Origin of the sequence: Pseudomonas sp. UBA6310 (genome assembly GCF_002438225.1) — a bacterium.
In the GTDB taxonomy this organism is placed as follows: domain Bacteria; phylum Pseudomonadota; class Gammaproteobacteria; order Pseudomonadales; family Pseudomonadaceae; genus Pseudomonas_O; species Pseudomonas_O kuykendallii.
In genome coordinates, this window is the sequence record NZ_DJTK01000034.1 from 1 (window position 1) to 42963 (window position 42963).

The 42963-nt window shown below is 65.9% G+C and carries 37 protein-coding genes; 25 read left to right on the forward strand and 12 right to left on the reverse strand.

The features are described from left to right. The first annotated feature begins 398 nt into the window (after positions 1 to 398). Positions 399 to 608, forward strand: coding sequence for a cold-shock protein (locus B3E91_RS07750; protein WP_090226589.1), 210 nt, complete (start codon positions 399 to 401; stop codon positions 606 to 608). A 169-nt stretch (positions 609 to 777) separates the two neighbouring features. Here the strand turns inward: B3E91_RS07750 and B3E91_RS07755 are convergent, their stop codons facing one another. The 4 genes from B3E91_RS07755 to B3E91_RS07770 form a co-directional block, all read right to left on the reverse strand. Then, positions 778 to 1149, reverse strand: coding sequence for a hypothetical protein (locus B3E91_RS07755; protein ID WP_273231703.1), 372 nt, complete (start codon positions 1147 to 1149; stop codon positions 778 to 780). 30 nt (positions 1150 to 1179) lie between these two features. Then, positions 1180 to 1986, reverse strand: a complete 807-nt coding sequence (locus B3E91_RS07760; RefSeq protein ID WP_287028962.1) for a putative RNA methyltransferase — start codon at positions 1984 to 1986, stop codon at positions 1180 to 1182. Further along, entirely contained in the window at positions 1986 to 3137 is a 1152-nt protein-coding gene (dapE, locus tag B3E91_RS07765; protein ID WP_287028963.1) for a succinyl-diaminopimelate desuccinylase, read from the reverse strand. The genes B3E91_RS07760 and dapE overlap by 1 nt, the downstream gene beginning before the upstream one ends. 102 nt (positions 3138 to 3239) lie before the next feature. Next, a complete protein-coding gene (locus B3E91_RS07770) occupies positions 3240 to 5831 on the reverse strand; it encodes a glycosyltransferase (RefSeq protein WP_287028964.1) in 2592 nt (863 codons plus the stop codon). A gap of 328 nt (positions 5832 to 6159) precedes the next feature. Here B3E91_RS07770 and tcdA point away from each other — a divergent pair, with 328 nt between their 5' ends. Then, a complete protein-coding gene (tcdA, locus tag B3E91_RS07775; RefSeq protein WP_287028965.1) occupies positions 6160 to 6972 on the forward strand; it encodes a tRNA cyclic N6-threonylcarbamoyladenosine(37) synthase TcdA in 813 nt (270 codons plus the stop codon). 101 nt (positions 6973 to 7073) lie between these two features. Beyond that, positions 7074 to 7541, forward strand: coding sequence for a DUF1456 family protein (locus tag B3E91_RS07780; RefSeq protein WP_273231715.1), 468 nt, complete (start codon positions 7074 to 7076; stop codon positions 7539 to 7541). Here B3E91_RS07780 and B3E91_RS07785 read toward each other — a convergent pair whose 3' ends face one another. From B3E91_RS07785 to B3E91_RS07805, 5 genes are all read right to left on the reverse strand, one after another. Beyond that, entirely contained in the window at positions 7542 to 8528 is a 987-nt protein-coding gene (locus tag B3E91_RS07785) for a DUF72 domain-containing protein (RefSeq protein ID WP_273231717.1), read from the reverse strand. A gap of 282 nt (positions 8529 to 8810) precedes the next feature. Continuing rightward, the gene (locus B3E91_RS07790; RefSeq protein WP_273231719.1) at positions 8811 to 9224 is read right to left on the reverse strand and encodes a SufE family protein; all 414 of its coding nucleotides are present in this window, start codon (positions 9222 to 9224) and stop codon (positions 8811 to 8813) included. Then, positions 9221 to 10426, reverse strand: a complete 1206-nt coding sequence (locus tag B3E91_RS07795; RefSeq protein ID WP_273231720.1) for an aminotransferase class V-fold PLP-dependent enzyme — start codon at positions 10424 to 10426, stop codon at positions 9221 to 9223. Before B3E91_RS07795 ends, B3E91_RS07790 begins: the two co-directional genes overlap by 4 nt. 165 nt (positions 10427 to 10591) lie before the next feature. Beyond that, positions 10592 to 11626 carry a 2,3,4,5-tetrahydropyridine-2,6-dicarboxylate N-succinyltransferase gene (gene dapD, locus B3E91_RS07800; RefSeq protein WP_273231723.1) on the reverse strand — a complete coding sequence of 345 codons (1035 nt, stop codon included), beginning with the start codon at positions 11624 to 11626 and terminating at the stop codon, positions 10592 to 10594. Between the two features lie 53 nt (positions 11627 to 11679). Beyond that, on the reverse strand, positions 11680 to 12030 hold the full coding sequence (locus B3E91_RS07805) for an ArsC family reductase (RefSeq protein WP_090226620.1): 351 nt from the start codon (positions 12028 to 12030) through the stop codon (positions 11680 to 11682). 170 nt (positions 12031 to 12200) lie between these two features. On the opposite strand from B3E91_RS07805, the gene B3E91_RS07810 reads away from it, so the two are divergent. After that, entirely contained in the window at positions 12201 to 13838 is a 1638-nt protein-coding gene (locus B3E91_RS07810; protein ID WP_287028966.1) for a Na+/H+ antiporter, read from the forward strand. 18 nt (positions 13839 to 13856) lie between these two features. Here the strand turns inward: B3E91_RS07810 and dapC are convergent, their stop codons facing one another. Genes dapC through map form a run of 3 tightly spaced genes read right to left on the reverse strand, consistent with a single transcriptional unit; the run spans position 13857 to position 18623 of the window. Further along, positions 13857 to 15053: a succinyldiaminopimelate transaminase gene (gene dapC, locus B3E91_RS07815; RefSeq protein WP_287028967.1), complete on the reverse strand. Its 1197-nt coding sequence runs from the start codon at positions 15051 to 15053 to the stop codon at positions 13857 to 13859. A 38-nt stretch (positions 15054 to 15091) separates the two neighbouring features. Next, on the reverse strand, positions 15092 to 17791 hold the full coding sequence (locus B3E91_RS07820; RefSeq protein ID WP_287028968.1) for a [protein-PII] uridylyltransferase: 2700 nt from the start codon (positions 17789 to 17791) through the stop codon (positions 15092 to 15094). Between the two features lie 49 nt (positions 17792 to 17840). Then, entirely contained in the window at positions 17841 to 18623 is a 783-nt protein-coding gene (map, locus tag B3E91_RS07825; RefSeq protein ID WP_090226630.1) for a type I methionyl aminopeptidase, read from the reverse strand. A gap of 263 nt (positions 18624 to 18886) precedes the next feature. Here map and rpsB point away from each other — a divergent pair, with 263 nt between their 5' ends. The 21 genes from rpsB to eno all read left to right on the forward strand — a co-directional run. Then, positions 18887 to 19627, forward strand: coding sequence for a 30S ribosomal protein S2 (gene rpsB, locus B3E91_RS07830; RefSeq protein ID WP_273231735.1), 741 nt, complete (start codon positions 18887 to 18889; stop codon positions 19625 to 19627). A 131-nt stretch (positions 19628 to 19758) separates the two neighbouring features. Further along, positions 19759 to 20628: a translation elongation factor Ts gene (tsf, locus tag B3E91_RS07835; RefSeq protein ID WP_090226635.1), complete on the forward strand. Its 870-nt coding sequence runs from the start codon at positions 19759 to 19761 to the stop codon at positions 20626 to 20628. A gap of 208 nt (positions 20629 to 20836) precedes the next feature. Continuing rightward, complete coding sequence (gene pyrH, locus B3E91_RS07840; protein WP_090226637.1) at positions 20837 to 21580, forward strand: UMP kinase; 744 nt, start codon at positions 20837 to 20839, stop codon at positions 21578 to 21580. Then, positions 21577 to 22134 carry a ribosome recycling factor gene (gene frr, locus B3E91_RS07845; protein WP_287028969.1) on the forward strand — a complete coding sequence of 186 codons (558 nt, stop codon included), beginning with the start codon at positions 21577 to 21579 and terminating at the stop codon, positions 22132 to 22134. The genes pyrH and frr overlap by 4 nt, the downstream gene beginning before the upstream one ends. A gap of 20 nt (positions 22135 to 22154) precedes the next feature. After that, positions 22155 to 22922 (forward strand): polyprenyl diphosphate synthase, encoded by a 768-nt coding sequence (uppS, locus tag B3E91_RS07850; protein WP_287028970.1) that lies wholly within the window; start codon positions 22155 to 22157, stop codon positions 22920 to 22922. Beyond that, positions 22916 to 23731 (forward strand): phosphatidate cytidylyltransferase, encoded by an 816-nt coding sequence (locus B3E91_RS07855; protein WP_287028971.1) that lies wholly within the window; start codon positions 22916 to 22918, stop codon positions 23729 to 23731. Before uppS ends, B3E91_RS07855 begins: the two co-directional genes overlap by 7 nt. After that, positions 23728 to 24918: a 1-deoxy-D-xylulose-5-phosphate reductoisomerase gene (gene ispC, locus B3E91_RS07860; RefSeq protein ID WP_287028972.1), complete on the forward strand. Its 1191-nt coding sequence runs from the start codon at positions 23728 to 23730 to the stop codon at positions 24916 to 24918. The genes B3E91_RS07855 and ispC overlap by 4 nt, the downstream gene beginning before the upstream one ends. Before the next feature lie 54 nt (positions 24919 to 24972). Then, positions 24973 to 26325 (forward strand): RIP metalloprotease RseP, encoded by a 1353-nt coding sequence (rseP, locus tag B3E91_RS07865; RefSeq protein ID WP_287028973.1) that lies wholly within the window; start codon positions 24973 to 24975, stop codon positions 26323 to 26325. A gap of 73 nt (positions 26326 to 26398) precedes the next feature. Continuing rightward, positions 26399 to 28810: an outer membrane protein assembly factor BamA gene (bamA, locus tag B3E91_RS07870; protein ID WP_273231748.1), complete on the forward strand. Its 2412-nt coding sequence runs from the start codon at positions 26399 to 26401 to the stop codon at positions 28808 to 28810. Positions 28811 to 28849: 39 nt separating this feature from the next. Next, positions 28850 to 29353 (forward strand): OmpH family outer membrane protein, encoded by a 504-nt coding sequence (locus B3E91_RS07875; protein WP_090226651.1) that lies wholly within the window; start codon positions 28850 to 28852, stop codon positions 29351 to 29353. A gap of 1 nt (position 29354) precedes the next feature. After that, on the forward strand, positions 29355 to 30413 hold the full coding sequence (gene lpxD / locus B3E91_RS07880; protein ID WP_273231750.1) for a UDP-3-O-(3-hydroxymyristoyl)glucosamine N-acyltransferase: 1059 nt from the start codon (positions 29355 to 29357) through the stop codon (positions 30411 to 30413). Between the two features lie 47 nt (positions 30414 to 30460). Continuing rightward, on the forward strand, positions 30461 to 30901 hold the full coding sequence (gene fabZ / locus B3E91_RS07885; RefSeq protein ID WP_090226657.1) for a 3-hydroxyacyl-ACP dehydratase FabZ: 441 nt from the start codon (positions 30461 to 30463) through the stop codon (positions 30899 to 30901). After that, entirely contained in the window at positions 30898 to 31674 is a 777-nt protein-coding gene (gene lpxA / locus B3E91_RS07890) for an acyl-ACP--UDP-N-acetylglucosamine O-acyltransferase (protein WP_273231753.1), read from the forward strand. Before fabZ ends, lpxA begins: the two co-directional genes overlap by 4 nt. Before the next feature lie 4 nt (positions 31675 to 31678). Next, complete coding sequence (gene lpxB, locus B3E91_RS07895) at positions 31679 to 32812, forward strand: lipid-A-disaccharide synthase (RefSeq protein WP_287028974.1); 1134 nt, start codon at positions 31679 to 31681, stop codon at positions 32810 to 32812. Beyond that, positions 32812 to 33447, forward strand: coding sequence for a ribonuclease HII (rnhB, locus tag B3E91_RS07900; protein WP_273231758.1), 636 nt, complete (start codon positions 32812 to 32814; stop codon positions 33445 to 33447). The genes lpxB and rnhB overlap by 1 nt, the downstream gene beginning before the upstream one ends. Before the next feature lie 112 nt (positions 33448 to 33559). After that, positions 33560 to 37090 carry a DNA polymerase III subunit alpha gene (gene dnaE / locus B3E91_RS07905; RefSeq protein ID WP_287028975.1) on the forward strand — a complete coding sequence of 1177 codons (3531 nt, stop codon included), beginning with the start codon at positions 33560 to 33562 and terminating at the stop codon, positions 37088 to 37090. A gap of 117 nt (positions 37091 to 37207) precedes the next feature. Continuing rightward, entirely contained in the window at positions 37208 to 38158 is a 951-nt protein-coding gene (locus B3E91_RS07910) for an acetyl-CoA carboxylase carboxyltransferase subunit alpha (protein WP_287028976.1), read from the forward strand. A gap of 92 nt (positions 38159 to 38250) precedes the next feature. Next, positions 38251 to 39564, forward strand: coding sequence for a tRNA lysidine(34) synthetase TilS (gene tilS, locus B3E91_RS07915; RefSeq protein WP_287028977.1), 1314 nt, complete (start codon positions 38251 to 38253; stop codon positions 39562 to 39564). Positions 39565 to 39718: 154 nt separating this feature from the next. Continuing rightward, complete coding sequence (locus tag B3E91_RS07920; protein WP_287028978.1) at positions 39719 to 41350, forward strand: CTP synthase; 1632 nt, start codon at positions 39719 to 39721, stop codon at positions 41348 to 41350. Continuing rightward, positions 41347 to 42192 carry a 3-deoxy-8-phosphooctulonate synthase gene (gene kdsA / locus B3E91_RS07925; RefSeq protein WP_090226674.1) on the forward strand — a complete coding sequence of 282 codons (846 nt, stop codon included), beginning with the start codon at positions 41347 to 41349 and terminating at the stop codon, positions 42190 to 42192. Before B3E91_RS07920 ends, kdsA begins: the two co-directional genes overlap by 4 nt. Before the next feature lie 88 nt (positions 42193 to 42280). After that, a partial coding sequence (gene eno / locus B3E91_RS07930; protein ID WP_414708214.1) for a phosphopyruvate hydratase occupies positions 42281 to 42963 on the forward strand: 683 nt, incomplete at its 3' end.

Consider the following 42963-nt stretch of genomic DNA (forward strand, 5'->3'; position numbering starts at 1 on the left):
GTCGGTCGCTGCGCGTCGCTGAGAGCCCGGTGGACGCGGCGCCGTGCTCGAAATCCGGGCAACTGGCGGGTCGCGGCATATTCTGGTGCTGCACGAAGCACCTTTTCGGCCCACGCTTCATGGCGCTGCCGCAGCCTCCAGATGGCACGCCGAAGTTCGGCGAAAACCGCTGCAGCCCAGAGTTTATGGGCCTTTGGCGGTCGCCTAAAAAAAATCTTTGCAGAGCCTGCGCTTCCTCTTAGACTCCGACGTGGCCCATTCAGGAACGCTTTTCGATAGCCTGCTCCCGCCCGTTTCCGGTCTGGTTGTAAGCGATAGAAAGAACGTTTTTGCGGAACCGTAGAGGCCTTTCCACAGACGGGGAGGCGAACAGAATAATGTGAGTTGGGAGTGTGGTAATGGCTGATCGTGAGCACGGCACCGTCAAGTGGTTCAATGACGCCAAGGGCTATGGGTTCATTCAACGTGATAGCGGGGCGGACGTGTTCGTTCATTACCGCGCGATCCGTGGTGAAGGTCACCGCTCTCTGGTCGAAGGCCAGAAAGTCGAGTTTTCCGTTACCCAGGGCCAGAAAGGCTTGCAGGCGGAAGACGTGGCACGCGTCTGAGCCTTGCGGCAACGAAAAAGCCCGCCTTCAGGCGGGCTTTTTCTTGGCGGTTGGATTGTCGCTCGTGCGCCTCGGCCATCACGTAGACGCAGGGTGCGCCATGCGCACCGAAACGAGGGGGGCTGGTGCGCGCGGCGCACCCTACGGCGGCGACCTGTATTGCCGTCGCTCAGTCGGTGCGCCAGACGATTTCCTGCTCGCCTTCGGCATCGACCTTTATCCAGCGCTCGCCTTCTTCCAGGCTCTCTTCTTCCTGCCAGCTGCCGGGTGCGCAGCGCACCTGCACGCCGAGCGCGGCGAAGGCGTCTCGGGCGCAGGCGATGTCGTCGTCCCATGGCGTGGCGTCGCTTTCCAGCATCAGGCTGTGCCACTTGCCGACCGCTTTCGGGACCCAGGTGACGGGAATCCCGGCGGCTTCGCATTTGAAGGTCTGGCCCTTCTGGCGCCAGGCGCTGCAGGGACCGATGGCCTGTTCCAGCCAGGCGGCGACGCTCTGCTGGTCGGCATCCTTCAGGTAGATCTCGATATCCGGTTGGCGCATGGTTTTCTCGGCAATGGCGTGGGCGGCCCGCTACAGGTCGCGTTCGATCCAATCGTAACGTATGCCGACGCCGACCTCTAAGGGGGCGGCGATCACGGCCTCGCGGCGTTCGGCGCTGGCACGCCAGCCGTGCGGGGTCATCGCCAGCAGGTCGGCGCGGGCCTCCGGGCTTTCCAGGCGCAGGCTGAATTCCAGCGTCTCGCTGTGCGCCAGGTGCATGCCGGCGGGGATCAGCGCCAGGTGTTTCTCGTCGTCGTAATCGCGCACTTCATCGTAGAGCTTGCCGCGCAGCGCCATCAGGTGCCCGCTGCTCGGCCCCATGCGCAGCAGCGCGCCGCCCGGTGCCAGCAGGCGCCGCGCCTCCTGCCAGTCGAGCGGACTGAACACGCTGGTCAGCACCTGGCAACTGGCGTCGGCCAGCGGCACCCGTGCCATGCTCGCCACCAGCCAATGCAGGCGCGGATCTCGGCGGCAGGCGCGCTTGATCGCCTCGCGGGAGATGTCCAGCGCATAGCCTTCGCTGTGCGGCAGCGCGGCGCCGATCTGCGCGGTGTAGTAGCCCTCGCCGCAGCCGATGTCCAGCCAGCGCAGCGGCGCGCGTTCGGCGACCAGCTCGGCCAGGCGGCGCGCCAGCGGGGCATAGTGGCCGCCGTCGAGAAAGCGCCGGCGCGCCTCGACCATCGCCGCGTTGTCGCCGGGGTCGCGACTGTTCTTGTGCTGCACCGGCAGCAGGTTCAGGTAGCCCTGGCGCGCGCGGTCGAAACGGTGCCCGGCCGGGCAGGCGACACCGTTGTCGGCGTCGTGCAGCGGGCCTGAGCAGAGCGGGCAGATCAGCATCAGGCGAGCAGCTCGACGAGGGTCTGGTAGTAGATGTCGGTTAGGCGGTCGAGGTCGCTGGCGAGGATGCGCTCGTCGATCTGGTGGATGGTGGCGTTCACCGGGCCGAGCTCGACCACCTGGGTGCCGAGGGTCGCGATGAAGCGTCCGTCCGAGGTGCCGCCGGTGGTCGAGGGACGGGTTTCACGGCCGGTCACCGCGCGGATGCCGCTGGCCACGGCGTCGAGCAGCGCGCCGGGTTCAGTGAGGAACGGCAGGCCGGACAGCGCCCAGTCGATGTGCCAGTCCAGGCCGTGCTTGTCGAGAATGCGGGCGACGCGCTGCTGCAACCCCTCCACCGTGGATTCGGTAGAGAAACGGAAGTTGAACATCGCCGTCAGCTCGCCGGGAATCACGTTGCTGGCGCCGGTGCCGGCGTTCAGGTTGGAAATCTGGAAGCTGGTCGGCGGGAAGAACGCGTTGCCTTCGTCCCAGTGCTCGGCGGCCAGCTCGGCGAGTGCCGGCGCGGCCAGGTGGATCGGGTTCTTCGCCAGTTGCGGGTAGGCGACGTGGCCCTGCTTGCCGCGCACCGTGAGCAGCGCGCCCAGCGAGCCGCGCCGGCCGTTCTTCACCACGTCGCCGAGCAGCGTGCTGCTCGAGGGCTCGCCGACGATGCACCAGTCGAGGCGCTCGCCGCGTTCGCGCAGGCGTTCGACCACCGCGCGGGTGCCGTGTTGCGCCGGGCCTTCCTCGTCGCTGGTGATGAGGAAGGCGATGGCGCCCTTGTGGTTCGGGTGCATGACGACGAAGCGTTCCACCGCGACGATCATCGACGCCAGGCTGCCTTTCATGTCCGCCGCGCCGCGCCCGCAGAGCATGCCGTCCCCGTCGATGTGCGCCTCGAAGGGCGGGTGCTGCCAGCCGTGCAGCGGGCCGGTCGGCACCACGTCGGTGTGCCCGGCGAAGCACAGCACGGGACCTTCGCCGCCGCGGCGCGCCCAGAAGTTGTCGACCTCGCCGATGCGCATCGGCTCCAGTTCGAAGCCGAGTGCGGCCAGGCGCTGCATCATCAGTTCCTGGCAGCCTTCGTCGACCGGCGTCACCGAGGGGCGGCGGATCAGCTCGCAGGCGAGCTCCAGGGTGGCGGAAAGGGGGGCGGAAGGGGCCGTCATGCTGGAACTCCGGAAGGCGGGGCAGGCTGCGTCAAAGGGGCGCTATGGTAGCAAAAACGGCGGCCCGAAGGCCGCCGTCAGGGCGTCGCTGCGGGTTCCGCGTCAGGCCGGAACCTCGTCGGGCTGCGCCTGGGGCGGTTTCGGCAGGGACGAGAGCAGCGCCATGATGAGCGCCGCCAGGTAGGGCAGCGACTGCACCAGCAGCATCGCGACCCAGAACTTCACGTCGTTGCTCGGCAGGCCCTGGACGATGGCGATGCCCAGCGCCGCGCCCCACAGCAGCAGCATCACGAACACCTCTTCGCGGGCTTCCGCCAGCGCCACCAGGATGCCGTGGTTGGAGGCCATCTTCGGGGTGCGGAAGAACGGAATGCTCTTGGTGAAGAACCCGTACAGCACCGCCTTGGCGATGGTGTGCGACAGCGCCAGGCCGGCGACCGCGGCGCAGAACGCATCCTTCAGGTTGACCCCCACGGCGCGCCGGTAGAGGAAGATGATCTTGCCGACCTTGAAGAAGAACAGCGCCAGCGGCGGCAGGGCGAAGATCAGCAGCGGCGGATCGACCCGCGTCGGCACGATGATCATCGCCGCCGACCAGAGCAGCGCGCCGAGGGTGAAGAAGATGTTCATGCCGTCGGCGACCCAGGGCAGCCAGCCGGCGATGAAGTGATAGCGCTGGCCGCGCTTGAGCTCCGAGCCCTTGCCCAGCAGCAGCGCGCGGGCATGGCCCTTCATGATCTGGATGGCGCCGTAGGCCCAGCGGAAGCGCTGCTTCTTGAAGTCGATGAAGGTATCCGGCATCAGCCCCTTGCCGAAGCTGTCGTGGGCGTAGGCGGCCGAATAGCCCTTCTCGAACACGCGCAGGCCCAGTTCGGCGTCCTCGCAGATGGTCCAGTCGGCCCAGCGCAGTTCGTCCATCACCGTGCGGCGGATCATCGTCATGGTGCCGTGCTGGATGATCGCGTCGCGGTCGTTGCGGGTGACCATGCCGATGTGGAAGAAGCCCTTGTACTCGGAATAGCAGAGCTTCTTGAACAGGCTTTCGTTTTCGTCGCGATAGTCCTGCGGCGACTGCACCACGGCGATGCGCGGGTCGGCGAAGTGCGGGACCATGTGCTTGAGCCAGTTGCGGTCGACGCAGTAGTCCGAGTCGATCACCGCGACGATTTCGGCGTCGGGCGCGGTGTGCGGCAGGATGTAGTTCAGCGCGCCGCCCTTGAAACCGTGCAGCGGCGCGACGTGGAAGAAGCGGAACCGCGGGCCGAGCTGCTCGCAGTAGTCGCGTACCGGCTCCCACACCGCCGGGTCCTTGGTGTTGTTGTCGATGATCAGGACTTCGAAGTCCGGGTAATCGAGGTTGGCCAGGGCGTCGAGGGTCTGTTTGACCATCTCCGGCGGCTCGTTGTAGCAGGGCACGTGCACCGAGACCTTGGGCCGGAAGCTGCTGTCGCCGACCACCGGGATGAACGGCCGGCGGCGTTTGTGCACCCAGACCACCTCGGCCAGCTCATGGGCTTCGGTGAGCAGCACGATGAACACGCCGAGGGCGCCGATGCCGAGCAGCGCGCCCACCGTCAGGCTGAACCAGGTCGCGTACTGCTGGCTGTAGTCGTAGCCGATCCACACCAACGCCGAACCGCCGACGAAGGCGACGAAGGTCAGGAAGGTGCGACCACGCTGGCGCAGCGCGCTACCGTCGATCAGCAGCAGGGCCAGCGACAGCAGCGCCATCACCACCGAAGCGACCGCCAGCAGGCGCCATTGCGGGATCGCCACGACCGGGCCTTCGAAGGCGAACTTGGCCTGCCGGTTGAGGTTGTAGACCCCCCAGTAGGCGCCCACCGAACCCTCGTCGCTGGCTTTCCACGGCTGGTCGAAAGCCTCGATGACGAAGTAGTTGTAGCCCTGGCTGTTCAGCTTGTTGACCAGCGTGCGCAGGTACACGGCCTGGTCGGCCTGGGTGGCATCGGCGCCGCCGCGCATGCGCCCGTTGCTCGGCCAGCCGACCTCGGAGATCAGCAGCGGCTTTTTCGGGAACAGCTTGCGCAGGTCGCGCGCGCGGTCGAGGACGAACTGTCCGGCGTCCTCCATCGGGATGAATTCCCAGTACGGCAGCACGTGAGCGGCGATCAGGTCGGCGTGCTTCGCCAGCTCCGGGTGCTCTTCCCAGATGTGCCACTGCTCGGACGTGGACACCGGCACCTTCACCGCCGCGCGCACGCGATCCATGAAGGCGATCAGTTGCTCGGCGGTGACTTCCTCGCGGAACAGCGCCTCGTTGCCCACGGTGACGCGAACCACGCTGCGCGAGTGGTTGGCCAGATCGATGGCCTTGGCGATCTCGCGCTCGTTGCGTTCCTGGTCGTTGCTGATCCAGATACCCAGGGTCACGCGCAGACCGAATTCCTCGGCGATCGCCGGAATGTTGGCCAGCGCGCCGTCCACCGAGTAGGTGCGGATGTTGTCGGTGTGCTTGCTCAGCAGCTCCAGGTCCTGGCGGATTTCCTCATCGCTCGGGTACACGCCCTGTTGCGGGCTCTGGCCCTGGCGGAACGGCGAATAGGAGAAGCCGGAGATCTGCGCGGGCCAGTCCGGCGCACTCACCGGGCGGTTGTAGAGCGCCCAGAAACCGGTGAACAGCGCCGCGATGGCCAGGAAGACCACCAGGTTGAGACCAAATTTTCGCGATGACATAGGTGCTTTCAGGTTCCGATGCGTGGAACGGGGGAGGGCGGCGAGCGCCGTCGGCGCGCATCCTACTCTGGCGTCCGCGCCAGTGTACAGGCGCGCTGCGGAGCGATCCGGGCCGCTGTTCGCAGCCTACAGCCTTGGGCCTTGCGGGGGTGAAGAAGTTCGCCGCACGCCACGCGCTGCGGGCGCTGCGCCCGATGCCGGTCGCGCGGAAAAAGGCAGGGCTCAGCGGCCTCGGTTTTCCTGCGCAACGTCGCCGCGTGGCGATCCGGGCTTTATCTGCGCGGCGCCCGGTCCAATAATGCGCACCGGTTTTTCTTCCGAGGTGAGCATGAGTACAGACGATCAGCGTTTCGGGGGCATCGCCCGGCTCTATGGCCGCGATGGACTCGAACGCCTGGCCGCGGCGCACGTGGCGGTGGTCGGTATCGGCGGCGTCGGCTCGTGGGCGGCGGAAGCGCTGGTGCGCTCCGGCGTCGGCGAGATTTCCCTGTTCGACCTCGACGACGTCTGCGTCAGCAACACCAACCGTCAGGCGCATGCGCTGCTCGACACCGTAGGCCGGGCCAAGGTCGAGGTGATGGCAGAGCGCCTGCTGGCGATCAATCCGGCGTGCCGCGTACACGCCGTGGCGGACTTCGTCACCCGCGAGAGCATGGCCGAGCACATCACCGGGAACCTCGACTGCGTGCTCGACTGCATCGACAGCGTCGCCGCCAAGGCCGCGCTGATCGCCTGGTGCAAGCGACGCAAGATCCAGATCGTCACCACCGGCGGCGCCGGCGGGCAGATCGACCCGACGCAGATCCAGGTCGCCGACCTGAACAAGACTTTCAACGATCCGCTGGCGGCCAAGGTGCGCTCGACCCTGCGCCGCGACTACGCCTTCTCGCGCACGCCGGGGCGCAACTACAGCGTGCCCTGCGTGTTCTCCACCGAGCAGCTGCTCTACCCGGCGCCGGACGGCACGGTCTGCCAGTCCAAGGCGTTCGTCGGCGAGGGCGTGAAGCTCGACTGCGCCGGCGGTTTCGGTGCGGTGATGATGGTCACCGCCAGCTTCGGCATGGCCGCTGCGGCCAAGGCGGTGGACAAGCTGGTGGCCGGCGCGCGGCGCCCGGCCGAGCGGCAGACGCGCCTCGAATGAGCCTTCTCGGCGCCGACCGCGCCGCGGCCGTATAATCGTCGGCCTTTTCGCTTTACTACCGCGCCGTGCCTGCGGCGCGGGCTTCCCATGAGATCCCTGCGATGATGAATAACGATGTGCTGCGCAGCCTGCGCTACATGCTGGATGTCAGCGAGCCCAAGCTGGTGAAGATCTGCCAGTTGGCCGATTACAGGGTCAGCATCGAGGACATGGCCGCCTACCTGAAGAAGGATGACGAGGAAGGCTTCCAGCCCTGCAGCGACGAAGTCATGGCGCACTTCCTCGACGGCCTGGTGTTCTACAAACGCGGCAAGGACGAGAGCCGGCCGCGCCTCCCCGTGGAGAAGCGCATCACCAACAACGCCATCCTGAAGAAGCTCCGCGTGGCCTTCGAGCTGCGCGACGAGGACATGCACGCCATTCTCGAAGCCGCGGAGCTGCCCATGGGCAAGGCCGAGCTGAGCGCGCTGTTCCGCAAGCCCGGCCACAACAATTACCGCGAATGTGGCGATCAGGTGCTGCGCAACTTCCTCCGTGGCCTGACCCTGCGCGTGCGCCCCGCGGACTGACTAACGCGGTTTCTTCGGCTTGCGCGGCTTCGACGGGTTGCGCTTCGCGCCGCCGTGTTCGGCGATCAGCCGGTCGGCTTCGGCGGCGCGTTCGGCCAGCGGCGCCGGTGCCTCCGTCAGGCCGAGGCGCACGGCCAGCTTGCCGGCGTCGAAGGGCGCCTTGACCTTGATGTCGTTGTCGAAATAGCAGAACAGGTCGCGCCGCTTGCGCGAAGGGGGCTTGCGCTCGACGATCAGCCGCGCGTCGTCCACCTGGCCGCCTTCGCTCCAGGCCTTCATCCGCCGCGCCCAGTCGTCCAGCGCCGCGTCGGTGTAGCCGCTGGCGTAAAGCTCCTCCTCGCCATGCAGGCGCAGGTAGACGAAGTCGCTGGTGACGTCCTCCTTCAGCGGCCACTTGCCCGCGGTATCCGCCACCACCAGCGCCACGTCGTGCTCGCGCAGCATGTCGACGAAGGCGCGATCCTCGAAGCTGGCGTGGCGGATCTCCACCGCATGGCGCATCTTTCGCGGCTCGTCGATCGCCAGGTGGGTGCGTCCCTCCATGCGCGGCTCATGACCGCGGGCGATGTGCAGCGCTTTTTCGGTGTCGTGCGGCAACAGGCGCAGGAAGGCCTCGAACTGCTCCGGATCGAAATGGAAGCTCGGTGGAAACTGCCAGAGGATCGGCCCCAGCTTGCGCTGCAGGCGCAGCAGGCCGGAGGCGAAGAAGTTGGCGATGGGCTTTTCGACGTCGTCGAGCCGGCGGATGTGGGTGATGTAGCGCGGCGCCTTGACGCTGAAGACGAAGTCCTCGGGCGTCTCGTCATGCCAGCGCGCCCAGCTTTCCGGGCGTTGCAGCGAGTAGAAGGAACCGTTGATCTCGATGCTGCCGACCGCGCGGGAGGCGAACTGCAATTCGTCGTCCTGGCGCAGCGTGTCCGGGTAGAAGACGCCGCGCCAGGGCGCGTAACGCCAGCCGGATATGCCGATGCGGATGTCTGCGCTCATGTGCTCTCTGCCTTGGGACGTTCAGGCAGTCGACTGCGGGTGGCAGGAACGGGTTCCGGGCGGGCGACCACAAGGCGCGGTGCGCGCGGCGCACCCTACGAAACGCCGCCAGCCCCGCGCGTCCGTATCGGCGCGTTGCCGCCGGTTCACGCCTCCGCGCCCAATCCCCGCGCTTCCCGTAGGGTGCGCCATGCGCACCGTGGCGCGCGGATCAGTGCGTTGCCGCCAGTTCACGCCCCCACACTTGCCGTAGGGTGCGCCATGCGCACCGTGGCGCCCGGATCAGTGCGTTGTAGCCAGTTCACGCATCCGCTTGAGCACGGCGTTCAGCCCGTTGCTGCGCGACGGGCTGAGCTGGCGCTGCAGGCCGAGTTGGGCGAACCAGTCGGCGAGGTCCAGCGCCGCCAACCCGGCGCCGTCCAGCCCCTCGATGCGTGCCAGCAGCAGCGCCAGCAGGCCACGCAGCAGGCGCGCATCGCTGGCCGCGCGAAAGTGCAGCGCCTGATCACGGCGCTCCGCCACCAGCCAGACCAGGCTCTCGCAGCCGTGCACGCGGTTGGCCTCGCTGCGTTCGGCCGCGTCCAGCGGCTCCAGGCGTTCGGCCCACTGCAGCAGGAGGCGCGCGCGCTGTTCCCAGCCGGGAAGCTGGGCGAACGCGTCCAGTGCCTGCTGTGCCAGCGGCGGCAATTCGCTCATCGCAGCAGCTCCAGGGCGGCATCGAGGGCGGCGAAGAAACGCCGCAGGTCCTCGCCGTCGTTGTACAGCGCCAGCGACACGCGGACCGCGCCGGCCAGACCGAGGCGCTCGTACAGCGGCATCGCGCAATGGCTGCCGACACGCACCGCGATGCCCTGTTCGCCGAGCAGGTGCGCCAGGTCGGCGTTATGCACGCCGTCGACGGCGAAGCAGGCCAGGGCGATCCGCGGCGCGCCGAGCAGGCGCACGCCATCGCGGGCGGCGAGGCCGGCCAGCAGTTCGGCGTGCAGCGCGGCTTCGTGGGTGGCGACGGCCGTGTCATCCAGCCCGTCCAGGTAGTGCAGCGCGGCGCCGAGGCCGATCACGCCGGCAATCGGCGGCGTTCCGGCCTCGAACCCCATGGGCGCCGGATGGAAGTCGGCGTCCTGGAACCCGGCACGGCGGACCATCTCGCCACCGAACTGCCAGTGGCGCAGTCGGGCCAGGGCGTCGCTGCGGCCGTAGAGCACGCCGACGCCTTCCGGGCCGTAGAGCTTGTGGCTGGAGAATGCGTAGAAGTCGCAGCCCAGAGCCTGCAGGTCATGCCGGCCGTGCACCGCGCCCTGGGCCCCGTCGACCACGCTGAGGGCGCCCTGCGCGCGGGCCAGTGCCAGCAGCTCTGGCAATGGCTGCCAGCGGCCGAGCACGTTGGACAACTGGCTGACCGCGAGCAGCCGGGTGCGTGCGCCGATCAGCGTGGCCGCCGCGGCGAGGTCGATATCGCCCTCGGCGTCCAGCGGCAGCACCACCAGGTTCAGCCCGCGACGGTGCGCCAGCTGTTGCCAGGGCAGCAGGTTGGCGTGGTGCTCCAGGGCGCTGACGACGATCTCGTCGCCTGGCTGGAACAGGTGCTCCAGGCCGTAGGCGAGCAGGTTGAAGGCCTCCGTGGCGCCGCGGGTGAAGACGATTTCCGCCGGGCTGGCGGCATTCAGCCATTGCGCCACCTTCAGCCGGGTCGCCTCGAAGGCGCGCGTGGCCCGGTCACCGGGCAGGTGCTGGGCGCGGTGCACGTTGGCGGCGCCGCTGCGGTAGTAAGCGTCCAGGGCTGCGAGCACCGGCTCCGGCTTCTGCGCGGTGGCGGCGTTGTCCAGGTAGGTCTGGCCCTCGGCCTGCAAGGCCAGGATGCCGGGAAAGTCGGCGCGCCAGGGCGAGTTCAGTGGCATGGCTGCGGTACCGCGAAATGTCTGCCGAGCATGAATGGAAAGGCCGGGCATGGGCCCGGCCTGAGTGTTTTGTTGCCAGGCGATGGATATCGGCGCTGCACGCCTCGACCCATCCTACGGCCTGCTACGGAAGGTTCGTAGGGTGGGTCGAGCCGGCGATACCCATCAGTTGTGCGCGTGCAGGGCTTCGTTCAGTTCGATGGCGGTCTTGTTGGTCTTGCATTCCACCGCGCCGTTGCGCGAGTTGCGGCGGAACAGCAGGTCCGGCTGGCCGGCCAGGTCGCGTGCCTTGACCACGTTGACCAGGGCGTTCTGGTCGTCCAGCAGGGCGACCTTGGTGCCGGCGGTGATGTACAGGCCGGCCTCGACGATGTTGCGGTCGCCCAGTGGGATGCCGATGCCGGCGTTGGCGCCGATCAGGCAGCCTTCGCCGACCGAGATGATGATGTTGCCGCCACCGGACAGGGTGCCCATGGTCGAGCAGCCGCCGCCGAGGTCCGAGCCCTTGCCGACGAACACGCCGGCGGAGACGCGGCCCTCGATCATCCCCGGACCTTCGGTGCCGGCGTTGAAGTTGACGAAGCCCTCGTGCATCACCGTGGTGCCCTCGCCGATGTAGGCGCCGAGGCGCACACGGGCGCTGTCGGCGATGCGCACGCCACTCGGCACCACGTAGTCGGTCATTTTCGGGAACTTGTCCACCGAGACCACTTCCAGCAGCTTGCCGACCAGGCGCGCTTCCAGTTGGCGCTCGGCCAGTTCGCTCAGGTCGATGGCGCCGGCGTTGGTCCAGGCGACGTTCGGCAGCAGCGGGAAGATGCCGCTGAGGTTCTGCCCGTGCGGCTTGACCAGGCGATGGGAGAGCAGGTGCAGCTTGAGGTAGGCCTCGGGGGTCGAGGTGAGCGCGGTGTCTTCGGCGAGCAGGGTGGCGACCAGCGGGTTGGCGCTTTCCGCCAGGCGGGTCAGCAGCGCGGACTGCGCGGCGTCGATGCTGCGCAGCGCGGCCGACATCTCGCGGGCCTGGTTGCTGGTGAAGGCGATCGCCTGGTTGCCGCCTTCGTAACCGAGGATCGGCGCCACGGCGGCGACCAGCTCGGCGCTGGGGGCCAGCAGCGGCTGGGAATAGAAGACTTCCAGCCACACGCCTTTGCGATTCTGCGTGCCGAGACCGAAGGCCAGGCTGAACAGGGTAGAGGACATGGTGATTTCCTTTTGTCTGGCAGGGCGCCTTGCGCCTCTGTGATGAATGAGTGTCAGTGGTTCAGGGCCGCGTCGTACAGCTCGGGTTTGAATCCGACCAGGGTGCGCGATCCCAGGTCGAGTACCGGGCGCTTGATCATCGACGGCTGGGCGAGCATCAGTTCGATGGCCCGAGCCTGGTCGAGATCGGCCTTCTGCGCGTCGTCCAGCTTGCGAAACGTGGTTCCGGCGCGGTTCAGCACGGTTTGCCAGCCGTGTTCGTCACACCAGCGTTCGAGGCTGGCGCGGTCGATGCCGCTGGCTTTGTAGTCGTGAAAAACATAGTCGACGGCGTGTTCGTCCAGCCAGCTGCGGGCTTTCTTCATCGTGTCACACGCTTTGATTCCGAACAGGGTGCGATTCATCGTGGTGGGTCTGGTAACGTTGTCGAGCCTGGGAGTATGCCATCAGAGCGGTCGCCGATCTGCAATGCGATGGCGCGAAATCACCGGCAGGTTGTCAGAGCCCGTTGCACGGGCCTCGCGATCCGGAGCCGTTTCCGGGTCATCGCGTGCCCCGCCAAGGACCGTTTTCGATGCAATTGCTCCATACCATCCTGGTCATGCTGCTGGTCGTCGGCGGGACCCGCCTGACCGCGCAGTTCCTCCCGGTTCCCCTTCCGCTGATCCAGATCGCCGCGGGCGGACTGCTGGCGCTGCCGGCATTCGGTCTGCACGTCAGGCTCGATCCTGAACTCTTCATGTTGCTGTTCATACCGCCGCTGCTGTTCGCCGACGGCTGGCACATGCCCAAGCGCGAGTTCTGGCGGTTGCGCACGCCGATCCTGACCCTGGCGTTCGGCCTGGTGCTGTTCACCGTGCTGGGCGCCGGCGCCTTCATCCACCTGCTGTTGCCGGACCTGCCGTGGGCGGCGGCCTTCGCCCTGGCCGCGGTGCTGTCGCCGACCGATGCGGTGGCGGTCGCGGCGATCACCCACGGGCGCCTGCCGCGCGCGCTCAACCACATCCTGCAGGGCGAGGCGCTGATGAACGATGCGTCCGGCCTGGTGGCCTTCAAGTTCGCCGTGGCGGCGGCGCTGACCGGGCTGTTCTCGCTGGGCGATTCGAGCCTGGATTTCGTCCTGGTCGCGGCGGGCGGCATCGTCGTCGGTATCCTGCTCGCCTGGGGACTGGGCTGGCTGCGTGGCTGGATGATCGACCGTGGCTGGGACGATCCGGCGACCCATGTGGTGTTCCTGCTATTGCTGCCGTTCGCCACCTATGTGCTCGCCGAGCACCTCGGCGTGTCCGGCATCCTCGCCGCCGTGGCCGCCGGCATGATGCAGAGCCGCCAGGACCTGCTGCCGCGGCAGACCACCACGCGGCTGCTCAACCACAGCGTCTGGGCGATGGTGGAGTACAGCTTCAACGGGCTGGTATTCCTGCTCCTCGGGTTGCAGCTGCCGGATATCGTCAGCGCCGTCACCCGTGGCGTCGACGACCTCTGGCTGACCGTCGCGCAGCTGTTCGCCTACGTGCTGCTGGTGTTCCTCGTGCTGATGGCGCTGCGTTTCCTGTGGATGTACGCCTACTGGCGGATTTCCGCACGGATTCGCCAGTGGCGCGGGCGGCCGAGCACTTTCGCGGGGCAGTCCTGGACGCGCCTCACGCTGCTGCTGTCGCTGGGCGGCGTGCGTGGTTCGGTGACCCTGGCCGGTGTGATGTCGCTGCCGCTGGTGCTGGGTGACGGCAGCGGCTTCCCGCAGCGCGACCTGCTGATCTTCATCGCCGCCGGGGTGATCCTCGCCTCGCTGGCGGTGGCCAGCATCGGCCTGCCACTGCTGCTCAGGGGCATGCCGGCGGACGACGGCGAGGAGCGTGACCGCGAGCGCCGCCGGCTCTGGCGCAAGACCGCCGAGGCGGCGATCCGTGCGCTGGAGGCGCAGGCGGAAGAGCCTGGCGAGGATGCCGAAACGGCCGCGCTGGTGGCGGAAACCAAGGCGCGGATCATGGCCGAGTACCGCGATCAGCTGGATCGCCACGACAGCGACGAGGAGACTCGCCAGCGCGCCCGCAAGGTGCGGGCCCTGGAAGGGCGCTTGCGTGTGCACGCGCTGCGTGCGCAGCGCCTGGAGCTGTACCGCCTGCGCCGCGAGCACCTGCTCGACGACGAGATCGTCAGCGGCCTGCTGCGCGACCTCGACATCCGCGAGGCGCAGTGGCAGCAGGGCTGAGGCGAACCCTGCGCAAGGCTAGCGCCGTTGCAGGAACGCGCGGATGCGCTCGGCGGCTTCGACGCATTCGGCCAGCGGCGCGACCAGCGCCATGCGCACGCGGCCGGCGCCGGGGTTGAAGCCGTCCACCTCGCGCGACAGGTAGGAGCCCGGCACTACGGTGACGTGCTCCTCGGCGAACAGCGCCCGGGTGAACGCGGCATCGTCCATTGGCGTTTTCGCCCACAGGTAGAAGCCGCCGTCCGGGCGCTGCACGTCCAGCACCGGCTCGAGGATGTCCAGCGCGGCGTCGTATTTCGCCCGGTACAGGTCGCGGTTTGCGCGCACGTGGGCTTCGTCGCCCCATGCCGCCACGCTGGCCAGTTGGGTCTGCACCGGCATCGCGCAGCCGTGGTAGGTGCGATAGAGCAGGAAGGCCTTGAGGATGTCCGCGTCGCCGGCGACGAAGCCCGAGCGCAGCCCCGGCAGGTTGGAACGCTTGGACAGGCTGTGGAACACCACGCAGCGTCTGAAATCGCTGCGGCCCAGTTCGGCGCAGGCGCTGAGCAGGCCCGGCGGCGGGTTCTCCTCGTCGAAGTACAACTCGCTGTAGCACTCGTCGGCGGCGATCACGAAGTCGTGCTCATCGGCCAGGGCGATGAGCTTCTTCAGCGTCTCCACCGGCACCAGCGCGCCGGTCGGGTTGCCCGGCGAGCAGAGGAAGAGAATCTGCGTGCGCTGCCAGACCTCCGCCGGCACCGCGTCGAAATCCGGGTTGAAGCCGTTTTCCGCCAGGCACGGCAGGTAGTGCGGCGTGGCCCCGGCGAGCAACGCCGCGCCCTCGTAGATCTGATAGAACGGGTTCGGGCTGACCACCAGACCGTTGGCGCTGCGCTCGACCACCGTCTGGGTGAAGGCGAACAGCGCCTCGCGCGTGCCGTTCACCGGCAGTACGTGGCGCGCCGCGTCCAGCCAGCCCTCGGGCACGCCGAAGCGGCGCTGGCACCAGCCGGCGATGGCTTCGCGCAGGGCCGGAATGCCCAGCGTGGTCGGGTACACCGCCAGTTGCGCCAGGTTGTCGCTCAGCGCCTGGGCGACGAACGCCGGTGAGGCGTGCTTGGGCTCGCCGATGGACAGCGCGATCGGCGTCTTGCCGGCCACCGGCTGCACGCCCGCGAGCAGCGCCCGCAGTTTTTCGAAGGGGTAGGGTTGCAGGGTGTCGAGGGCGTTGTTCATGCGAAGGCGGTCTCGTGGCGGCAGGCCTGCCGGCGGTTTCAGATGCTGATCCGTTCCGGCGCGACCGTGCTGTCGGCGTCGGAGAGTTGCTGGACGATCGCCTGCTGCAGGCGCGCGCACAGCTGCGGGTCGGAGAGCGGCTGGTTGGCCGCGTCCGTGACGAAGAACACGTCCTCCACGCGCTCGCCAAGGGTGGTGATCTTGGCGTTCTGCAGGGACAGGTCGAAGTCGAGGAAGATCTTGCCGATCCGCGCCAGCAGGCCGGGGCGGTCCGGAGCGGTCAGGTCGAGCACGGTCACCGGGCGCTGCGCATCGTTGTGGATGGTCAGGCGCGGAGCGAAGGCGAAGTGCTTGAGCTGGCGCGGTACGCGGCGCTGGATGATCGACGGGTAATCGTCGGGGTTCTTCAGCGTATCGATCAGCCCGGCGCGGATTTCGCGGATGCGCTCCGGGTTGTCGCCGATGCTGCCGCCGTCGGCGTCGAGCACGATGTAGGTGTCGAGGGTGAACTGGCTGGTCGAGGTGATGATCCGCGCGTCATGGATGTTCAGGTTGAGCTGGTCCATCGCGGCCACGGTCACGGCGAAGAAGTCGTGCTGGTCGGGTGCGTAGATGAAGATCTGCGTGGCACCTTCGACGTCGCGCTGGGCGGTCTCGCGGATCAGCACCAGCGGGCCGTCGCTGGCAGGGTGCTGGATGATCGCCTCGGTGTGCCAGGCCACGTCGCCGGCGGTGTGGCGCAGGAAATAGTCGTCGCCCAACTGCGACCAGAGCTGCTCGGCGTCGTCCGGGTCGATGCCGGCGCGGGCGAGGATGTCCAGAGCGGCGCTTTGTGTCTGGCGGATCTGCTCTTCGCGGTCCAGCGGGTTTTCCAGGCCGCGCAGCAGCGCGCGCTTGGTCTCGGTGTAGAGCTGGCGCAGCAGGCTGGCGCGCCAGGAGTTCCACAGGCTCGGGTTGGTGGCGTTGATGTCGGCGACGGTGAGCACGTAGAGGTAGTCGAGGTGCGTCTGGTCGCCGACCAGCTGGGCGAAATCGAAGATCACCTGCGGGTCGGAGAGGTCCTTGCGCTGGGCGGTGGTCGACATGGTCAGGTGGTTCTGCACCAGCCAGACGATCAGCCGGGTATCCCATGCCGGCAGGTGGTGGCGGTGGGCGAACGCCTCGGCGTCCAGCGCGCCCAGCGCCGAATGGTCACCGCCGCGCCCCTTGCCGATGTCGTGGTAGAGCCCGGCGAGGTAGATCAGCTCGGGTTTGGGCAGCTTGTCGATGACCTTGCTGGCCAGCGGAAACCTTTCCGCCAGCTCCGGGCGGCGCAGTTTGCGCAGGTGCTTGATCAGGTTCAGCGTGTGCGCGTCCACCGTATAGATGTGGAACAGGTCGTGCTGCATCTGCCCGACGATGTGGCCGAACTCCGGCAGGTAGCGCCCGAGGATGCCATAGCGGTTCATCCGCCGCAGGTTGCGGTGGATGCCCTGGCTGGACTTGAACAGTTCGATGAACAGGCTGGTGTTGCGGATATCGCTGCGGAACTCGTCGTCGATCAGGTGCCGGTGGTCGCGCAGCAGGCGGATGGTGTCGGCGCGAACCCCCTTGATTTCCGGGTGCTGGGCCATCAGCACGAAGATTTCCAGGATGGCGAACGGGGTGCGCTTGAAGACGTTCGGGTTGCTCGCCTCGATATAGCCGTCGCGCAGCTGGAAGCGGCTGTTCAGCGGCTTGAGCTGGCAGATCTTGCCGGTGCTGAGGATGACTTCCTCGAAGTGCTGGTTGATCAGGTCGTTCAGCTCGGCGATGCCCATCACCACCCGGTAGTACTTCTGCATGAAACGTTCGACGGCGAGCTTGGCGTCGGTCTCCTCGAAGCCGAGCAGCCCGGCGATGCGCCGCTGGTGGTCGAACAGCAGACGGTCCTCGGCGCGCCCGGCGAGCATGTGCAGGGCGTAACGGACCTTCCAGAGGAACTCCTGGGAAGAGGCGAGCAGGGAATACTCGCTTTCGATCAGGAAGCCCTGGCCGACCATCGCGTGCAGGTTCAGCGTGCCGAACTGCCGGCGGGCGATCCAGAGGATGGTCTGGATGTCGCGCAGGCCGCCTGGCGAGCCCTTCACGTTGGGTTCGAGGTTGTATTCGGTGTCGTTGTACTTGGCGTGGCGCTTGGCCTGTTCCTCGCGCTTCGCCAGGAAGAACTGCAGGCTCGGCCACATGCGCTGGGGGCTGGTGACCTCGATCATTCGCTGGCGCAGGCGCTCCGGGCCGGCGATGGTGCGGCTTTCCATCAGGTTGGTGATCACCGTGAGGTCGGCGCGGGCTTCTTCCGCGCATTCCTCCACCGAGCGCACGCTCTGGCCGACTTCCAGACCGATGTCCCAGAGCAGGGTGAGGAAGGCCTCGATCGGCGTGCGGAAGATCTCGTGGTCGGCGTTGTCCAGCAGAATCAGCAGGTCGATGTCCGAGTACGGGTGCAGCTCGCCACGCCCATAGCCGCCGACCGCCACCAGCGCGATGTCGGCGTCCTCGCTCCAGTCGAAGCGGACCCAGGCTTCATGCAGGATCTGGTCGACGAACCAGGCACGGTCCTCCACCAGGCGACGGATGTCGCGGCCGCTGGCGAAGCGCTCGTCGAGCACCTCGCGGGCCTGGCGGATGGCCTTCTTGAAGGCCGGGATCGGGCTGGATTTAAGGGCCAGTTCGGCCTGGAACTGGCCGCGGTCGAACAGCTCGGGGTCCATCTGCGGCATGCCTGGGGCTCTCCGGTGCGGGAATGCGTTCGGTGTGGTTCCCGGCCCGTCAGGCCGGGGTGCGCGCTATGGTGTCGTCGCTGCGCAGGGTGAGGATCTCGTAGCCATCGGCGGTGACCAGGATGGTGTGTTCCCATTGCGCTGACAGCTTGCGGTCCTTGGTGATGGCCGTCCAGCCGTCGCCGAGCAGGCGGGTTTCCGCGCGGCCCTGGTTGATCATCGGTTCGATGGTGAAGGTCATCCCTTCGCGCAGCTCCATGCCGGTGCCGGCGCGCCCGTAATGGACCACCTGCGGCTCCTCGTGGAACACCTTGCCGATGCCATGCCCGCAGTATTCGCGGACCACCGAGTAGCCCTGCTTCTCGGCATGCTTCTGGATCACCTCGCCGATGTCGCCCAGGTGCGCGCCGGGACGGACCAGCTGGATTCCTTTATAGAGGCATTCCTGGGTGACCCGGCAGAGGCGCTCGGCCCACTCCGGTGTCTTCCCGACCAGGAACATCTTGCTGGTGTCGCCGTGGTAGCCGTCCTTGATCACGGTGATGTCGATGTTGACGATGTCGCCATCCTTGAGCGGTTTCTCGTTGGGAATGCCGTGGCACACCACCTGGTTGATCGAGGTACAGATCGACTTCGGGTAGCCCTTGTAGTTGAGCGGCGCGGGGATCGCGTCCTGCACGTTGACGATGTAGTCGTGGCAGATGCGGTCCAGCTCTTCGGTGGTCACGCCCACGCGCACGTGCTCGCCGAGCATTTCCAGCACGTCGGCGGCCAGGCGGCCGGCTACGCGCATTTTTTCGATTTCCTCGGGCGTCTTTATGGTGACGGTCATTGGGGCTCTCTGGCACAAGGCAAATAAAGGCACGATTCTACCAGTTCGAGCCCGCCGCCCATAACCGGCAGCGAAAAGCCGGTGGGCAGGCAGCGGTTTTCCTTTCGGCTCGCGCCACCTTGTGGTATAAAACGCGCCGCTTTTACGGGCATGCAGTCCGAAGAGCTTGAACCCCACACACGTATCGACACGATATCCTGGGTGCCCGCAAGGGTTGGATATTGGGATGCGTGGAGGCCTAACCCGACTATCGAGGAATAGAAATGTCTCAAGTCAACATGCGCGACATGCTGAAGGCCGGTGTGCACTTCGGCCACCAGACCCGTTACTGGAACCCGAAAATGGGCAAGTACATTTTCGGCTCGCGTAACAAGATTCACATCATCAACCTGGAAAAAACCCTGCCGATGTTCAACGAAGCCCTGGCTTTCGTTGAGAAGCTGTCCGCAGGCAAGAACAAGATCCTGTTCGTCGGCACCAAGCGTTCCGCCGGCAAGATCGTTCGCGAAGAAGCGGCCCGTTGCGGCTCGCCGTTCGTCGACCACCGCTGGTTGGGCGGCATGCTCACCAACTACAAGACCATCCGCGCCTCGATCAAGCGCCTGCGCGAACTGGAAACCCAGTCCCAGGACGGCACCTTCGCCAAGCTGACCAAGAAAGAAGCCCTGATGCGTTCGCGCGATCTGGAAAAACTGGACCGCAGCCTGGGCGGCATCAAGGACATGGGCGGGCTGCCGGACGCGCTGTTCGTGATCGACGTCGACCACGAGCGCATCGCGATCACCGAAGCCAACAAGCTCGGTATCCCGGTCATCGGCATCGTCGATACCAACAGCAGCCCGGAAGGCGTTGACTACATCATCCCGGGTAACGACGACGCCATCCGTGCCGTTCAGCTGTACCTCGGCGCCATGGCCGACGCCGTGCTGCAAGGCCGTCAGAACGCCCAGGGCGGCGCCGACGAGTTCGTCGAAGAAGCTGCTCCCGAGGCCGCCGAAGGCTGATAAGCCGACGCCAGCGTCACCCGGTGCGCAGAAAGGGGGCTAGGCCCCCTTTTTGCCACCTCAGAATCGATCACCCGGTTGTCATCCGTATCGGGTGGAATGGTTGAAGACCTTTCTAGAGGATCAAGAACATGGCAGAAATCACTGCAGCCCTGGTTAAAGAACTGCGCGAGCGTACTGGCCAAGGCATGATGGATTGCAAGAAGGCGCTGACCGCCGCCGGTGGCGACATCGAGAAAGCGATCGACGACATGCGTGCCGCGGGCGCCATCAAGGCCGCCAAGAAAGCCGGCAACATCGCCGCTGAAGGCTCCATCGCCGTCAAAGTGGCCGATGACAACAAGTCCGCCGTGATCATCGAAGTCAACTCGCAGACCGACTTCCTCGCCCTGCAGGACGACTTCAAGAACTTCGTCTCCGCCAGCCTGGAAAAAGCCTTCGCCGAGAAACTGTCCGACGCCGCTCCGCTGGTCGCCGCTCAGGAATCCGCTCGCGAGGCGCTGGTCGCCAAGGTCGGCGAGAACGTCAACATCCGTCGCCTGACCCGCGTTGAAGGCGATGTCGTCGGTGCCTACCTGCACGGTCACCGCATCGGCGTACTGGTTACCCTGAAGGGTGGCAACGCCGAACTGGCCAAGGAAATCGCCATGCACGTCGCGGCGAGCAACCCGCAGTTCGTCAGCCCGTCGCAGGTTTCCGAAGAAGCCGTGGCCAAGGAAAAGGAAATCTTCCTGGCGCTGAACGCCGACAAGATCGCCGGCAAGCCGGAAAACATCGTCGAGAACATGGTCAAGGGCCGTATCAACAAGTTCCTCGCCGAAGCCAGCCTGGTCGAGCAAGCGTTCGTCAAGGACCCGGAAATCAAGGTCGGCGATCTGGCCAAGAAAGCCGGTGCCGAAGTGGTGTCCTTCGTTCGTTACGAAGTAGGTGAAGGCATCGAACGTGCCGAAGTCGACTTCGCTGCCGAAGTTGCTGCCCAGGTCGCCGCGACCAAGCAATAAGTCGGTATACACTGTGTCGCCCCGAAGAGGCTGCCCGTTCACGCGTGCGGCCTTTTCGTCAAAATGGGGGCGGTGTTTGGCCGGGTTTCCACAGGCCCGGCGAAAGTTTCTGGCGCTCCGCTGCAACTCGTGAGCGAGGCGCTGTCCAAGCGCAATACGCAGGCCCCCGAGGGGCCGAAAACCTCAACGCCGCAGGAGAGAAACGCAAATGGCTCAGCAGGTGAGTGGTCGTCAACCTCGCTATAAACGGATTCTGCTCAAGTTAAGCGGCGAAGCCCTGATGGGTTCGGAAGACTTCGGCATCGACCCGAAAGTACTCGACCGCATGGCGCTGGAAGTCGGCCAATTGGTAGGCATCGGCGTTCAGGTCGGCCTGGTGATCGGCGGGGGCAACCTGTTCCGCGGGGCGGCACTGTCCGCTGCCGGCATGGATCGGGTCACCGGCGACCACATGGGCATGCTGGCCACCGTGATGAATTCCCTGGCGATGCGCGACGCCCTCGAGCGCTCGAACATCCCCGCGCTGGTCATGTCGGCCATCTCCATGGTCGGTGTCACCGACCACTACGATCGCCGCAAGGCCATGCGTCACCTGAAGTCCGGCGAAGTGGTGATCTTCTCCGCCGGCACCGGCAACCCGTTCTTCACCACCGACTCTGCCGCCTGCCTGCGCGCCATCGAAATCGATGCCGACGTGGTGCTCAAGGCCACCAAGGTCGATGGCGTCTACACTGCCGATCCGTTCAAGGACCCGCATGCGGAGAAGTTCGACCGGCTGACTTATGATGCCGTGCTCGACCGCAAGCTCGCCGTGATGGACCTGACCGCGATCTGCCTGTGCCGCGACCACAACATGCCGCTGCGCGTCTTCAACATGAACAAGCCCGGCGCCCTGCTGAACATCGTCGTAGGCGGCGCCGAAGGTACCCTGATCGAGGAGTCGAACGAATGATCAACGAGATCAAGAAAGACGCGCAGGAGCGCATGCAGAAAACCCTGGAATCGCTGGATCACGCGTTCGCCAAGATCCGTACCGGTCGCGCCCATCCCGACATCCTCGGTGGCGTCCGTGTGCCGGCCTACGGAGATCTGGTGCCGTTGAACCAGGTCGCCAGCGTTTCCGTCGAAGACTCCCGCACCCTCAAGCTGAGCGTGTTCGACAAGAACATGATCGCCGCGGTGGAAAAGGCCATCCTGACTTCCGACCTGGGCCTGAACCCGTCCAATGCCGGCACCGTGATTCGCGTGCCTATGCCCGCGCTGACCGAGGAAACCCGCAAGGGCTACACCAAGCAGGCGCGTGCCGAAGCCGAGAACGCCCGGGTCGCCGTGCGCAACATCCGTCGCGACGCGCTGGCGCAGCTCAAGGACCTGTCGAAGGAAAAGGAAATCAGCGAAGACGACGAACGTCGTGCCGCCGATGAAACGCAGAAGCTCACCGACAAGTTCGTCGCCCTGGTGGACAAGGCGCTGGAAGCGAAAGAAACCGATCTGATGGCCGTGTGAGGCCAGCCGGGGCCGCGCTCATGGAGAAGACCAAGCAAGTCGGGCAGGGCGTCGCGGTACCGCGCCATGTCGCGATCATCATGGACGGCAACAACCGTTGGGCGAAGCGCCGCCTGTTGCCGGGCGTCGCCGGGCACAAGGCCGGTGTCGACGCCGTGCGCGCGGTGATCGAGGTCTGCGCCGACGAAGGCGTGGAGGTGCTGACGCTGTTCGCCTTTTCCAGCGAGAACTGGCAACGCCCCGCCGAAGAGGTGGGCGCGCTGATGGAGCTGTTCCTCGGCGCGCTGCGTCGCGAGGCCAGGCGGCTCAACGACAACGGCATCCGCCTGAAGATCATCGGCGACCGCTCGCGCTTCCATCCGGAACTGCAGGCGTCGATGCGCGAAGTCGAAGCCCTCACCGAGCGGCACACGCGCTTCGTCCTGCAGGTCGCGGCCAACTACGGCGGCCAGTGGGACATCGTCCAGGCCACCCAGCGCCTGGCGCGTGAGGTGCAGGGCGGTCGTCTGCTCCCCGAGGACATCTCCGCGGCCATGTTGCAGGGCTATCTGGCGACCGGCGACATGCCGTTGCCGGACCTGTGCATCCGCACGGGCGGCGAGCACCGCATCAGCAACTTCCTGCTCTGGCAACTGGCCTATGCCGAGCTGTACTTCTCCGACCTGTTCTGGCCCGACTTCAAACACGAGGCCATGCGCAACGCGCTGGCCGATTTCGCCACCCGCCAGCGCCGCTTCGGCAAGACCAGCGAGCAGGTCATGGCGGCCGAGGTACCGGCTCAATGCTGAAACAACGGATCATCACCGCGCTGATTCTGCTGCCCATCGCCCTCTGCGGGTTCTTCCTCCTCGACGCGGGGGCCTTTGCGCTGTTCATCGGCGTGGTGGTCTGCCTCGGTGCCTGGGAGTGGGCGCGTCTGATCGGGCTGGTCGCGCAGCCGCAGCGCGTGGGCTATGCCGCCGTGGTGGCGGTGCTGCTCGCCGCACTCTATCTGCTGCCGGCGTTGGCGGGTGTGCTGCTGGTGCTGGCGATGCTCTGGTGGGCGGCCGCGGTGTTGCTGGTGATCGGCTATCCGAACAGCGCACGCTTCTGGAGCGGGTTGCCGGCGCGCTTGCTCATCGGCCTGCTCATTCTGCTGCCGGCCTGGCAGGGCCTGATGCTGCTCAAGCAGTCGCCGCTGGGCAACTGGCTGATTCTCGCGGTGATGGTGCTGGTCTGGGGCGCCGACATCGGTGCCTATTTTGCGGGCCGGCGTTTCGGTCGGCACAAGCTCGCGCCGCGCGTGAGTCCCGGGAAGAGCTGGGAAGGCTTCTTCGGCGGTCTGCTCGCCAGCCTGCTGATCACTCTCGTCGTCGGCCTGTTCCGTGGCTGGGGCGCGACCACGCTGCTGCCGGCGCTGGCCGGCGCAGCGGTGGTCGTGGCGATCTCCGTGGTGGGTGACCTCACCGAAAGCATGTTCAAGCGCCAGTCCGGCCTCAAGGACAGCAGCAACCTGCTGCCCGGTCATGGCGGCGTGCTCGATCGCATCGACAGCCTGACCGCTGCTCTCCCGACCTTCGCCGTGTTGCTCTGGGTCGCCGGCTGGGCCACGCCGTGAGCCAGGCGCAACGCATTACCGTACTTGGCGCCACCGGTTCCATTGGCCTCAGCACCCTCGACGTCATCGCCCGGCATCCCGAGCGTTATCAGGTCTTCGCGCTGACTGCATTCAGTCGTCTCGACGAGCTGGAAGCGCTTTGCCTGCGCCATCGACCCCGCTTCGCTGTGGTGCCGACGGACGTCGCGGCGCGGCGTCTGCAGGAGCGTCTGCTGGCGGCCGGCCTGGATATTCGCGTGCTCGCCGGCAAGCCGGGGCTTTGCGAAGTGGCCAAGCATCCCGACGTCGACACGCTGATGGCGGCCATCGTCGGCGCGGCCGGCCTGGAGCCGACGCTCGCCGCGGTGGAAGCGGGCAAACGGGTGCTGCTGGCGAACAAGGAAGCGCTGGTCATGTCCGGCGCGCTGTTCATGCAGGCCGTGCGGCGCAGCGGCTCGGTGCTGCTGCCGATCGACAGTGAGCACAACGCGATCTTCCAGTGCCTGCCCGGCAACTATGCCAAGGGGCTGGCGCCGGTCGGCGTGCGGCGCATTCTGCTGACCGCCTCCGGCGGGCCGTTCCGCGAAACGCCGCTGGAGGCGCTGGCGGACGTCAGCCCCGAGCAGGCCTGCAGCCATCCGAACTGGTCGATGGGGCGGAAGATTTCCGTCGATTCGGCGAGCATGATGAACAAGGGGCTGGAGCTGATCGAGGCCTGCTGGCTGTTCGACGCGCTTCCGGCGCAGGTCGAGGTCGTGATCCATCCGCAGAGCGTCATCCACTCGCTGGTCGATTATGTCGACGGTTCGGTGCTCGCCCAATTGGGCAATCCCGATATGCGTACACCCATCGCCCACGCCCTGGCCTGGCCGGAGCGAATCGACTCCGGAGTATCGCCGCTCGATCTCTTCGCCATCGGCCGCCTCGACTTCCAGCGTCCCGACGAAGAACGGTTCCCCTGCCTGCGACTGGCCCGCCAATGCGCCGAAGCCGCCGGCACCGCGCCCGCCATGCTGAACGCCGCGAACGAAGTGGCGGTCGCCGCCTTTCTCGAACGGCGCGTTCGCTTCAACGAAATCGCGGGTATGATCGAGGCCGTGCTGGATGCCGAGCCGGCGGTCGCTGCGGACAGTCTCGATACGGTCCTGGCCGCCGACGAGGCCGCGCGGGCCCTGGCTCAGCAGTGGTTGCAACGCCACGGGCGGTAGCCGATATCCCGAACCTGGCGCAGCGGTCGACCGCAGGCGCCCCGGAGCAAGTCGATGAATGCGCTGTATATGATCCTCGGTACGCTGATCGCCCTTGGCGTGCTGGTGACCTTCCATGAGTTCGGCCATTTCTGGGTCGCCCGGCACTGCGGCGTCAAGGTGCTGCGCTTCTCGGTGGGCTTCGGCACGCCGCTGCTGCGCTGGCACGACCGCCATGGGACCGAGTTCGTGGTCGCCGCGATTCCCCTCGGCGGCTACGTCAAGATGCTCGATGAGCGCGAGGGCGAAGTGCCCGCCGAACTGCTCGACCAGTCCTTCAACCGCAAGCCGGTTCGTCAGCGCATCGCCATCGTCGCCGCCGGCCCGATCGCCAACTTCCTCCTCGCGCTGCTGTTCTTCTGGGTGCTGGCCATGCTCGGCTCGCAGCAGGTGCGCCCGGTCATCGGGCATGTCGAGGAAGGCAGCCTGGCGGCGAAGGCCGGGCTGGCTGCCGGGCAGGAGATCGTCGCCATCGATGGCGATCCGGTCGTGGGCTGGTCGCAGGTCAACCTGCAACTGGTGCGTCGCCTCGGTGAGAGCGGCACTCTGGATATCGTCACCCGTGTCGATGACGGCAGTACCGAGCAAGCGCACCAGCTGGCCCTCGCCAGTTGGCTGAAAGGCGCAGACGAGCCGGACCCGCTGGGGTCGCTGGGGATTCGTCCCTGGCGCCCGGCGTTGCCGCCGCTGCTGGCTCAGTTCGATCCGGAAGGTCCTGCCCAGGCGGCCGGGTTGAAGGCGGGTGATCGCCTGCTTGCGCTGAATGACGAACCCATCGACGACTGGCAACAGGTCGTGGACAAGGTGCGCGCGCATCCGGGCGGGGCGGTCAGCTTCGCCGTCGAACGCGACGGTCAGCGTCTTGACGTGCCGGTTACCCTGGGCGCGCGCGGCGAAGGCGAGGCGCGCAGTGGCTATCTGGGCGCGGGCGTGAAGGGCGGCGAATGGCCGGCGGACATGCTTCGCGAAGTCAGCTACGGCCCGCTCGATGCGGTAGGCCAGGGGCTCCAGCGAACCTGGACGATGAGCGTCCTAACCCTCGACTCCCTAAAGAAAATGCTCGTCGGCGAACTCTCGGTAAAAAACTTGAGCGGGCCGATAACCATTGCTAAAGTGGCCGGCGCTTCGGCCCAGTCGGGTGTTGGGGACTTCCTGAATTTCCTCGCCTACCTGAGCATAAGCCTGGGGGTTCTCAATCTTTTGCCGATCCCTGTCCTCGATGGTGGACACCTGCTTTTCTATCTGATCGAGTGGACGCGCGGGCGTCCCTTGTCCGAGCGGGTCCAGGGCTGGGGAGTGCAGATCGGTATCAGCTTGGTCGTCGGCGTTATGCTGCTCGCCTTGATCAACGACATTGGTCGCCTGTGACGCGTCGCTGAATTTTCGAATCTGCCGCTGATTGCGGCAGATTCATTATTACCAGTTGGAAAACAAGGACTTCATGAAACGCCTGCTCCTAACTGCGGTGCTTGCCGCACTCATGATTGCCGAGGTTCACGCCGAGTCCTTCACCATCTCCGATATCCGCGTCAACGGCCTGCAGCGGGTCTCCGCCGGCAGCGTCTTTGGTGCCTTGCCGCTGAACGTCGGCGATCCGGTCGATGACCGTCGTCTGGTGGAGGCCACGCGGGCCCTGTTCAAAACCGGTTTCTTCCAGGATATCCAGCTCGGCCGTGACGGCGAGGTGCTGGTCATCAACGTGGTCGAGCGCCCCTCGATTTCCGGTATCGAGATCGAAGGCAACAAGGCGATCTCCACGGACGATCTGATGAAGGGGCTGAATCAGTCCGGCCTCTCCGAGGGCGAGATTTTCCAGCGTGCCACGCTCGAAGGTGTGCGCAACGAACTGCAGCGCCAGTACGTTGCCCAGGGCCGCTACTCGGCCGAGATCAAGACCGAGGTGATTCCCCAGCCGCGCAACCGCGTGTCGCTGAAGATCGACATCAACGAAGGCACGGTCGCCGCGATCCAGCACATCAATGTGGTCGGCAACACGGTGTTCTCCGACGAGGACCTGTCCGACCTGTTCGAGCTCAAGACCAGCAACTGGCTGTCGTTCTTCAAGAACGACGACAAGTACGCCCGCGAAAAACTCTCCGGTGACCTCGAGCGCCTGCGTTCCTATTACCTGGACCGCGGCTACATCAACATGGATATCTCCTCCACCCAGGTATCCATCACGCCGGACAAGAAACACGTCTACATCACCGTCAACGTTGACGAAGGCCAGAAGTACAGCATCCGCGAGGTGAAACTCTCCGGTGACCTCAAGGTGCCCGAGGAGGACGTCAAGTCGCTGCTGCTGGTCAAGCCGGGCCAGGTGTTCTCGCGCAAGATCATGACCACCACGTCCGAGCTGATCACCCGCCGGCTGGGTAACGAGGGTTACACCTTCGCCAACGTCAACGGCGTGCCGCAGGCGCATGATGAGGACCACACCGTCTCGATCACCTTCGCCGTCGATCCGGGCAAACGTGCCTACGTCAACCGCATCAACTTCCGTGGCAACACCAAGACCGAAGACGAAGTGCTGCGTCGTGAAATGCGCCAGATGGAAGGCGGCTGGGCTTCGACCTACCTGATCGACCAGTCGAAGACACGTCTCGATCGCCTGGGCTTCTTCAAGGAAGTCAACGTCGAAACCCCGCAGGTGCCGGGTGTCGACGACCAGATCGACGTCAACTATTCCGTGGAAGAGCAGCCGTCCGGCTCGATCACCGCCAGCGTCGGTTTTGCGCAGAACGCCGGCCTGATCCTCGGTGGTTCGATCAGCCAGAACAACTTCCTCGGTACCGGTAACAAGGTCAGCATCGGCCTGACCCGCAGCGAGTACCAGACCCGCTACAACTTCGGCTTCGTCGATCCCTACTGGACCGCCGATGGCGTGAGCCTGGGCTACAACGCCTTCTACCGCACCACCGACTACGACGAGCTCGACGTCGACGTGTCGAGCTACTCGGTCGACAGCCTGGGCGCCGGCGTGAACATCGGATACCCGATCAGCGAGACCTCGCGCCTGACCTACGGCCTGACCGTGCAGCAGGACAGCCTGGATACCGGCCGCTATACCGTCGACGAGATCCTTTCGTTCCTCGAGAACGAGGGTGACAACTTCCTCAACGTCAAAGGTTCCATCGGCTGGTCCGAGTCGACCCTCAACCGGGGCACCCTGGCGACCCGTGGCCACTCGCAGAGTCTGACCTTCGAGACCACCCTGCCGGGCAGCGACCTGTCGTTCTACAAGATCGACTACCGCGCCCAGTGGTTCAAGCCGATTACCACCAACTACACCATGCGCCTGCACACCGAACTGGGCTATGGCGATGGCTACGGCTCCACCTCGGGCCTGCCGTTCTACGAGAACTACTACGCGGGTGGTTTCAACTCCGTACGTGGTTTCGAGGACAGCACCCTGGGCCCGCGCAGTACGCCCAGCGTTGCGCGTAATGCCGACGGCTCCATACGCACTGACGGTACGCCCGGTCCCGATGGCCGCTATACCGACGACGACAGTCCGGAAGCGTATGGTGGTAACGTCCTGATCCAGGGCGGTGCGGAGGTGCTCTTCCCGCTGCCGTTCGTCAAGGACCAGCGTTCGCTGCGTACCGCGTTGTTCTGGGACGTCGGTAACGTGTTCCTGACCAAGTGCCCGACCAAGACGGCGTCCACGCAGTACATGAACACGCAGGGCTGTGGCGATATCGACTTCGGCAATCTGGCCAGCTCCGTTGGTGTGGGCCTGACCTGGATCACCGCCATGGGTCCGCTGAGCTTCAGCCTGGCGATGCCGGTGAAGAAACCGGATGATGCTGACATGCAGGTCTTCCAGTTCTCGCTGGGTCAGACGTTCTAACTTTTACTTGTTAACCGTAAGTGTTACCTGGAGTGCATCGTGCGTAAGTTGACTCAACTGGTTCTGATCTTCGCCGCTTTCATGGCGACCCCGGCCTTCGCCGAAATGAAAATCGCGGTTCTGAACTACCAGATGGCGCTACTCGAATCCGACGCAGCCAAGAAGTACGCCGTGGACGCCGAGAAGAAATTCGGCCCGCAGCTGACCAAGCTGAAGACTCTGGAAACCGACGCCAAGAACATCCAGGACAAACTGGTCAAGGGTGGCGACAAGGTGCAGACCGCCGAGCGCGAGCGCATGGAGCTCGAGTTCAAGCAAAAGGCCCGTGACTTCCAGTTCCAGTCCAAGGAGCTGAACGAAGCCAAGGCCGTTGCCGACCGCGAGATGCTCAAGCAGCTCAAGCCCAAGCTGGACCAGGCCGTCGAAGAAGTGATCAAGAAAGGCGCGTTCGACCTGGTGTTCGAGCGTGGTGCGGTCATCGATGTCAAGCCTCAGTACGACATCACCCGCCAGGTCATCGAGCGCATGAACCAGCTGCGCTGAAATGACGGCCAACCTCTACACGCTCGGCCAGCTGGCTGAGCGTCTGGGAGCCACCTTGCGTGGCTCCGCAGACAAACCGGTCGCAGGGCTGGCCTCCTTACAGGATGCCGGCCCTGATCAGTTGAGCTTCCTGGCCAATCCGCAGTACCGCAAGCACCTGTCGATTACCCGTGCCGCTGCGGTGCTGCTCAAGCCCGCCGACGCCGAAGGTTTCTCCGGCGATGCACTGCTGGTGGCTGATCCGTACCTGGCCTACGCGCAACTCTCGCACCTGTTCGACCGTAAGCCGCAGGCACCTGCCGGCGTGCATCCGACCGCCGTGGTCGCCGCCGATGCCGTGGTGGAAGCCGGGGCCACGGTGGGCGCCTACGTCGTGATCGAGAGCGGCGCGCGTATTGCTGCGGGAACCTGCATCGGCGCGCACTGCTTCATCGGTGCGCGCAGCGTGGTCGGCGCGGGTGGCTGGTTGGCGCCGCGCGTCACGCTCTATCACGACGTGCGCATCGGCGAGCGGGTGGTCATCCAGTCGGGCGCGGTGATCGGTGGCGAGGGCTTCGGCTTCGCAAACCAGAAGGGCGTCTGGCAGAAGATCGCGCAGATTGGCGGCGTGAGCATCGGTGACGACGTGGAGATCGGGGCCAACACCACGATCGACCGCGGCGCCCTGGCAGACACGCTGATCGGCAATGGCGTGAAGCTGGACAACCAGATCATGGTTGCGCACAACGTGCAGATCGGCGATCACACCGCGATGGCCGGTTGCGTCGGAATTTCCGGCAGCACCAAGATCGGCAGCCACTGCATGATCGCCGGTGGCGTCGGCATGGTCGGCCACATCGAGGTTTGCGATAACGTTTTCGTCACCGGAATGACCATGGTCACCCGCTCCATCACCGAGCCGGGCGCATACTCGTCGGGCACGGCGATGCAGCCGGCTGGCGAGTGGAAGAAGAGCGCAGCGCGGATTCGTCAGCTCGACGACATGGCGCGCCGCCTACAGCAACTGGAAAAGCGCCTGGCGTCCGTGACCCCAGGCGGGGAAGCTCCATCAGAAGCCTGATCGATTCGCTTCTGCGCATCCCCCACCTCATACAGGCTCCCCCGGAAATGATGGACATCAACGAGATTCGCGAATACCTGCCGCACCGCTACCCGTTCCTGCTTGTGGACCGGGTTGTCGACCTGGATGTTGAAGGCAAGCGCATTCGCGCCTACAAGAATGTCAGCATCAACGAGCCGTTCTTCAACGGGCACTTCCCGCAGCACCCGATCATGCCCGGCGTACTGATCATCGAGGCGATGGCCCAGGCCGCCGGTATCCTTGGCTTCAAGATGCTCGATGTGAAGCCGGCCGACGGTACGCTCTACTACTTCGTCGGCTCGGACAAGCTGCGTTTCCGTCAGCCCGTGCTGCCGGGTGACCAGTTGATCCTCGAGGCGCGCTTTCTCAGCGTCAAGCGCAGCATCTGGAAGTTCGAGTGCCAGGCCAGCGTCGATGACAAGGCGGTCTGCTCGGCCGAAATCATCTGTGCGGAACGCAAGTTATGAGTTTGATTGACCCTCGCGCGATCATCGACCCGACGGCAAGGCTGGCAGACGACGTTCAAGTCGGCCCCTGGTCCATCGTCGGCGCCGATGTGGAAATTGGCGAGGGAAGCGTGATCGGCCCGCATGTGATCCTCAAAGGGCCGACACGGATTGGCAAGCACAACCGCATCTACCAGTTCTCCTCGATCGGCGAAGACACGCCCGATCTGAAGTACAAGGGCGAGGCGACGCGCCTGGTGATCGGCGATCACAACGTGATCCGCGAGGGCGTCACCATCCACCGCGGCACCGTGCAGGATCGCTCCGAGACGACGATCGGCGACCACAACCTGATCATGGCCTACGCCCACATCGGCCATGACAGCGTGATCGCCAACCACTGCATCCTGGTCAACAACACCGCGCTGGCCGGGCACGTGCACATGGACGACTGGGCGATCCTCTCCGGCTACACCCTGGTCCATCAGTTCTGCCACATCGGCGCGCACAGTTTTTCCGGCATGGGCACGGCGATCGGCAAGGACGTTCCGGCATTCGTCACCGTGTTCGGCAACCCCGCCGAAGCCCGCAGCATGAACTTCGAGGGTATGCGCCGCCGCGGCTTTTCCGCCGAGGCCATCCAGGCGCTGCGCCGCGCCTACAAGGTGGTCTACCGCCAGGGGCTCACCGTGGACCAGGCGCTCGCCGAACTGGCCGAATCCGCCGCGCAGTTTCCCGAAGTCGCGATCTTTCGCGATTCGGTGATGACGTCCACCCGCGGCATCACCCGCTGATCCCATGAGCAGGCCATTGCGCATCGCCCTGATCGCCGGCGAAGCGTCCGGGGACATTCTCGGCGCCGGTTTGATGCAGGCACTCAAGGTTCGGCACCCGCAGGTCGAGTTCATCGGCGTCGGCGGGCCGCGGATGATCGCCGAAGGGCTGAATTCCTATTTCCCCATGGAGCGCCTGGCGGTGATGGGCCTGGTCGAGGTGCTGGGGCGCCTGGCCGAACTGCTGGCGCGTCGTCGACGCCTGGTAGCCACGCTGATCGAGCAGCGCCCGGACGTCGTGATCGGCATCGATGCGCCGGACTTCAACCTCGGCCTGGAGCTCAGGCTGCGTCGTGCCGGGATTGGTACCGTGCACTACGTCAGCCCGTCGGTGTGGGCCTGGCGGCAGAAGCGGGTGTTCAAGATCCGTGATGCCTGCGACCTGATGCTCACGCTGTTCCCCTTCGAGGCGTGTTTCTACACCGAACACCAGGTTCCGGTGCATTTCGTCGGTCATCCGCTGGCCGATGCGATTCCTCTCGAAGTCGACCGCGGCGCGGCACGGCGGGCACTGGGGCTTCCCCTGGAAGCGCCGGTCATCGCGCTGCTGCCCGGTAGCCGCGGCGGTGAAGTCGGGCGGCTTGGCGGGCTGTTCCTCGATACCGCACAGCGCCTGTTGGCCAGCCGTCCCGACCTGCGCTTCGTGCTGCCCTGCGCCAGCCCCGAGCGGCGCGCGCAGCTCGAGCAGATGCTGGTCGGGCGCGATCTGCCGCTGAGCCTGCTCGATGGTCAGTCCCACGAGGCGCTCGGCGCCTGCGACGCGGTGCTGATCGCCTCGGGCACCGCGACCCTCGAGGCGCTGCTGTGCAAGCGGCCGATGGTGGTGGCTTACAAGGTGGCGCCGTTGACCTATCGAATCCTCAGCCGGCTGGTCAAGAGTCCCTACGTGTCTCTGCCCAACCTGCTCGCCGGTCGCCTGCTGGTGCCCGAGCTGCTGCAGGATGCGGCGACACCCGAAGCGCTGGCCTCCGAGCTGCTGCCGTTGCTGGGCGGCTACGAGGTGCAGACCGAAAGCTTCGACGCCATTCACCGCACGCTGCGTCGCGATGCCTCGGCCGAGGCGGCGAGTGCGGTGTTGCAACTGGTGGAGCGCCGCTGATGCAGATGGGCCTGGATTTCAGCCTGGTGGAAGAGCTGGTCGCCGGTGTCGACGAAGTCGGCCGCGGCCCGCTATGTGGCGCGGTGGTGACCGCCGCGGTGATCCTCGATCCGGCGCGGCCTATCCTCGGTCTGAACGACTCGAAGAAACTCAGCGAGGCCCGTCGCGAGCGGCTCTTCGACGAGATCCGCGAGAAGGCGCTGGCCTGGTGCATCGGCCGCGCCGAGGTGGAGGAGATCGATTCCCTGAACATTCTCCACGCCACCATGCTGGCCATGCAGCGCGCGGTCGAAGGCCTCGGCATCAAGCCGAAGCTGGCGCTGATCGACGGCAATCGCTGCCCGAAACTCGGCGTGCCCAGCGCCGCGGTGGTTCAGGGCGACTCCAAGGTGCCGGCGATCGCCGCCGCTTCGATCCTGGCCAAGGTCAGCCGAGACCGTGAAATGGGCGTGCTCGAGCAACAGTACCCCGGATACGGCTTCGCCGCGCACAAGGGCTACGCCACCGCCGAACACCTGGAGGCGTTGCGTCGCCTGGGGCCGACGCCGATCCACCGGCGCTCCTTCGCGCCGGTGCGCGAAGCCTGGCTGGCCATCGAGGCGCAGACCAGCGAGCAGGTTCCCTCGTTCTTCTGAGCGCGTTCCGCGCCGTCCCGCCGGTTCGTCGCCCGCCTCCAGATGCCTCCCCGCACCGGGCAAAACCGTTACAATCCCACCCCTGTTTTTTGCCCCGCTGAAGGTTTCCGCCATGCCCGCTTCGTTTGTCCACCTGCGCCTGCATACCGAGTTTTCCCTGGTGGATGGGCTGGTTCGGGTCAAGCCGCTGGTCAAGGCGGTGGCGGGCAAGGGCATGCCGGCGGTGGCGGTCACCGACCAGAACAACATGTGTTCGCTGGTGAAGTTCTACAAGGCGGCGATGGGGGCGGGCATCAAGCCGATCTGCGGCGCGGACATCTGGATGGCCAGCCGCCACGAGGACGGCCCGCTGACCCGGCTGACGCTGCTGGCGATGAACCCCAAGGGTTACCGCAATCTCACCGAGCTGGTTTCACGCGGCTGGACCGATGGCCAGAGCAACGACATGGTGATCATCCAGCGCGACTGGGTGAAGGAAGCTGCCGAAGGGCTGATCGCGCTGTCCGGCTCCAAGGAAGGCGAGATCGGCCTGGCGCTGCTCGCCGGTGACGAGCGCGAAGCGGATGCGCTGCTCGCCGAATGGCAGGCGGTGTTCCCCGAGCGTTTCTACCTGGAGATCCAGCGCACCAGCCGGGTCAACGACGAGGAGCACCTGCACGCCGCCGTGGCCCTCGCCGAGCGCGGCGGTGCCTCGCTGGTGGCGACCAACGACGTGCGCTTCATCAAGCAGGAGGACTTCGAGGCCCACGAAACCCGCGTGTGCATCGGCGAAGGCCGTGGCCTCGACGATCCGCGCCGGCAGCGCAACTATTCGGACCAGCAGTACCTGAAGAGCCCGGAGGAAATGGCCGAGCTGTTCAGCGACCTGCCCGAGGCGCTGGAAAACACCGTCGAGATCGCCAAGCGCTGCAACATCGAGGTGCAGCTGGGCAAGTACTTCCTGCCCAACTTCCCGGTGCCGGACGGCATGACCATGGACGAGTACTTCCGCAAGGTCTCCTTCGACGGCCTCGACGAGCGCCTGGAAGTGCTGCTGCCCAAGGACACCCCGGATTACGACGCGAAGAAGCAGGTCTACATCGACCGGCTGAATTTCGAGCTGGATATCATCATCCAGATGGGCTTCCCCGGTTACTTCCTGATCGTCATGGACTTCATCCAGTGGGCCAAGCGCAACGGCGTGCCGGTGGGCCCGGGGCGTGGATCGGGTGCCGGTTCGCTGGTCGCCTACGTGCAGAAGATCACCGACCTCGACCCGCTGGCCTACGACCTGCTGTTCGAGCGCTTCCTCAACCCCGAGCGGGTCTCCATGCCCGACTTCGACGTTGACTTCTGCATGGACGGCCGCGACCGGGTGATCGACTACGTCGCCGAGAAATACGGGCGCAACGCGGTGAGCCAGATCATCACCTTCGGCACCATGGCGGCCAAGGCGGTGGTGCGCGACGTGGCGCGGGTGCAGGGCAAGTCCTACGGCCTGGCCGACCGCCTGTCGAAGATGATCCCCTTCGAGGTCGGCATGACCCTGGAGAAGGCCTACGAGATGGAGGAGCCGCTGCGCGACTTCCTCAAGGTCGACGAAGAGGCGGCGGAAATCTGGGAGATGTCGCTCAAGCTCGAGGGCATCTGCCGCGGCACCGGCAAGCACGCCGGTGGCGTGGTCATCGCGCCGACCAAGCTCACCGACTTCTCGCCGATCGCCTGCGACGAGGAGGGCGGCGGCCTGGTGACTCAGTTCGACAAGGACGACGTTGAGCAGGCCGGCCTGGTCAAGTTCGACTTCCTCGGCCTGCGCACCCTGACCATCATCAAGTGGGCGCTGGAGACGATTCACCGCGAGCAGCGGCGCAAGGGCGTGGCCGAGCAGGATCTGGTCAACATCGACTTCATCCCGCTGGACGACAAGGCCACCTACGCGATGCTGCAGAAGGCTGAGACCACGGCCGTGTTCCAGCTCGAATCGCGCGGCATGAAGGAGCTGATCAAGAAGCTCAAGCCGGACTGCCTGGAAGACATGATCGCCCTGGTGGCGCTGTTCCGCCCCGGCCCGCTGCAGTCGGGCATGGTGGACGACTTCATCAACCGCAAGCACGGCCGCGAGCCGCTTTCCTACCCGCACCCGGATTATCAGTACGCGGGCCTGGAACCCGTGCTCAAGCCCACCTACGGCATCATCCTGTACCAGGAACAGGTGATGCAGATCGCCCAGGTGATGGCCGGCTACACGCTCGGCGGTGCCGACATGCTGCGCCGCGCGATGGGCAAGAAGAAGCCCGAGGAAATGGCCAAGCAGCGCGGCGGCTTCATCGAAGGCTGCGCGCGCAACAACATCGACGCCAACCTCGCCGGCAACATCTTCGACCTGGTGGAGAAGTTCGCCGGCTACGGCTTCAACAAATCCCACTCGGCCGCCTACGGGCTGGTCTCCTACCAGACCGCCTGGCTCAAGGCGCATCACCCGTCGCCGTTCATGGCCGCCGTGCTCTCGGCGGACATGCACAACACCGAGAAGGTCGTGACCCTGATCGAAGAGTGCCGCAGCATGAAGCTGCGCATTCTCGCGCCGGACGTGAACAACTCCGAGTTCAAGTTCACCGTGGATGACGACGGCCGCATCGTCTATGGCCTGGGCGCCATCAAGGGCGTCGGCGAAGGTCCGGTGGAAGCGATTTCCGAATGCCGCAGCGAAGGCGGGCCGTTCACCGACCTGTTCGACTTCTGCGCCCGCGTCGACCTCAAGCGCATCAACAAGCGCACCCTCGAAGCGCTGATCCGTGGCGGCGCGCTGGACCGCCTGGGGCCGTACTTCTTCGAGGAGCCCAAGGCCTACCAGGCCAACATCGACCGCAATCGCGCGGTGTTGCTGGCGGCGATGGAAGAGGCGGTGCAGGCCGCCGAGCAGACCGCGCGCAGCCACGACAGCGGGCACATGGATCTGTTCGGCGGGCTGTTCTCCGAGCCGGAGGCGGACGTCTACGGCAACCACCGCAACGCCAGGGAGCTGTCGCTCAAGGAACGTCTGCGCGGCGAGAAGGAGACCCTCGGGCTCTATCTCACCGGCCACCCGATCGACGAGTACGAAGACGAGGTGCGGCGTTTCGCCCGCCAGCGCATCGTCGAGCTGAAGCCGGCGCGCGACACCCAGACCGTCGCCGGGCTGATCGTCGCGTTGCGCGTGATGAAGAACAAGAAGGGCGACAAGATGGGCTTCATCACCCTCGACGACCGCTCCGGCCGCATCGAGGCCTCGCTGTTCGCCGAAGCCTTCAACACTGCCAGCGCGCTGTTGCAGACCGATGCGCTGGTAGTGGTCGAGGGCGAAGTCAGCAACGACGACTTCTCCGGCGGCCTGCGCCTGCGCGCCAAACGCGTGATGAGCCTCGAGGAGGCGCGTACCGGGCTGGCCGACAGCCTGCGGGTCAAGGTCGCCGCCGACGCGCTCAAGGGCGATCGCCTGCGCTGGCTGGCCGACCTGTGCGGACGCCACCGCGGCTCCTGCCCGATCACCATGGACTACACCGGCAGCGAGGCGCGCGCCCTGTTGCAGTTCGGCGAAAGCTGGCGAATCGAGCCGGCGGACAACTTGATCCAGGCATTGCGTGACCAGTTCGGGCGCGACAACGTCTTCCTGCACTACCGTTGACCGCAGGAGTCCAACTCCTGCGCCCAACTCGACCCGGAGCGCCCGATCCCGTAAGGTAGGGCGCCAAAAACGGAACAGCTTCTCGGCCGCCTGGCCGTCGACGCATGACGGATGCCTATGAACCCGAACTTTCTCGATTTCGAACAGCCGATCGCCGACTTGCAAGCCAAGATCGAAGAACTGCGCCTGGTCGGTAACGACAATTCGCTGAACATCGGCGACGAAATTGCCCGCCTGCAGGACAAGAGCGAATCGCTCACCGAAAGCATCTTCGGCAACCTCAGCAGTTGGCAGATCGCCCAACTCGCCCGCCATCCGAAGCGTCCTTACACGCTCGACTACATCGAACACGTGTTCAGCGAGTTCGACGAGCTGCACGGCGACCGCCACTTCTCAGACGATGCCGCCATCGTCGGCGGTGTAGCCCGCCTGAACGACGCTCCGGTGATGGTCATCGGCCACCAGAAGGGCCGCGAAGTGCGCGAGAAGGTCCGCCGCAACTTCGGCATGCCGCGCCCCGAGGGCTACCGCAAGGCTTGCCGCCTGATGGAAATGGCCGAGCGCTTCAAGATGCCGATCCTGACCTTCATCGACACGCCCGGCGCCTACCCCGGGATCGATGCCGAAGAGCGCAACCAGAGCGAGGCAATCGCCTGGAACCTGCGCGTGATGGCGCGGCTGAAGACACCGATCATCGCCACGGTCATCGGCGAGGGCGGTTCCGGCGGCGCGCTGGCCATCGGCGTCTGCGACCAGCTGAACATGCTGCAATATTCGACCTACGCGGTGATCTCGCCGGAAGGCTGCGCCTCGATCCTCTGGAAGACCGCCGAGAAGGCCCCCGACGCCGCCGAGGCCATGGGTATCACCGCCGAGCGCCTGAAAGGCCTGGGCATCGTCGACAAGGTGATCGGCGAGCCGCTGGGCGGCGCGCACCGCAATCCGGCCGCCATGGGCGCCAACCTGCGTGACACGCTGACCGAGCAACTGGCGTTCCTCAAGGACATGGACCAGGACGCGTTGCTCGAGCGCCGTTACGCGCGCCTGATGAGCTACGGCGTCGCCTGACGCCCGTTTCCGGCGAGGCGTCCGCTGAAGCGGGCGCGCCGCCGGGCAGGTCTTTCGCCCGTCCGGGCCGGCTCCCCTTCGAGGCCGCCAGCATGAACCTCGAAACCCGTCTCCTCGCTGTCCTCGCGCCCTGGCGCTCCGCTCCGGCGTGGCAAGTGGCATTCTCCGGCGGGCTCGATTCCAGCGTTCTTCTGCACCTGCTCGCCCGGCTCGCCGAGCGCGAGGCATTGCCGGCGCTTTCCGCCATCCACGTCCACCACGGCCTGCAGACGGCGGCCGACGCCTGGCCCGTGCATTGTCAGGCGTTCTGCTCGGCGCTCGGTGTCGCACTGCGGATCAGCCGGGTGCAGGTCGATTCCCGCGCCAGCCTCGAGCGCGCCGCCCGCGAGGCGCGTTACCGGGTGTTCGCCGAGGGCCTGGGCGAGGGTGAAGTCCTGTTGGTGGCGCAGCATCGCGACGACCAGGCGGAAACCCTGCTGCTGCGCCTGCTGCGTGGCGCCGGCGTGCGCGGCCTGGCGGCGATGCCGGCCAGCCGCGCGCTAGGTCGCGGGCAACTGGTGCGCCCGCTGCTGGAGGTTCCGCGTCGCGAGCTGGAGGCCTACGCCCGGCAGCACGGGCTGAACTGGATAGAAGACCCGAGCAACGCCGACGGCCGCTTCGCGCGCAATCACCTGCGCCATGCGGTCTTTCCGCAATTCGACGGGCATTGGCCGCAGGCGGTGCAGAACCTGGCGCGCAGCGCCGTGCACCTGCGCGAGGCCCAGGGGTTGCTCGACGAGCGGGCCATCGAAGACCTCGAGGCCGCAAAAAGCCCCGCGCCTTTCGCCTGGCTGACGCTGCCCTCGATGGCGCTGGCGCCCCTGCTGGCATTGTCGCCGGCGCGCCAGCGCAACGCGTTGCGTCACTGGCTGGCGCCGCTGACACCGCTGCCGGACAGCGATCACTGGGCCGGCTGGGAAGACCTCTGCGGCGCCGCGCTGGACGCGTCACCGGTCTGGCGCCTGGGCGGCGGCGAGCTGCATCGCGCTGCGGGACGCATCTGGTGGCTGTCCGGGGACTGGTTGCGGGTTCCCCTCGAACCGCCGGCGTGGAACGATCCCTCGACGCCGCTGCAACTGCCCGGGAACGGCTGCCTCGAATGGCGCGCAGAAGCGCCGTGCGGCCCGCTCCGGGTACGTTATCGCCAGGGTGGCGAGCGCCTGGAACTGCCCGGCCGAGGGCATCGCGACCTCAAGCGGCTGCTCAACGAAATGGCGCTGCCGGCGTTCGTGCGCGGGCGTTTGCCGCTGCTCTATCGTGGCGACGAACTGCTCGCGGTGGCGAACCTGCCGGCCCTCGCGCCGCGCGCTTCGCAGGGTGGCGAGCTGATCTGGAGGCTACCGACGAGCGACCAAGGTTTGAGCTGATAGGGGCTTTCCGGTAGACTACGCTCCCGTCTTATACAGCTTCTGTGCGCCTCCCTCGGAGTTCGCAGAAGTTGGCCATTGCCGCCTCGTGCGCAATCGCTCTTCGCTCCCCTTCGGCGGTTTACCGCCTGAACGCAGACTTCTAGGATCTTTCATGACGCGCTACATCTTCGTCACGGGTGGTGTTGTTTCTTCATTGGGGAAAGGCATCGCTTCGGCTTCATTGGCGGCCATCCTGGAGGCGCGGGGCCTGAAGGTCACCATGCTCAAGCTGGACCCCTACATCAACGTCGATCCGGGCACCATGAGCCCGTTCCAGCACGGTGAGGTGTTCGTCACCCACGACGGCGCCGAGACCGACCTCGACCTGGGCCACTACGAGCGGTTCATCCGCACTACGATGACCCAGAACAACAACTTCACCACCGGCCGCGTCTACGAGGACGTGCTGCGTCGCGAGCGTCGCGGCGACTACCTCGGCGCGACCATCCAGGTGATTCCGCACATCACCGACGAGATCAAGCGGCGCATCATCAAGGGCGCCGGCGATGCCGACGTGGCGATGGTCGAGATCGGCGGTACGGTGGGCGACATCGAATCGCAGCCGTTCCTCGAGGCGATCCGCCAGTTGCGCGTCGAGGTCGGCGCCAAGCGCGCGATGCTGATGCACCTGACCCTGGTGCCCTACATCGCCACCGCCGGCGAGACCAAGACCAAGCCGACCCAGCACTCGGTGAAGGAGCTGCGCTCCATCGGCCTGCAGCCGGACGTGCTGATCTGCCGCTCCGACCATCCGGTGGACGTGTCGTCGCGGCGCAAGATCGCTCTGTTCACCAACGTCGAAGAGCGCGCGGTGATCGGCCTGGAAGACGTGGACACCATCTACAAGATTCCCGCGGTGCTGCACGCCCAGGGCCTGGACGACTTCGTCGTCGAGCGTTTCGGCCTGCAGTGCGGCCCGGCCGACCTGTCCGAGTGGGACCGCGTCGTCGACGCCAAGCTGCACCCGGAAAACGAAGTGACCATCGCCATGGTCGGCAAGTACATGGAGCTGCTGGACGCCTACAAGTCGCTGATCGAGGCGCTGAGCCACGCCGGTATCCAGAGCCGCACCAAGGTCAACCTGCGCTACATCGATTCCGAAGACATCGAGAACCAGGGCACCGGCCTGCTCGAAGGCGTCGATGCCATCCTGGTTCCGGGCGGCTTCGGTCTGCGCGGCGTGGAAGGCAAGATCGCCACCGTCAAATACGCCCGCGAGAACAAGATTCCCTACCTCGGCATCTGCCTGGGCATGCAGGTCGCGGTGATCGAGTTCGCCCGTGACGTGCTGGGCTGGAGCGACGCCAACTCCACCGAGTTCGACAAGGCCTCGGGGCATCCGGTGGTCGGCCTGATCACCGAATGGGAAGACGCCGCTGGCGGCGTCGAAGTCCGCAGCGAATCCTCCGACCTCGGCGGCACCATGCGTCTGGGCGCCCAGGAGTGCCAGCTCGAGAGCGGCTCGCTGGTCCACGACTGCTACGGCAAGGACGTGATCGTCGAGCGTCATCGCCATCGCTACGAAGTGAACAACAACCTGCTGCCGCAACTGATCGAGGCCGGCCTGAAGATCACCGGCCGCTCCGGCGACGGCGCGCTGGTGGAGGTGGTCGAGGCGCCGGATCACCCGTGGTTCGTCGCCTGCCAGTTCCACCCCGAGTTCACCTCCACCCCGCGTGACGGCCACCCGCTGTTCAGCGGCTTCGTGAATGCCGCGCTGGCGCAGAAGGCCCGTAAAGCATGAGCCAGAAGATCATCCGCGTCGGCAACATCGAGATCGCCAACGACAAGCCTTTCGTGCTGTTCGGCGGCATCAACGTGCTCGAATCCCGCGACCTGGCGATGAAGACCTGCGAGGAATACGTGCGGGTCACCGAGAAGCTCGGCATTCCCTACGTGTTCAAGGCCAGCTTCGACAAGGCCAACCGCTCCTCCGTCACCTCGTTCCGCGGCCCCGGCCTGGACGAGGGCATGAAGATCTTCGAGGACGTGAAGAAGGCTTTCGGCGTGCCGGTGATCACCGACGTTCACGAGCCGTATCAAGCGCAGCCGGTGGCGGACGTGTGCGACATCATCCAGCTGCCGGCCTTCCTCTCGCGGCAGACCGATCTGGTGGTGGCGATGGCCAAGACCGGCGCGGTGATCAACATCAAGAAGGCCCAGTTCCTCGCCCCGCAGGAAATGAAGCACATCCTCGCCAAGTGCGAAGAGGCTGGTAACGACCAGTTGATCCTCTGCGAGCGCGGTTCCAGCTTCGGCTACAACAACCTGGTCGTCGACATGCTCGGCTTCGGCATCATGAAGTCCTTCGAGTACCCGGTGTTCTTCGACGTCACCCACGCCCTGCAGATGCCGGGCGGGCGGGCCGATTCGGCGGGCGGGCGTCGCGCGCAGGTCACCGACCTGGCCAAGGCCGGTCTCAGCCAGGGCCTCGCCGGATTGTTCCTCGAAGCGCATCCGGACCCGGATCACGCCAAGTGCGACGGTCCCTGCGCACTGCGCCTGGACAAGCTCGAGCCGTTCCTCACCCAGCTCAAGCAGCTGGATGATCTGATCAAGCGCTTCGCCCCCATCGAAACGGCCTGAATTTTCCGTGCGCGCGGCGATCTAAACGCCGCCGCGCAGGTCTTTAGGATTCTCAGCCGCGTTTTCGTCAACTTCTGGAGTTACAAGAATGGCAAAGATCGTCGACATCAAGGGACGTGAAGTCCTCGACTCCCGTGGCAACCCCACCGTGGAAGCCGATGTGATCCTGGACAACGGTATCGTCGGCCGCGCCTGCGCGCCGTCGGGCGCTTCCACCGGATCGCGCGAAGCGCTGGAACTGCGTGACGGCGACAAGAGCCGTTACCTGGGCAAGGGCGTGCTCAAGGCCGTGGACAACATCAACGGGCCGATCCGCAGCCTGCTGCTGGGCAAGGACCCGGTCGAACAGGCCGCGCTGGACCGCGCGATGATCGAACTGGACGGTACCGAGAACAAGGCCAAGCTGGGCGCCAACGCGATCCTCGCCGTCTCCCTGGCCGCCGCCAAGGCCGCCGCCGAGGACCAGGACCTGCCACTCTACGCGCACATCGCCAACCTCAACGGGACCCCGGGCGTCTACTCGATGCCGGTGCCGATGATGAACATCATCAACGGCGGCGAGCACGCCGATAACAACGTCGACATCCAGGAATTCATGGTCCAGCCGGTCGGCGCCAAGACCTTCGCCGACGCGCTGCGCATGGGCGCGGAAATCTTCCATCACCTCAAGGCCGTGCTGAAAGCCCGTGGCCTGAGCACCGCGGTGGGCGACGAGGGCGGCTTCGCGCCGAACCTGGAATCCAACGAAGCGGCGCTGTCGGCCATCGCCGA

Bases quoted from the DNA above. Each gene is read 5' to 3' on its own strand.
- dapE (WP_287028963.1), bottom strand. From the start codon at position 3,137: ATGACGGCCCCTTCCGCCCCCCTTTCCGCCACCCTGGAGCTCGCCTGC.
- frr (WP_287028969.1), top strand. From the start codon at position 21,577: ATGATCAACGAGATCAAGAAAGACGCGCAGGAGCGCATGCAGAAAACC.
- kdsA (WP_090226674.1), top strand. From the start codon at position 41,347: ATGAGCCAGAAGATCATCCGCGTCGGCAACATCGAGATCGCCAACGAC.
- B3E91_RS07820 (WP_287028968.1), bottom strand. From the start codon at position 17,791: ATGCCGCAGATGGACCCCGAGCTGTTCGACCGCGGCCAGTTCCAGGCC.
- B3E91_RS07790 (WP_273231719.1), bottom strand. From the start codon at position 9,224: ATGAGCGAATTGCCGCCGCTGGCACAGCAGGCACTGGACGCGTTCGCC.
- dapD (WP_273231723.1), bottom strand. From the start codon at position 11,626: ATGTCCTCTACCCTGTTCAGCCTGGCCTTCGGTCTCGGCACGCAGAAT.
- B3E91_RS07920 (WP_287028978.1), top strand. From the start codon at position 39,719: ATGACGCGCTACATCTTCGTCACGGGTGGTGTTGTTTCTTCATTGGGG.
- rpsB (WP_273231735.1), top strand. From the start codon at position 18,887: ATGTCTCAAGTCAACATGCGCGACATGCTGAAGGCCGGTGTGCACTTC.
- dapC (WP_287028967.1), bottom strand. From the start codon at position 15,053: ATGAACAACGCCCTCGACACCCTGCAACCCTACCCCTTCGAAAAACTG.
- pyrH (WP_090226637.1), top strand. From the start codon at position 20,837: ATGGCTCAGCAGGTGAGTGGTCGTCAACCTCGCTATAAACGGATTCTG.
- B3E91_RS07755 (WP_273231703.1), bottom strand. From the start codon at position 1,149: ATGCGCCAACCGGATATCGAGATCTACCTGAAGGATGCCGACCAGCAG.
- tsf (WP_090226635.1), top strand. From the start codon at position 19,759: ATGGCAGAAATCACTGCAGCCCTGGTTAAAGAACTGCGCGAGCGTACT.
- bamA (WP_273231748.1), top strand. From the start codon at position 26,399: ATGAAACGCCTGCTCCTAACTGCGGTGCTTGCCGCACTCATGATTGCC.
- lpxD (WP_273231750.1), top strand. From the start codon at position 29,355: ATGACGGCCAACCTCTACACGCTCGGCCAGCTGGCTGAGCGTCTGGGA.
- tilS (WP_287028977.1), top strand. From the start codon at position 38,251: ATGAACCTCGAAACCCGTCTCCTCGCTGTCCTCGCGCCCTGGCGCTCC.
- B3E91_RS07750 (WP_090226589.1), top strand. From the start codon at position 399: ATGGCTGATCGTGAGCACGGCACCGTCAAGTGGTTCAATGACGCCAAG.
- uppS (WP_287028970.1), top strand. From the start codon at position 22,155: ATGGAGAAGACCAAGCAAGTCGGGCAGGGCGTCGCGGTACCGCGCCAT.
- B3E91_RS07785 (WP_273231717.1), bottom strand. From the start codon at position 8,528: ATGAGCGCAGACATCCGCATCGGCATATCCGGCTGGCGTTACGCGCCC.
- dnaE (WP_287028975.1), top strand. From the start codon at position 33,560: ATGCCCGCTTCGTTTGTCCACCTGCGCCTGCATACCGAGTTTTCCCTG.
- fabZ (WP_090226657.1), top strand. From the start codon at position 30,461: ATGATGGACATCAACGAGATTCGCGAATACCTGCCGCACCGCTACCCG.
- B3E91_RS07770 (WP_287028964.1), bottom strand. From the start codon at position 5,831: ATGTCATCGCGAAAATTTGGTCTCAACCTGGTGGTCTTCCTGGCCATC.
- B3E91_RS07795 (WP_273231720.1), bottom strand. From the start codon at position 10,426: ATGCCACTGAACTCGCCCTGGCGCGCCGACTTTCCCGGCATCCTGGCC.
- B3E91_RS07805 (WP_090226620.1), bottom strand. From the start codon at position 12,030: ATGAATCGCACCCTGTTCGGAATCAAAGCGTGTGACACGATGAAGAAA.
- lpxB (WP_287028974.1), top strand. From the start codon at position 31,679: ATGAGCAGGCCATTGCGCATCGCCCTGATCGCCGGCGAAGCGTCCGGG.
- map (WP_090226630.1), bottom strand. From the start codon at position 18,623: ATGACCGTCACCATAAAGACGCCCGAGGAAATCGAAAAAATGCGCGTA.
- rseP (WP_287028973.1), top strand. From the start codon at position 24,973: ATGAATGCGCTGTATATGATCCTCGGTACGCTGATCGCCCTTGGCGTG.
- B3E91_RS07780 (WP_273231715.1), top strand. From the start codon at position 7,074: ATGATGAATAACGATGTGCTGCGCAGCCTGCGCTACATGCTGGATGTC.
- lpxA (WP_273231753.1), top strand. From the start codon at position 30,898: ATGAGTTTGATTGACCCTCGCGCGATCATCGACCCGACGGCAAGGCTG.
- B3E91_RS07810 (WP_287028966.1), top strand. From the start codon at position 12,201: ATGCAATTGCTCCATACCATCCTGGTCATGCTGCTGGTCGTCGGCGGG.
- tcdA (WP_287028965.1), top strand. From the start codon at position 6,160: ATGAGTACAGACGATCAGCGTTTCGGGGGCATCGCCCGGCTCTATGGC.
- rnhB (WP_273231758.1), top strand. From the start codon at position 32,812: ATGCAGATGGGCCTGGATTTCAGCCTGGTGGAAGAGCTGGTCGCCGGT.
- B3E91_RS07855 (WP_287028971.1), top strand. From the start codon at position 22,916: ATGCTGAAACAACGGATCATCACCGCGCTGATTCTGCTGCCCATCGCC.
- B3E91_RS07910 (WP_287028976.1), top strand. From the start codon at position 37,208: ATGAACCCGAACTTTCTCGATTTCGAACAGCCGATCGCCGACTTGCAA.
- B3E91_RS07760 (WP_287028962.1), bottom strand. From the start codon at position 1,986: ATGCTGATCTGCCCGCTCTGCTCAGGCCCGCTGCACGACGCCGACAAC.